We start from the raw sequence: 42,358 nt of genomic DNA, 5'->3' as shown, positions 1-42,358 counted from the left end.
AGACCTTTTTGACTTGAACGTTCATGAGAGAAAAACTCCTTCACTTTCCTTGTATGTCAAGGATTCATTCGACGATGGACATAAAAAATCCTCCCGATTTTCGTTGGGAGGGTGCGAAATGTGAGTTACACAAACGGTGATTGATGAAGGATAGCCGTTGTGCTGCATTGGCGGCAACGGCTATTTGAATCAAATGTCTCATACTTTATCCCCCATATTCAACCGTAATGGATAAATCTGCGATAGAACGTCTTCATCCCATCATGAAACTAAGAAATGGAAAAACCCCATTTACTTATGATACGGTTCCCCGCGGTTAATGCGAAATGCGCGGTAAATTTGCTCGAGCAAAATGAGGCGCATCAGCTGGTGTGGAAACGTCATTTTCGAAAACGACAGCGTCTCATCGGCGCGCGCCATCACTTGTTTGCTTAAGCCAAGCGAGCCGCCGATGACGAACACCACTTTGCTTTTGCCGTAGGTGGCGAGCTCATCGAGACGGGCGGCGAATTGCTCGGACGATTGCATCTTCCCTTCAATCGCGAGCGCGATGACGTGAGCGTCATGCGGAATTTTCGCCAGCAGCCGTCCTCCCTCGCGCTCTTTGATTTGTTCCTCCTCAAGTTCGCTCGCCCGCTCCGGCGTTTTTTCATCAGCGACTTCGATGATGTCGATTTTGGCGTATGCGGACAGACGCTTTGTATATTCATTAATTCCAGCGATTAAATATTTTTCCTTCAATTTACCCACAGCGACAATGGAAATATGCACAAACAACCCCTGCCTTATAAACAGCTTATCAACAAGATTTATCCACATATACACAACACATATCCACATGTTGTGAAAAAACTGTTATCCTCCTACGACATATACAGCTTGTTTCGAGCAAAAATAGCACTGTTTTTCGCTGTTGTCCACAGGCAGGAGATCCGGCGCCTGTTCCGTTTCATCTACATATTGATCAATGGCGATGTCGACATGTTCTTCACATGTGAATATCATCATTCTCGCCCCTCTCCTTGTGGAAAAAAGAAGGAGCGTTTTCGCTCCCTCCATTCGTTTAATACGACTCACGCGCCAGCTTCATCGTGACCGTGCGTTTTTTCCCATCACGATAAAACGTGACTTCCATCCGGTCGCCGATCGATTTTTTCGTATACAAATATTTGCGCAAATCAAGCACGTTGCGGATTTTTTCGCCGTCAAGCGCCACGATGACATCAAACTGTTTTAAGCCCGCCTGTGCGGCCGGCGACATCGGCACGACTTGAATGACCGCCGCTCCTTCCGTTACGTTCGGCGGCAAATGGAGCGTCGCCTGCAAATGGTACGATGGGATGTCGCTCAGCGAGCGAAGTTCAACGCCCATGTACGGACGGCGCACTTGTCCGTATTTTTCCAAGTCCGAAATGATCGGAATGGCCGTGTTGATCGGGATCGCGAACCCGATGCCTTCAACCGCCTCTTGGGCGATTTTCATCGAGTTGATGCCGATGACTTGCCCTTTGATATTGACAAGAGCGCCGCCGCTGTTGCCCGGGTTGATCGCCGCATCTGTCTGCAATACTTCTGCGTTCCAGTCTGGAGCGCCGTCTTGGTCCAAATCGACTTCGACCGTCCGGTTCGTTCCGGAAATAATGCCTTGTGTCACCGAGCCGGCAAACTGCAAACCGAGCGGGTTGCCGATGGCAATGACTGGCTCGCCTGGCTTCACCGTATCGGAGTTGCCGAACTGGGCGACTTTTTTCACATGCTTCGCGTCAATTTCCAAGACGGCTAAATCCATAAGCACATCACTGCCGAGCAGCTTCGCCGGCACTCTCGTCCCATCTTTGAGGCTCACTTCGAGCTGACTGGCGTTTTCAACAACATGATGGTTCGTGACGATAAACGCCCGGCCTCCCGCTTTCTTGTAAATGACGCCCGATCCGACGCCAGCCTCGCCTCCTTGCGACCAGAAGCTGGCTTCTTGAATGTTGACAACGCCGACAACCGCATCCGACACTTGGTCGATCGCCTTTGTCACCGCCGTCGTCACATCTACGGAAACACTCTGCCGAATCGGTGGAGTTCCATTTTCCTCTGTTTTTGGCTCTTCCTCTGCTCTTTGATTCGGCACAACATCATACGGGAGGATATCCCAACGGGAAAGCGCCGGAATGGACATGAGGACGAGCAGCCCTCCTAACACGGCGCCGACAAGCGCGGAAACAAACGATCCGCTGCGCCGCTTCCTCCTCGTTTGTTCGTACGGCTCATAATGGTCGTCGTAGTATCCCATGCTCACCCTCCTTTCCACATTCGTCTCCATCCCTCATTATAATCATGAACAGGAGAAAAAATCCAACAAATGTGTCTCCCTCAGTTTCGGCAAAACGGGCTTTATACATACGCTAGTGCCGTCGCCCGACGCGGATCGGTATCATACAAACGAAAGCGGGCGCCGACCGCTAAGCCTTTCTGTTCCAACACTTGCGTCACGGTCATGCGCGCCAGCTCTTTCATATTGTTATCTTGGCTCAAATGGGCCAAATAAATTTGCTTTGTCCGGTCGCCGATCACGTCAGCAAGCGCCAAACCCGCTTCCTCATTCGAAATATGGCCGACATCGCTTAAAATGCGGCGCTTGACGCTCCATGGATATCTCCCCATCCGCAGCATGCCGACGTCATGATTGCTTTCAAACACGAACACATCCGCGTTTTCAATCGTCTTTTTGATCCGCTCGCTCACATAGCCGGTATCGGTGAGCAACGCAAGCTTTTTCCCTTCATAGTGGAAAACGTAAAACATCGGCTCGGCGGCGTCGTGAGAGACGCCGAACGATTCGACGTCAACATCGCCGAACGTCCTTACCGCGCCGAGCGGAAAGACAAATTTTTGCTCGGGCGGAATGTCGCCGACCGTTTGTTCCATCGCCCGCCACGTTTTTTCATTGGCATACACCGGCAGCCGATACTTGCGGGCAAGCACCCCGAGCCCTTTAATATGGTCGCTATGTTCATGGGTGACAAGCAGCGCATCAAGCTGCTTTGGATGGCGGCCGATCTCAGCAAACAACTCCTCAAGCTGCTTGCCGCTCAAACCGGCGTCAACAAGCAGGCGCTGGCGGTCTGTCTCAATGTAAAAGGCGTTGCCGGTGCTGCCGCTGGCCAGCACACTAAATCGCATCGTCATGTTCTTTCACTCCAGCACATTTCCTTGATCATTGATCACTTGCCCTTCAAACGCATTGACGAAATAGTCTTCCTTCCGATTGACAACAATATGCCAAGTTGGAGTCAACACTTGGGATGCAGTAAATTGAACAAGCCCGTAATAGCCAAGCTCCACTTTCGTGACGCGGTCGCCCGGCTGCAAATGCCCTTTTCGGTACAACGTCTCAATGGCTTTAATCGCCGGGACGATATCTTGCTTCCGCTCGTACTTTTCCAAGTCGCTGAGCATCGTCTGTTCATACGACAGCGCTTCCCGTCTCCCGTTGACATGGATGACGAGCTTGCTGTTTTCATTGCCGTAAATCATCTTGCCGTCATACATTTGGTAGCAGGTCAAGATTCCTTGTTTTTCATCAAACGACCAAAAGGCATATTGCCCGCCGCCGATGATGTAGCGCTGCAAAAACTCACGCAGCTGGTATGGATCGTCAATCGGCAGCGCAACCGGATCGATGAACGTCCCTTTGACTTTCGTTTCTCCTTCGATTTTCACTTTTTGCCCGGGCAGCTTTTTTACATCCGCCATGGTGAATGAGCGGCTTTTGCCGCTGACATACGCCGCTTTCGTCACTTCTTTAGGCAGATCCACATACGTAATGCCGTTCGCCTCAAGCTGCTCTTCAATCGTCGTTTCCAAAATGACATCGAGCTGGCTGCTGTTTCGTTTTTCCATAAACTGATAGCCTAAAAAGCAGTCGAGGATGAGGAACACGATAATAAAAATCGTCTTCGTTTTACTCCAGTCCATTTGTTCCCCCTCCTCCCGCCTCATCGCCCATGTTTACCTTTTTCCACGTTTGTCCGTACAAGTAGAACCATGCCGGTTCAAGGCGGATGACTTTTTCCCGCTCCGGATCTTTGATGAGCTCATAGCCGATGGCGATATCTTTGATGAGCGATTTGCGAACGCCTTTCGTCTGTTCGAACCAGTTGACGACCTCATGGCCGGACGGCAGCGTTTTTGGTGTGCGGTTGCGATCCGCGATTTCAAGGCGGAAGAGCGGACGCTGGTATTTCATCAAATCGGACGCTCCCCACGTCTCCACGATTTCTGACATGCCGTATTCATTAAAGACTGGATAGCCGTTGACGACAAGCCGGAACGTGACTTTTCGATCCTCCTCGCTCCAGCGGGCGAAATGATACAGATCCGTCCAACCGCCATGCTCATTGACGAAATCAATGCTTTTTTGGATGATATGGGTTTCTTGCTCCGTTTGTCCCATATTCGAGACGCGCGCCGCTGGATTCACATACAGCAGCATCCGTTGAAGAAAATCGACGTCCATCAGCCGCGAACCGTCTGTATATTCTTCGCCAAACGGAATCAAATCTTTTTTGACAAAGCTTGGATCGCTAAAGAGCGCTTCTTTAAACTTGTCTGCGTCCAGCTCGTCGGTATAATATTGCAGACTGCTGAGCACCACTTCTTTTTCCGGCAAATACAACTGCTTCGTTTCGCTGACCGGATAAGCGAAATAACGCGGAAAATGGCTCGCTTCTTTCGCCAGCCGGCCGATCGCCGATAAGGAGGCATCGCTGGCAATCGCCTTGTAAATTTTGCGCTTGTCGGTCGCGATGAAGTAGATGGGGAACTCGTCCTTCCCGCCGAGCGGGACGAGCAGGCGGTCAAACGCCAAGCCGTCGAGCCCCCTGTCATCGATCGTGAAAATCAATCGGTATATGTCGATCGGCACCTCATCGGGGTAAATGATCTCAAGCCGCTCTTTGCCGTTTAAAAACGATAAAAACTTCCCTTGCGGAACAGAAGACGAAACATCTTCGAAATCATCAAGCGTCCATCTTCTCATTTCTTTCAGCACTTCATTTTTCTCTTCGTCTTTCGTCACAGCATAGGGGACGCCGTTTTTATGAATGAGAATCTGCTTTGGCTGCACGACCATCGCTGTATCCACTTGCGTATTGCTCACGGAGACGTGTTGAATGTATTCGTCGTTTTGCAGCACGTCGTATTTCGGATGATATGTCCATAAGGCAAACGTTAAGGTAATGCTGATGAGCACAAGCAACGTCAACACGATGGTTTTGATCGTTTCATACATCGCACCAGTCATCCTTTTGCTCGCGTTCTAGCGGCAGCGTAAAATAAATCGTCGTTCCTTTATGCTCCTTGCTTTCTGCCCAAATCGTCCCGCCATGGGCAAGAACGACTTCTTTGGCAATGGCCAGCCCAAGCCCCGTACCGCCCAATTTGCGCGACCTGGCCTTGTCGACCCGGTAAAACCGTTCGAAAATTTTTGCCAAGTCGGCTTTCGGAATGCCGACTCCTTCGTCGCTGACGCTGACAATAATTTCATCAGCAAGTTTGCGGACGCGAAATGTAATCGTCCCTCCTTGCGGAGAGTACTTCAAAGCGTTCGAAATAATGTTGTCTAACACTTGCGTAATTTTATCTTCATCAACTTCAATAAAAATCGCCTCGCGCGGAATTTTGCGAACGAACCGGATGTTGTCGCTTTTCGTCAACTCAAATCGGTCAATGACTTTATGGAAATAGGCTGAAAAATTGATCCACGTTTTCTTCAGCTTGTAGTCTTTGCTGTCGAGCTTGGACAGATGGAGCAAGTCGTTGACAAGCCGAATCATCCGTTCCGTTTCATTTTGCACGACTTGAATGAACCTCGGCGCGATGTCTTTATCTTGCCAAGCGCCGTCAGCGAGCGCTTCTAAGTAGCTTTTCATCGTGGTGAGCGGCGTGCGCAATTCATGCGACACATTGGCGACAAACTGCCGCCGCTCGCGGTCGATTTTTTCCTGTTCGGTAATGTCGTGCAAAACGACGATCAACCCGTTGACAAATCCTCCCTCTTTTTGAATCACCGACAACGACGCGCGCAAAATATACAGTTCCTCATCCGTGCTGAAATCTAAAATGAGCGAATCGCGCTCCTCAAGCAGCGTTTCAAACGTATACTGGTCGGCAATGCCAAGCACGTCGACGATCGAACTCGACAGCACTGTTTCACGTGAAACATTCAAAATGTTTAACGCTGCATCGTTAATGAGAATGACGCGCCCGCGACGGTCGGTCGCAATGACGCCATCAGTCATATGCGTCAAGACGGACTCGAGCTTGCGCCGTTCCCCTTCCGTCGTCGCCTGCGCTTCCTGCAGTTTTTTGGTCAGATTATTGAACGTCATCGCCAATTGGCCGATTTCATCATAGCCGTACACTTTGACCTTGCGGGAGAAATCTCCCCTCGTCATCGCCAGCGCTTGCCGGCGCATATCGGAAATCGGCCGGGTGATCGTGCGGGACAAAAAAATGCCGAGCACGGCGGTAATGGCGAGAGCGATCCCCGTCCCGGTCGCCAAAATCATATTGATTTGCCGCATTTGCGAAAAGACGTTTTCCATCGAGGCGATGACGTAAATGACACCTTTGATTTCGCCGCTCGTTTTGATCGGAGTCGACGAAATGTACATGCGATGACCTGTTTTCGAATCGAGCAGCATCCGGTCGACGATTTCGCCGGTGACGAGGGAACGTTTTACATAAATCTCGGTCGTCCGCTTTCCGACGATGTTTTGCATATACGGATTGGATGTCGCAAGCACTTTCCCTTTCTCATCGATGACGCGCACTTCGGAAATGTCTTGGGAAACGAAATCATGAAGAAGCGAACGGATGTCTTCTTCCAATGTCGGGCTTTTTTCATCGCGCTCCCGATTCATCGCCTGCTCGACGTTATAGGCGAGCAAGGTCACCCGTTCGTTTAATGAGTTTTTAAAGTTCTGCACAAGCTCCGTTTCCAGCTTGCGAACGAAGTACACGCCGATGATTTGCATGGCGACGAGAATCAGTAATACATAAATGATGACAAACTTAAAATGAATCGAACGGAATGGACCTACTTTTTTCATGCTGGCTCATGACTCCTGTTCCGGATTGCGCAAGTAATAGCCGACTCCCCGTCTTGTGACGATCCAATTCGGGTGGGAAGGGTTGTCCTCAATTTTTTCACGCAGACGTCTTACCGTCACGTCCACGGTGCGCACATCGCCATAGTAATCGTAGCCCCAGACGGTTTGCAGCAAATGCTCGCGCGTCATCACTTGGCCGATATGCTTCGCTAAGTAATGAAGCAGTTCAAATTCGCGGTGGGTCAGTTCAATTGTTTCCCCCCGCTTTTGCACGACATACGCGTCCGGACGGATGACGAGCGGGCCAATGACGATTTCATTTGTTTCGTTTTCTCCTTCTTCTTGGTTGGCCGTTTGCGCATGGCGGCGCAAGTTTGCCTTCACCCGCGCCAGGAGCTCGCGCGTGCTGAACGGCTTTGTCACATAATCGTCCGCACCAAGCTCCAACCCAAGCACTTTATCAATCTCGGAATCTTTCGCTGTCAGCATAATGATCGGCATATCATACTTTTTCCGCACTTCACGGCATACTTCCATGCCATCTTTTAACGGCAACATAATATCCAATAAAATCAAGTCCGGCATCGTTTCTTCAACTTTTTGCAGCGCTTCTTCGCCGTCGTAGGCGCAAATGACTTCATATCCTTCTTTTTGCAAATTAAATTGCAAAATATCGGCAATCGGTTTTTCATCATCAACGACTAAAATGCGTTTTTCCATCTCGCTCACATCCTTCCTTTTGCGATGGAATCCTATCATTACTAATTTACCATGTTATGAACATGAAATCATCCTTTGCCGATTGCCATTTTGAGGAGCCTATCAAAGAAAAAAGCATAGACGCGCGCGCATCTATGCCTGTCGTTTGCCTTGTTTATACGCTGCCTGCCACCGTCCACTGTTGCCGCTTACGCGTAGACGCTGCGGACGACGTTCGTTTGCGAACGGTCCGGTCCGACGGAGAAAATCGAAAGAGGGATGCCGGTGAGCTGGGAAATGCGCTCGACGTAATGGCGGGCGTTCGCCGGCAGCTCGTCTAGACTTTTCACCCCGGTGATATCTTCCGTCCAGCCAGGAAGTTCTTCATAAATCGGCTCGCATTCGGCCAACACTTTTAAGCTGGCTGGAAATTCTTCGAGCACTTGGCCGCGGTAGCGATAGGCGACGCAAATTTTCAACGTTTCAATGCCGGTCAACACATCGATCGAGTTAAGCGACAAGTCCGTAATGCCGCTCACCCGGCGGGCATGACGGACAACAACACTGTCAAACCAACCGACGCGGCGCGGACGGCCGGTCGTCGTCCCATACTCGCGGCCGACTTCGCGAATGCGGTCGCCGATTTCATCGTGCAGCTCTGTCGGGAACGGCCCGTCGCCGACGCGCGTCGTATAGGCTTTCGCCACCCCGACGACATGCTTGATTTTCGTCGGCCCGACACCGGCGCCGATCGTTACCCCGCCAGCGACTGGATTCGACGACGTGACAAACGGATACGTTCCTTGGTCAATGTCAAGCATGACGCCTTGCGCTCCTTCGAACAAGACGCGGCGCCCTTCATCGAGCGCATTGTTCAATACGACCGATGTGTCGCAGACGTATTTGGCGATGTGCTGGCCGTACTCGTAATACTCCTCAAAAATGTCCTCCAACCGGAAGCCTTCGACCCCGTACACTTTTTCAAGCAGCGTATTTTTCTCCCTCAAGTTGCGCTCCAGCTTTTCGGCAAACACGTCGCGGTCAAGCAAATCAACAATGCGGATGCCGATGCGCGCCGCCTTGTCCATGTACGCCGGCCCAATTCCTTTTTTTGTCGTGCCGATTTTGTTTGCCCCTTTCCGCTCTTCCTCAAGCTCGTCCAATTTCAAATGATACGGCAAAATGACATGAGCGCGGTTGCTGATGCGCAAATTATCAGTCGAAATGCCGCGCTCGTGCAAATACGAAAGCTCCGCAACGAGCGCCTTCGGATCGACGACCATCCCATTGCCGATGACGCAAATTTTATCTTTATAAAAAATGCCCGACGGGATCAAGTGCAGCTTATACTTTTCCCCGTTGAACACGATCGTGTGTCCGGCATTGTTTCCCCCTTGATACCGGGCAATCACTTCCGCATTTTCCGATAAAAAGTCCGTAATTTTCCCTTTCCCTTCATCGCCCCATTGCGTGCCGACAACAACGACTGACGACATGGCGAGCACCTCCAGTTTCCTCGGTCTAAACATTGTCAGTGTACCAGTTTTCAGCCATAAAGTCAATGAAACACGAACATTAAAAGAAAATATCGTCTTTTTTATTCGTTTATCAATGATCAGGAAGGCTCCCTCTTTAACGCCGCGGGTGTAAACGAGGAAATAGTCAAAGGCCAAAAGAACAAAAAGGCGCCCGCCGCCGGCAGCGCGGTCCGTCTTACGCCCCCGGTGGAATTTGCGCCTCATCGAAACGGCGCTCTAAGTTGACGAATTTATTGTACTCTTTAATAAAGGCGAGCTGCACCGTCCCGACCGGGCCGTTCCGCTGTTTGGCGATAATGATTTCGATGATGTTTTTGTTCTCGGAATCTTTGTTGTAGTAGTCGTCGCGATACAAAAAGGCAACGATATCAGCGTCTTGCTCAATGCTCCCCGATTCGCGAAGATCGGACATCATCGGCCGCTTGTCCTGGCGCTGCTCAACGCTGCGCGACAGCTGTGACAAAGCGATGACCGGCACTTCGAGCTCGCGGGCGAGCGCCTTTAACGAACGGGAGATTTCCGACACTTCCTGCTGGCGGTTTTCCCGGTTGCGCCCACTTCCTTGAATGAGCTGCAAATAATCGATCACCACCATGCCGAGGCCGCTTTCCTGTTTCAAGCGGCGGCATTTGGCGCGAATGTCGCTGACGCGGATGCTCGGCGTATCGTCAATATAAATGCCGGCGTTTGACAAACTGCCCATCGCCATCGTCAGCTTGCCCCAATCTTCCGGCGTCAGCTTGCCAGTGCGCAAGTTTTGGGCGTTGATGTTGCCTTCGGCGCAAAGCATCCGCATCACAAGCTGCTGGGCGCTCATTTCCAAGCTGAAAATCGCGACATTTTCGTTCGTCTTCGTCGCCACATTTTGGGCGATGTTTAATGCGAATGCCGTCTTCCCGACCGATGGCCGGGCGGCGACGATAATCAAGTCGCTGCGCTGAAATCCGGACGTCATCCGGTCGAGTTCAGTGAATCCGGTCGGGATGCCGGTGATGTCCCCGTTCCGGTTATGGAGCATTTCAATGTTGTCATACGTCTGTACGAGAACATCTTTAATATTTTTAAAGGCGCCTGAATGTTTCCGTTGGGAAACCTCCATAATTTTCCGTTCCGCTTCATCGAGCAAAACGTCAATTTCATCTTCCCTTGTATAGCCATCTTGGGCAATCGATGTCGCCGTGCGAATGAGGCGGCGAAGCAATGATTTTTCTTCAACAATGCGGGCGTAGTATTCGACGTTGGCCGCTGTCGGCACAGAATCGGCAAGCTCGCTTAAGTAGGAGACACCGCCCACTTCCTCCAGCTGCTCCAAAGCGGCCAGTTCCGCCGTCACCGTCACTAAATCGACCGGCTCGCCTTTATCAGCGACGCGAAGCATGGCGTGGAAAATTTTTTGATGGGCCGCGCGGTAGAAGTCTTCGGGAATTAATCGTTCCGAGGCGAGCGTCAGCGCAGTGGGATCCAAAAACACAGCGCCAAGCACGGCCTGCTCGGCTTCAATGCTTTGCGGAGGAATTCGTTCTGAAAAAAGTTCGCTCATCGTCTCACCGCCTTTCCCCCGTTTCATCTCCGTCGATAATGCCCCCGCCATAGCGGGCGGGGGCATCATTGCTGCCGTTATTTTTGTTCCTTGACGTGCACTTTTAAGGTCGCTGTCACTTCCGGATGGAGCTTCACCGGCACATTCGTATATCCGAGGGAGCGAATGGCATCAGCAAGCTCGATTTTCCGTTTGTCAAGCTTCAAGCCGTGCTGGGCCTGAAGCGCCTCAGCGATTTGCTTGCTCGTGATTGAACCAAACAAACGGCCTCCCTCGCCCGCTTTCGCCGGAATTTCCACCGTCAGCTTCTCGAGCTCTTCTTTCAGTTTTTTCGCATTGGCCAGTTCTTCCGCCGCTTGGCGCTGCTCTTTTTGTTTTTGCGCCTCGAGCGCTTTGATGTTCGCCGGCGTCGCTTCAATGGCGAGCCCTTGTTTGAACAAAAAGTTGTTTGCGTAACCGTCGGCGACGTCTTTGATTTCCCCTTTTTTCCCTTTTCCTTTCACATCTTTTAAAAAAATGACTTTCATGATGGCTTCCCCCCCTCGAAATAGTCATGAATGGCTTCACGCAGCTGCCGCTCCGCCTCTTCCACCGTCACTTCGGACAATTGGGCAGCGGCGTTTGTCAAATGTCCGCCTCCACCAAGCCGTTCCATAATGACTTGCACGTTGACATCGCCGAGCGAGCGGGCGCTGATGCCGACCGTCCCGTCGGACCGCTTGGAAATGACGAACGAAGCAACGACGCTGCTTAAAGTGAGAAGCGTATCGGCCGTTTGCGCAATCAACACTTGGTCGTGCACCTCGTTCTCGCCCCCTTTGGCGATGGCGATGCCATGCTCATCGATCACCGCCCGTTCGATCAATTTCGCCCGTTTGATGTAGTTGGCGATGCTTTCCCGCAGCAATTTTTGCACAAGCACCGTATCCGCTCCTTGGGCGCGCAAGTATGACGCGGCGTCGAACGTCCGCGAGCCGGTGCGGAGCGTAAAGCTTTTCGTGTCGACGACGATGCCGGCAAGCAGGGCGGTCGCTTCGAGCATCGTCAGCTTCATCCGTTTCGGTTGGTACTCTAACAGCTCGGTGACGAGTTCCGATGTCGAAGAAGCATAAGGCTCCATATAGACGAGAATCGGCGCCTCAATGAACTCTTCGCCGCGGCGATGGTGATCAATGACGACGATATGGTCGGTGCGATACAATAGCCGCTCTTCAATGACGAGCGACGGACGATGCGTATCGACGACGATCAAAAGCGTATCCTCGGTGACGAGCTCAAGCGCCTGCTCCGGCTTTAGGCATCTTGACCATAATTCAGCATGTTTTTTCATTTCCTCAAGCAACCGTTGCGCCCCGGCATCCGTTTTGGCCGGATCGACGACGATAAACCCTTCCTTTTGGTTCGATTGGACGACTTTTAAAACGCCGATCGCCGCTCCCATGGCGTCCATATCGGGATATTTATGGCCCATGATGAGCACTTTGTCGCTTCCTGCAATCAGTTCGCGAAGCGCATGGGAAATAACGCGGGCGCGGACGCGCGTCCGCTTTTCCATCGGGTTCGTTTTGCCGCCGTAAAACTTCACTTTTCCATTTCCTTGCTTAATCGCGACTTGATCGCCCCCGCGCCCCAACGCTAAGTCCAAGCTTGATTGAGCGAGCGCCCCGAGCTCCGGGAGCTGGGACACGCCGGCGCCGATGCCGATGCTCAGCGTCAGCTGGGCATGATGTTTTGCCGTCTGCTCTCGCACTTCGTCGAGAATGGAAAATTTGCTTTTCTCGAGCCGCCCAAGAATATGTTCGTTCAATACGGCAATAAATCGGTCGGATGACGTCCGCTTCAAAAAAATGCCATAGTCGTTCGCCCACCGGTTCAACACGGAAGTGACGAGGCTGTTTAGTTGGCTTTTTGCCTGATCGTCCATCCCTTGCGTAATTTCATCATAATTGTCAAGAAAAATAATGGCGAGCACCAGCCGTTCCGCTTCGTACTGCCGCTTCAATTCCAAATGCTCAGTAACATCAAAAAAGTAAAGAAGCCGTTCAGGGCGGCGAATGACCACTTTCAGCTGCTTTCCGTTCAATTCGACGATCTCTTCGTCCGTTTTTCCCCTTTTCACAAAAGCGGCCAACGATTCGGAAAGCTCGGCGAGAGAGCGGCCGACAAGCGTCTGTTCCTTAAAGCAGGCGGCCAAAAAACGGTTCGACCACTCGATTTCTCCCCCTTCATCGATGAGCATAATGCCGATCGGCATTTGCATCAACGCTTCCTCGCCTACTTTTTTCACCCGGTGCGACAAATTGGAAATATAGTGCTCCAACTCTTTATGCAAGGAGCGTTGCGCCCCAATGACATAATAAAGCACAAACCCGACGCCAAGAAGGGCGACGAGGCCAAGCAGCCATTGGAAGTAAAACAAGCCAATCGCCATAAGCACCGCCAGGGCGGCTAACGCATATAACGGATAGCGATACGCTTTCCTTTCATAAAAATGGGACATTCAAGTCAGCTCCTACACTGAAGAAATGACTCGCCTTATCCAATTATCATATGCGGCGGCGCAAATCAAATCCTAAATCAATTATACCGAATATCGCCACAAGATAAAGTAGAAAAGGCAGGAATAAGCAAACGACCGTCCCTGCCGCCACCACACCTTTGCCAACCCCTTTTTTGTAAGCGGCGTAGTAAAGAAACGAAAATCCTTGCACAATCATCGCCAGCTGCAACACATACGATAAGTTCAACACGGCGATATAGGCAAACGATCCTTCTTTGAACGGGAACAAGGAGAGAAGGAGCACAAAGACATACAACCACAATACAGTTTTCGGCCACATAAGCTCGCGAAACGGCGGCCATGAACCGACCGGCAGCTTCAGCCTCTTCATCACCGGCAGCGAGACGATGATCGTCGCGTACGCCAGCGCAAACGAAGCGATGACAAACAGCGTCGGAACCATATAGCCGATCAGCTTCAGCCCTTGTTCGAACTGCCTTTGCATCTCCAAAGGCGGCGCTTGTCCCATTCCCTTCATTAGATTCATTGCCGTGTCAAACGATTCTCGCACGAGCGCAAGCGTATCTTGGATCATATCGACGTGCAAAAATTGAATCGAGATGATGTAATCAAGCACGATATTCGCCAAAAATACAAGCGCGCCGACAAGAAGAACAAGATAACGGTTTTTCTGTTTCGAAAGCATCGCGCCGACTGCCATGCCGACGGTGCCGAACATAAGCGCCATCGGCAGCGACAAAAGCGAGCCGATCAAACCGGAGATGACAAGGGCCGCCGCCAGCAGCAACATAGCTGGAATCCACCCATGGCGCATCGTAAACACCATAAACGGAAGCGCTAAAAACAAAGCGGCGACAATCCCAATGACCGGCGCGTACAGCGCAAGCAAAAACAAAACAGCAAACAGTGCGAGCTCAATCGCCGCTTCGGTGAGGGCGTGCGTTTTTCGCAATGGACGTTCCCCTTTCTTTGTTTTTTGGTGATTTGACCTCCTTCCCCACTTTCACTCTGCTTGGGAGTGGGAGTCCGCTCAGTCAGAGGAGATAAAAAAAGCAGTAAGGATCCCCCCTTACTGCTTGCTTTCGGCTCACTCGTCCGCAACGTACGGCAGAAGCGCCATTTGGCGCGCGCGTTTGATCGCGACCGTCAATTTGCGCTGATATTTCGCGCTCGTTCCCGTTACACGGCGCGGCAAAATTTTGCCGCGTTCAGAAATGAACTTTTTCAGCAAATCGACATCTTTGTAGTCGATATGCGTAATGTTGTTCGCCGTGAAGTAACATACTTTGCGGCGTTTGCCGCGGCCGCCTTTCCGTCCTGCCATGCTATTTCCTCCTTTCCGTTGCCATCGTTTCCTCATCGGTGGAATGGCCCGCTGCCTGCGCGTTGTTTAGAGACAGGGGCTTCAAGCGACTTGTTTATTAAAACGGCAAATCATCATCAGAAATATCGATCGGCTGGCCGTCATTGGCGAAAGGATCGTCATCGATGCGGCCAAACCCTTTTTCGTTCGGATATTGGTGGTTCTGATCTTGCCCGAATGGGAATGGATCCCCATAGTAGCCGCCTGCTGTTGCCCCTCGCTGCTCGCTCGTTCCTTTCGGCTCAAGAAATTGGACGCTATCAGCCACCACTTCCGTCACGTACACGCGCCGACCTTCTTGATTTTCATAGCTGCGGGTTTGCAGTCGGCCATCGACACCAGCCAAGCTCCCCTTTTTCAAAAAGTTGGCGACGTTTTCCGCCTGGCGGCGCCAAACGACACATTGAATAAAATCCGTTTCCCGCTCGCCCTGCTGATTTGTAAACGGACGGTTGACCGCGAGCGTAAACGTGGCAACAGCCACTCCGCTTGGAGTGTAACGCAACTCCGGATCTCTCGTTAACCTGCCGACCAAAATGACGCGGTTAATCATCAGAACCACCTCTTAATCATGTCGAAAAGATTATTCTTCTTCTTTGACGACGATATGACGGATGATGTCTTCGCTGATGCGCGCTAAGCGGTCGAATTCTTGCACCGCTTTCGGCTCCGATACGACATTGACGATCATGTAATAGCCGTCGCGGTATTTTTGAATTTCATAGGCTAAGCGGCGCTTGCCCCAATCCGTCACGTTCGTAATCTCCGCGCCGTTTTCTTTCAACACGTTGTTGAACCGTTCCACGAGAGCTTGTCTCGCTTCATCGTCCATGTTCGGGCGGATGATGTACATGATTTCGTACTTTCTCACGCTCGTCACCTCCTTTTGGTCTAAGCGGCCCTTCCATTCGAAGAGCAAGGAGCAATCACCATTACTCACATTTGTTGATTATACCATGACCGACAACGATAAGCAAGGCAGTTTGCCGCATTCCGTCGGCGCAAACATCTTCCATCCGTATGACCAAGCCAAAAACGGCCCCATGCCGTGACCTGCTGCATCCGCCCTGCCCTCGAACCGATGGTTACACGTTGAACCGGAAATGCATAATGTCGCCGTCTTGCACTTCGTAGTCTTTTCCCTCCAAGCGCACTTTTCCGGCTTCGCGCGCCGCCGCCATCGATCCAGCCGCGACAAGGTCATCGTACGACACCGTTTCCGCGCGAATAAACCCTCGCTCAAAGTCGGAATGGATGATGCCGGCGCATTGCGGCGCTTTCATCCCTTTGCGGAACGTCCACGCCCGCACCTCCTGCTCGCCGGCGGTGAAAAACGTCGCCAATCCGAGCAAGCTGTAAGCGGCGCGGATAAGCTGGTCAAGGCCAGACTGCTCGATGCCGAGCTCCTGTAAAAATTGCCGTTTTTCCTCATCGCTGAACTCAGCGATTTCCTCTTCGATTTTGGCGCAGACAACAATGACTTCAGCGTTGTCGCGCTTCGCAAACTCGCGCACGTCCTTGACAAACGGATTGCCGCTAGGGTCAGCGATATCTTCCTCGCCGACATTGGCGACGTAAAGCATCGGCTTTATCGTCAACAAATGCAGCTGCTTGACGACTTTCATCTCTTCATCAGTGAACTCGAGTGTGCGCGCCGGCTTGCCGTCTTCGAGCGTCTCCTTCAACCGCCGCAAAATGTCGTATTCAAACGCCGCCTCTTTATCCTTTTGCTTGGCGATTTTGCCGACCCGCTCGATTCGTTTGTCAATCGTTTCTAAATCAGCCAACACGAGCTCCAAATTGATCGTTTCGATATCGGCGAGCGGGTCGACTTTGCCCGCCACGTGGGTGATGTTTTCATCACTGAAGCAGCGGACGACTTGGCAAATTGCATCGACTTGCCGGATGTGAGACAAAAACTTGTTGCCAAGCCCCTCTCCTTTGCTCGCCCCTTTGACGATGCCCGCGATATCGGTAAATTCAAAAACAGTCGGCACCGTCCGCTTCGGCCGAAACATTTCCGTCAATACATCGAGCCGCTCATCGGGCACTTCGACGACACCGACGTTCGGCTCAATTGTGCAAAACGGATAGTTGGCTGACTCAGCACCTGCTTTTGTAATGGCGTTAAACAGCGTCGATTTGCCGACGTTCGGCAATCCGACGATTCCTGCTGTCAATCCCATTCGTTCCACTCCTCTTTCCCGTTCACATCTTTCCTCATTATATGGGCTGGCGCAGAAAATGACAAGCGCGCCGCAAGCGGGGAATGTTTCCTCTCCCACCCGCTTCAAAAAAGGCGGAAGTTTGCGCCCTTTTCCCAACACTTGGATGACAAAATCATCTTTTCGGATCAACAGCCTCAAACCGCATTTTGTCATCGACCATATCTTTTTTCTACTGATCCGAAGCAACTGTGAACCGCTTACTTTGCTTCCGACGTGACTTTTTCAATATTGACCAAACAGTCATACAGCGTGCTGCCGCAGCCGTTATCCGACTCCAAATCGGACGTGAGGACGTTGACCGGCCCGCCGAACACTCCCCATTGTCCTTCGTCAATGTTGATCGTGCCTGGATAGGCGCCATCAAGCACCTTGACCGTTCCCACGAGCGATCCACGGTCGTTGTAAACACGCGCCCGGTCGCCATCGGCAAGACCCTTTGCCGCAGCAACATCAGCCGCTACCTCAATGCGGACTGTCTGAAGCGCTGGGATGAGCGGATAATGTTGCGAATGATTCGAACGGAGCGGATGGATCGTCAACAGCCGATACGGATATTTGGCGGCTAGTGCCGGATTGGACTCCTCCGATTCGGCCGGATACATGATTTGCAGCCGGCCATCCATCCCTTTTTTCTTGGCGATGGTTGACGTAAATTCGTATTTTCCGCTTGGCGTTTGAAACCGGCGGTCGCGCCATGGCACCGGTTCGACAGGCAAAAGGACGCGGTGTTCTGTTTTCAATCGCTTCAGCGTAATGCCGTGATGCTCCAACGGCCGGAGCGCCATCGCAAGAAACTGCTCACGCGTATAGGCAAAATCATCCCCAAACCCGAGCCTTTTTGCCAGCTCCGTCCAAATCCACAAGTCCGGCTTCGCCTCACCCGGCGGGTCGACAAGCTTCGGCCCGTAGTTCAAATACGCATGGTACATCGATGAACAATAGACGTCTTCCTCTTCAAACGAAGCCGCTACTGGCAAAACATAATCAGCCATTGCAGCCGTATCGGTCATGAACTGCTCAAACACAACCACCGTTTCAACGGAAGCGAACGCTTTTTTCATCAAGTTCGTGTTCGGCACTTGAGCGAGCGGGTTGCCGCACGTGACGATCACCATGCCGATCGGAGGATCATTCGCCCGCAATATCTCTTCTCCCTGCTTCATCATCGTCCATGTGCGCGATGCCGTTTTCCGCTCTGGGAGCGTCAATGCGGCTTTATCAAAACACTCGCCCACCTGCAAGTTGCCAAAATTCGCCCCTCCACCCGGAATGCCAACGTTGCCGCTTGCGGCGACAAGGGCATCGATCCATCGGATTGTATTGCCGCCGTTCGCATAGCGTTGCATGCCAAGGCCAAGATACGTTGCGGTCGGCCGGTCCCCGTAAAGCCGGGCCAGCTCCGTCATTTGATCGCGGCTAACACCGGTATGCCGCTCAATCTCCGCCAACGAAATTGTCTGCAATAGTTGTTTGACATCATCAAACCCAATTGTGTGTTGCTTGATAAAGGCCCGGTCCTCCAACCCGAGTCGAAGCAGCTCTTTCATAATGCCCATCGCCAAAAAAGCGTCCATTCCCGGCTTGATGCATACGTACTGATCGGCGATGCGCGCCGTCGGGCCAAACAGCGGATCGATGACCACAATTGTCGCCCCGCGTTTTTTCGCGGCAAGCAACCGCTCGAATAAATGCATGTTCGTGCGGGCGACGTTTCGCCCCCAAATGACGATGTGGCGGCTGTTGTCGATATCTTCTGGCGCATGGCTGTAGGCGTTGCCAAAATCCCATGTCTGCGCCTCAATGCCCGCGCCCCAGCAAAGGCTGCCGATAAGCTCTGTTGCCCCACCATAACAATTAAAAAAACGGCGGTCCAGGTTTTTCAGCAGCCCGTTGTTGGCGTAATCATGGCTGTGAAGCACGGCTGTCGGCCCAAATTGTTCTTTCAACTTCCGCATTTTCCCGGCGATGTCATCAAGCGCCTCTTCCCAAGAAATGCGAACGAACTGCCCGCTTACTTTTTTCAACGGATAGAGAAGGCGTTCTTTGGCGTTTACCCGCTCTTTCAACATCCGCCCGCGTCCGCAAATGTTCCCTTTCGTGATGGGATGGTGTTCGTCGCCGTCAACCCGTACGACTTTCCCCTCGTTCACCGTCACCTTCAGCCCGCATACGTCCCAGCAGTTGAGCGGACATGATGTTACATGCGTCGTTTCCGTCATTTTCTCCCTTCCCCTTCGCAACAAAAGAGCATGGCCTCGCCACCATGATTCATTTGCTTATTCTTCATGCTTGACGAGCACTTTTTTCATTTTGCGGATAAACTCTTTGCGCGGCAACAAAACGCTATGGGCGCACCCTTCGCATTTAATGCGGATGTCAGCGCCCAAGCGAATCACTTTCCAACGATTCGTTCCACATGGGTGCGGCTTTTTCATTTCGACGATATCGTATAGGCCGAACTGTTTCTCTTCCATCGATCCACCTCCCTATGACAACGATTGCTCCCGTTGCGGCTTTGCCTCGGGCTGCTCTTGTTCGTCGCGGCGATGCAGCACAAGCCGTGGGTATGGGATTTCGATTCCCCGTTCGTCCAACAGCAGCTTTACTTCCTTGCGGATCGCCCGAGCGACCGCCAGATGGCGCATCGGCTTCGTTTCGCACGTGATGCGCAATATGACTTCCGAGCTGGCTAAATTTTGCACGCCAAGCAATTCCGGCGGGGCGACCATGTCTTCATACTTCGCCGGCAGCTGCGGAAGAAGCTCGCGGATGGCTTCCTCCGCCTCTTCAATGTCTTCTTCATAGGCGATGCTGACGTCAACGACAGCGAGGCTGTTGTGCAGTGAATAGTTCGTCACTTGAGTGATGCTGCCGTTTGGCAAAATGTGCACTTCCCCGGTCCAACTTTTAATTTTCGTCACCCGAAGCCCAATCGTTTCAACATACCCTTCAAAATTGCCAATGCGCACATAATCGCCGACCGCAAACTGGTCTTCAAAAATGATGAAAAATCCAGTGATGATGTCTTTCACTAAGCTTTGTGCGCCAAAACCCACGGCCAGCCCGACGACCCCAGCCCCGGCGAGCAGCGCTTTGACGGGAACGCCAAACGTATCTAAAATCATCAAGAGCGCAATAAAATATAGTACGTACGTAATGACGTTGTCGAGCAGCCGAACGAGCGTCGCCTCCCGCCGTTCGGAAATGCGGATCGGCGCCTTCTGTCGCACTTTGAACATGTTATGAACGGCAATTTTCAACACTTTCACCGCAATGGCGCATATGAGTAGGATAAGAACAATCTTCAGCGTCCCTTTTCCGATCTGGAGCCACAATTTCTCATCTATCAAAAATGCGAACAATCGGCTCATCGTTTTTTCCATCGTGTTCAACGTTGGCGACACCTCAATCTTTTTTCTTGTTCTGCGCTTTTATTTTAACAAGACCGGCCGCTGATTTGTAGCCCGATATCCCGTTATCGCGAAGAAAAGGCAAGAAAACGAACAATGAAATGTATATCATTCTTTTATTTTCCGTATACTGTTAATACTTTTGAAACGAAAGTAGGAGTGAAGCGAATGAGCATACCATCGATATTTTACTCATCCAAGGAGGAAAGGGACCGCGTGTTTTACGATGAGCAAGGGGCGGTGTCGTCGATCGCTTGGCGGGTCGCCTCACTGCTTCCCGACCCGCTCGCTCAGCCGGTCGCTATCGTTTGCATCGGCACAGACCGCTCGACCGGCGATTCGCTTGGACCGCTCGTCGGCACGATGCTCAAAGAGAAGCCGTTGGCTCGCTTCCACGTGTACGGAACACTCGAAGAACCAATCCATGCCGTTAATTTGGAAGAAAAGGTAGAAGCCATTCGACTCATTCATAACGATCCGTTCATGATCGCGGTCGATGCCTGCCTCGGGCGGCTGAAAAGCGTCGGCGCCATCACGATTGCCAAAGGACCCGTCCGCCCTGGGGCTGGGGTCAACAAACAGCTCCTTCCCGTCGGCGACGCCCATATTACTGGGGTTGTCAATGTCAGCGGGTTTATGGAGTTTTTCGTCCTGCAAAATACGCGCCTCCATCTTGTCATGAATATGGCGAAAACGATCGCCAATGGCATTTACGAAGCGGAGCGGTTCATCCTCCGAAAAGAGCGGCTCGCTGCCCCTCCGCTCTCAACAGACCGGCATTCATTATGGTAGGCAGCAAATCCCCCTCTTGGTCAGCTGTTCAAGGAGGGGATTTCTTTTCTGTCCGGCCAAAACAACCGGTCGTTAAACGAGTGAAAGAATGAAAACGGCGGCTGCCGTAATGAGAATGCTCGGCAGCAAATTGGCCACGCGAATGTTCGTCAAACCGAGCATATTGAGTCCAATGGCCATAATTAAAATGCCTCCGGTCGCCGTTGATTCGGCGATGAACGAATCGAGCACTTCCTTCGGCACAAACCGTTCGATTTGCGTCGCCAACAGCGCGATGCTCCCCTCATAAACAACGACCGGCAAGGCGGAGAAGATGACGCCGATGCCGAGCGTCGTCGTCAAAATGACACTGGCAAAGCCGTCTAAAATCGATTTCGTATACAAGACGCTATGGTCGCCGCGCAGCCCGCTGTCAAGCGCTCCGACGATGGCCATCGCCCCGATGACAAACAACAACGTTGCGCTGACAAACCCTTTAGCGATGCTTCCTTGCCCGTTTCCGCTCACTTTCACCTCGAGCCATTGACCGAGCCGGTTCAGCTTTTCCTCCCAGTTCCACCACTCCCCGAGAATGCCGCCGAAAACAAGGCTGAAAATAACAACGAGAAACTGTTCGCTTTTCATTCCCATTTGTATGCCAAGCAGCGCCACCGCAAGCCCAATCCCCCCCATCACCGTTTCCTTCACTCGCTCGGGGATGCGATGAAGCCATTTTCCAATCAACGCCCCGGCGATAATGCTCACTCCGTTGACAATCGTTCCTAACAACACCATGATGTCCAACCCTCTCTTGCAAAAAAATAAACCGGCCTTGATCAAAGGGCCGACTTACTCGTCGAACCGCACATCGAGCAGTTCTAATATTCTCTCTAAATCTTCCGGAGAAAAAAACTCAATTTCAATTTTTCCTCTTTTCCTCGTTTGTTTAATCGTGACGTTCGTCCCGAATTTTTCGCGCAGCAACGATTCGCTTTCCCGAATAAACACGCTTTTTTCCGGCGGTTTCCGCTTCGATGTTTCACGTGAAACATTTTCGTTCGCTTGTTGGATCAGTTTTTCAAGCTGGCGGACGTTCAACCCTTCGCGAATCGTCCGTTCCACGATCGATTTCATTTTGCTTTTTTGTTTCAGCCCTAAAAGCGCGCGGCCATGTCCCATCGAAAGTGTGCCATCAATGAGCAGCTTTTGCACATCTGAAGGGAGGGACAACAAACGCAAATGATTAGCGATGTGCGGACGGCTCTTCCCAACACGGCTCGCGACTTCCTCCTGGGTTAAGTGCAGCTTGTCCATCAACATTTTGTACGCCATCGCTTCCTCGATCGGGTTCAAATCCTCGCGCTGCAAGTTTTCAAGAAGGGCGAACTCCATCATTTGCTCATCAGTCAACTCGCGCACCACGACCGGCACTGACGGCAAATTCGCCTCTTTGGCCGCCCGATAGCGCCGTTCACCAACGACGATTTCAAATCCGTTCGGTACACGGCGAACGATGAGCGGCTGCAAAATGCCGTGCTGCAAAATCGATTGCTTCAACTCCTCAATCGCCTCAGGCTGAAACGTTTTCCGCGGCTGGTACGGGTTTGGATGAAGGTCGTGAATGCTTACTTCCCGCACCGTTTCCTCTTTCCCATTAAGTTCATTGAGAGAAAGGTTGTCAAACAGCGCACTGATGCCTTTGCCGAGACCTTTAGCCACGTTCAAGCACCTCCTTCGCCAGTTCCAAATACACTTCCGCCCCCCGCGATTTCACATCGTACAAAATGATCGGCTTGCCATGGCTTGGCGCCTCACTCAGCCGCACGTTTCGCGGGATGATCGTCTGGTACACCTTTTCGCGGAAATACTTTTTGACTTCTTGAATGACCTGCAAGCCTAGATTCGTCCTTGCATCAAGCATCGTCAACAGAACGCCTTCGAGGCGCAAATCATAGTTTAAGTGCCGCTGCACAAGCCGGATCGTGTTAAGCAGCTGGCTGAGCCCTTCTAACGCATAATATTCGCATTGGACAGGGATGAGCACAGAATTGGCCGCTGTCAACGCGTTGAGCGTCAGCAAGCCGAGCGAAGGAGGACAATCGATAATAATGAAGTCGTATTTGTCTTTCAGCGGCTCGATCGCGTTTCTCAGCCGGATTTCGCGGGAAACGACCGAGACGAGCTCAATTTCTGCGCCGGCGAGCTGGATCGTCGCTGGAATGACGTATAAATTTTCGATGTCCGTCGGTCGAATGACATCTTTTGCTTTCATGTCGCCAATGATGACATTGTAAATGCATTCGTCCACATCGCCTCGCTCAATGCCGATGCCGCTCGTCGCATTTCCTTGCGGATCGGCGTCAACAAGCAGCACTTTTTTTCCAAGATGCGCCAAACATGCCGATAAATTGACCGCCGTCGTCGTTTTTCCAACTCCGCCTTTTTGGTTTGCAATAGCAATGACTTTTCCCACGATGCCACCTACCTCTATCTCTTCCTCAATCCATTTTATTTTAGCACGAAAACAGGAAAATGACTTTGTTTTCTGAAAGAAAAAACCCCATCAGCAGTGCTTGATGAGGCAAAAGGTGACTTTCGTTATTTTTTCGCGATTCGAATCGTAATTTGATAGTAGTCATCGAATTCTTCTTCTTCCGATTGAACGGACACCCCGCTGCTTTCGACCATGGAAAGCGACTGGCGGATCGTGTTGACGGCGATGCGCATATCGCGGCTGAACGCCTTTCGCTTCGGTTTTGGCTTCCGTTCCCCCGCCTCGAGCAGCTTTAACACCCGATCTTCCGTCTGCTTGACATTCAACTGTTTGTCGATGATTTCTTGCAGCAGTTTCAGCTGTTTTTCTTTATCTTTCAAGGCAATCAATGCGCGCGCATGACGTTCCGTAATCGCCCGTTGCAAGAGCGCCTCTTGCACCTCTTGCGGGAGTTTCAGCAGACGCAGCTTATTGGCGATCGTCGACTGTCCTTTGCCGAGCCGCTGAGCGAGCGCTTCTTGCGTCAAATCATGGAGCTCGATCAATTTGGCGTACGCCATCGCCTCTTCAATCGGCGTCAACTCTTCGCGCTGTAAGTTTTCAATGAGGGCGACGGAGGCGGTTTCTTTGTCATTTAAGTTTTTGATGATCGCGGGGATTTCCGTCCAGCCAAGCTTTTGCACCGCTCTCCATCTCCGCTCGCCGGCGATGATTTCAAACCGTCCGTTCCCGCATTCGCGGACGACGATCGGCTGGATGATGCCGTGCGTGCGGATCGTCAGCGCCAACTCGTCGATCTTCTCTTCATCAAACATCGTGCGCGGCTGAAAGCGGTTCGGAATAATGCTTTTGACCGGAATGTGGCGAACTTCCTCCCGCTCTTGCTTTTCCTCCATTTCTTCCTGTTCTTTTTCTCCAAAGCTGAACAAGCGCGAAAATGGATGCTTCATCCCCCTACACCACCTTTGGACATACTTGGCCAAAATGTCTCTGTCTCGCCCGGCATACGCCGCCTTACGGTCGGTTTTTTGGCGCGGGACGAAGGCGGGGAGCGAAACAGCTTGTTTCTCTCTTTCAGCCGGCAAAGCCCTCCCCCGCCCGCAAAGACGCTACTGAATCGGTTGTTTGTTCGGCGTTCCCGGTTTGCGCGGGTATTGGTTCGGCGTTTTTCTCATTTTTTGGATGAAAATGATCGTTCGTTCGCCTTCGTCAAACGGCAACGTGAACGTTTCCGTCGCCGTCACTTCTCCGCCAAGCACAGAAATCGCCTTGTTTCCCTCTTTCAGCTCCTCGAGCGCCGAAGCAGCTTTCATCGCAATGAATGTCCCGCCCATTTTCACGAGCGGAAGGCAAAGTTCGACAAGCACTGGCATGCGCGCCACCGCTCTGGCCGTGACGACGTCAAATGATTCGCGCATCCCCTTTTGACGGGCGAACGTCTCAGCGCGTTCGTGGTAAAGCGCCACGTCCGCAAGCCCGAGCTCGGTGATCAGATGCTCTAAAAAACGGATGCGTTTTTGCAGCGAATCAACGATGGAAACGCGCAAATGCGGAAAACAAATTTTGAGCGGAAGGCTCGGAAATCCCGCCCCGGATCCGACGTCGCAAAGCGCAAGCGGCGCTGAAAAGTCGTAGTAAAAAGCCGGGGACACCGAGTCGAAAAAGTGCTTCACATAGACGCCGGGCTTGTCCGTAATAGCGGTCAAATTCATTTTCTCGTTCCACTCAACGAGCAGTTCGTAATAGCGCTCAAACTGCGCAAGCGCCCGGGAAGAGAGGAGAATTCCCCTCTCTTCGAGCATGGTTTGAAATTGTGTCGCCTCCATAAGCCAATCCTTTCCCTCATTGTTTATTCATTCGACACGCGCGCGATTCTTCCTTGTTCCAAATACACTAATAATATCGAAATATCGGCCGGATTGACGCCGGAAATGCGCGACGCCTGGGCGATCGAAAGCGGGCGCACTTGTTTGAGCTTTTGCCGCGCCTCGGTTGCAAGCCCTTGGATGGCGTCGTAATCGATATCTTCCGGGATTTTTTTGTTTTCCATTTTTTTGAGCCGTTCGACTTCTTGCAACGATTTTTGGATGTAGCCCTCGTACTTGATTTGAATTTCGACTTGCTCAGCCACTTCCGGAGCGATCTCCTCGTCAGCCGGCGCCAGTTTTCGGATGTGCTCGTACGTCATCTCCGGGCGTCGGAGCAAATCGGCGGCGCGAATGCCGTCTTTCAGCTCGCTTCCACCCGCTTCACGGATGACTTCCTGCACTTTTGGCGTCGGTTTGATGATCACCGTTTGCAGCCGCTTTTTCTCTCGTTCGATCGCCTCTTTTTTCGCCAAAAATTTTTGATACCGCTCTTCGGAAATGAGACCGATCCGATAGCCGAGCTCGGTCAGGCGCAAATCGGCGTTGTCATGGCGAAGCAAAAGCCGGTACTCGGCACGCGACGTCAGCAGGCGGTACGGCTCATTCGTCCCTTTCGTCACCAAGTCGTCGATTAAAACGCCGATATAGGCATCCGAACGGCTTAAAATGATTTCTTCGCGGCCGAGCGCACGGTGGGCGGCGTTAATGCCGGCCATAATGCCTTGGCCCGCCGCTTCTTCATAGCCGGACGTGCCGTTGATTTGCCCTGCGGTATACAAGTTTTTCACAAGCTTCGTCTCGAGCGTCGGCCATAGCTGCGTCGGCACGATGGCATCATACTCGATCGCATAGCCAGCCCGCATGAGCTGCGCCTTCTCAAGTCCCGGGATCGTCTCGAGCAGCTTGCGCTGGATATGTTCCGGCAAACTTGTTGACAACCCTTGCACGTACACTTCTTCTGTTTCCCGCCCTTCCGGCTCGAGGAAAATTTGATGGCGCGGCTTATCGTGGAACCGGACGACTTTATCCTCGATCGATGGGCAATAGCGCGGCCCGGTTCCTTTGATCATGCCGGAGTACATCGGCGACAAGTGCAAGTTTTCATCGATGATGCGGTGTGTTTCCTCCGTCGTGTACGTCAGCCAGCACGGCAGCTGATCAGTGATGTATTTTGTCGTCTCGTACGAAAACGCGCGCGGCTCCTTGTCTCCCGGCTGAATTTCCGTTTTGCTGTAGTCGATCGTCCGGCTGTTGACGCGCGGCGGCGTGCCCGTTTTGAAGCGAACAAGCTCAAACCCAAGCTCTTCTAAATGCTCGGACAGCTTAATCGACGGTTGCTGGTTGTTCGGGCCGCTCGAATATTTAATGTCTCCGATGATGATTTCCCCGCGCAAAAACGTCCCGGTCGTAATGACGACCGCCTTGGCGTAATAATGCGCCCCCGTGTGAGTGATGACACCTTTGCAAACGCCGTCTTCGACGATCAGCCGCTCGACTTTTCCTTGCAGAAGCGTCAAATTTTCTTGATTTTCGAGTGTTTTTTTCATTTCCCGCTGGTACAGCACTTTATCGGCTTGCGCCCGAAGCGCGCGGACGGCTGGCCCTTTGCCGGTGTTTAGCATCCGCATTTGAATGTATGTTTTGTCAATGTTTTTTGCCATTTCCCCGCCGAGAGCGTCGATTTCGCGCACGACGATTCCTTTCGCCGGGCCGCCGATCGACGGGTTGCACGGCATGAACGCGATCATATCGAGGTTGAGCGTAATGACAAGCGTCTTCGCCCCGATGCGCGCCGAAGCTAATGCCGCTTCGCAGCCGGCATGGCCAGCGCCAACGACAATGACGTCATACGTTCCTCCATGGTAATCCATATGGCATTTCCTCCTCGCTTATTTTCCTAAACAAAACTGAGCAAACAGCTGATCAATCAAGCTTTCATGGACCGTATCACCAATGATTTCGCCAAGCAACTCCCATGCCCGGCGCAAATCGATTTGGACGAGATCAACCGGCATGCCGGCGTCAATGCCGGCCAAGGCATCCTCGATCGCTGTTTTCGCCTGCTCGAGCAAGGCGATATGGCGAGAGTTTGAAACGTACGTCAAATCGCCGGCTTCCAGCTCACCCCCAAAAAACAGGTCAGCAATCGCCTTCTCCAGTTCATCAATTCCTTGTTCATGCAACAGGGATGTCCCCACGACCGGCCGGCCGGCCGCCAGCTCCTTGACCCGCTCCATATCGATCCGCCGGGGCAAATCGGTTTTATTCACAATGACGATGGCGTCCATTCCCTCGATCATGGCAAACAGCCGCTCGTCCTCTTCCGTCAGCGGTTCATGATAATTCAAAACGAGCAAAATTAAGTCGGCCCGCTTCAACATTTGCTGCGAGCGCTCGACGCCGATCCGTTCGACGACATCTTCGGTTTCGCGGATGCCAGCCGTATCGATCAAGCGAAGCGGTACGCCCCGGACGTTGACATATTCCTCGATGACGTCGCGCGTCGTCCCCGGAATATCGGTGACGATCGCCCGATTTTCATGGGCGAGCGCATTCAAAAGCGACGATTTGCCGACGTTCGGCCGCCCGATGATGACCGTTGCCAGCCCTTCGCGCAATATTTTTCCTTGCGCGGCGGTCGACAGCAGCTTTTCAATTTGCCCGCGCACATATTCCGCCTTTTCCCGCAAAAGGCGCGGCGTCATTTCTTCGACATCATCGTATTCCGGATAATCGATATTGACTTCAACATGTGCCAGCGTCTCCAAAATCGTCTGCCGCAACTCGCGAATCAATTTTGACAGGCGCCCTTCCATTTGCTGTAGGGCGACGTTCATCGCTCGGTCGGTTTTGGCGCGGATCAGGTCGATGACTGCCTCAGCTTGAGATAAATCGATGCGCCCATTTAAAAACGCCCGCTTCGTAAACTCCCCCGGCTCGGCGAGCCGCGCCCCGTTTGCCAGCACGAGCTGCAGCACCCGATTGACGGAAACAAACCCGCCATGGCAGTTGATCTCGACCACGTCCTCGCGCGTAAACGTCTTCGGTGCGCGCATAACTGATACCATTACTTCTTCAACGACCCGTCCGCTTTTCGGATCGATGATATGCCCGTAGTGGATCGTGTGTGATGGAACGTCTTTGAGCCGCTTTCCGCTCGGGCTGCGGAAAAGCCGGTCAGCGATCTCAACCGCTTGATCTCCGCTCAACCGAACGATGGCAATCGCCCCTTCGCCCATCGGCGTCGAAATGGCGGCGATCGTATCAAATTCCGTCAAAGCTGTTCACCTCTCTTTGCTCCGCTTTCTCTATATCCACAGCCCGTTTTGGCCGCTTTTTTTCCTTGTGCATATTCACTTAGTTCAATTTTAACTTATCCACATGTGAATAACAATACAGCGCGCTCAACGCGGTTGTTGAAAAATATAAGCGGCGGCCGTCAAAAAAAAAGTTGGTGGAAACTAGTGATTGCTTCACAATCATCTGGACGGATAGGCAAAAAAGACCGTTGCTGCGCTGTTTCCCCATTTGAAGAAGCTCTTGCTGGAGCGTTCCCCCATTTCCATCGCCAATCTTCCAGGCGGCGCCAATACCGTAAAAAAAGAGGCCGCCTCTCTACAGTTTAGCGAGGCGCCTCTTTTTTCGGCGACATTTTGCCTGTTTTCGGAGCGACGACAATCGAACGGTGCGGATCAACGCCAACGGAATAGGTCAAGACGTGCTTGTTGTCAGCCAGCGCTGCATGGATGATCTTCCGTTCATGCGCCGGCAACGGCTCCAACCTTACTTCTTTTCCCGTCTTCACCGCCCGGGCGGCCAGCTTGTGCGCCAGTTCGATCAGCGCCTTTTCCCTTCGTTCGCGGTAATTTTCGACATCGACGGCAATCGACACGTATTCGTCAGCATGGCGGTTGGCGACGAGCTGCGCCAAAAACTGAAGAGCGTTTAACGTTTGCCCGTGCTTGCCGATCAATAGACCGACCGGCCCCCCGTGCACATGAAGCGTCACCTGCTTGCCGCGGCGGACGGCTTCGATGCTTGCCCCTTCCGCCCCCATTTGCGCGATGACTTGCTGCAAAAAGCGAACCGTCTCCTCAACCGGGTCGATTTTCAGCACGGCTTTCACAACCGCCGGCCGGCCGCCAAACAAGCCAAACCAACCTCTTTTCCCTTCATCGAGCACAACAATAACCGCACGCTCTCGAGGCACGCCAAGCTGCGCGAGCGCCAACTGCACCGCCTCTTCGACTGTCCGGGCAGTCGCGGTCACTTCTTTCACTTTTTCGCTCCTCCTGAATGGGCGGCAATCTCCGGCCCTTTAATGAGATACGTTTGCACAATGGAGAAAATATTTCCGACGACCCAGTAAAGCGACAAAGCAGCTGGGAAGTTGATCGCGAAAATGACGATCATAATCGGCATCATCCAAAGCATCATCGCCATTTGTGGATTTTGCTGAGCGGAGCCGGCCATCATGATTTTCTGCTGGATGAACGTCGTCACGCCGGCAATGACCGGCAAAATGTAGTACGGGTCTTTTTCGCCAAGGTCAAACCATAAAAAATTATGTTGGGCAATTTCTCTCGTCCGCATGATGGCATGGTAAAATCCAATTAAAATCGGCATCTGGATCAAAATCGGGAAGCAGCCGGCCATTGGGTTGACGCCGTGCTTTTGGAATAAGAGCATCATCTCTTGCTGGAGCTTTTGTTGAGTTTGCGCGTCTTTTGAGCTGTATTTTTTGCGGAGCGCTTCAATTTCCGGCTGAAGCGCTTGCATCGCCTTCGCGTTGCGCGTCTGTTGAATCATCAGCGGCAAAATCAATAAGCGGATCAAAATGGTGACGACAATGATGGACAACCCAAAGCTTCCGCCGAGCAGCCCGGCGACATATTTGATCAGCCAAGAAAGCGGATAAACGATATACTCGTTCCAAAACCCCTTGCTTTCCGGGGTGATCGGTTTGTGAATTTCCGTGCATCCGGCCAGCACAGCCGCTAACGCACCGAACAAAATGATGAATCTGATTCGCCTTTTCACCTTCTTTTTCCTCCCACATATACAAGTTCACGTATGTATTTTACCATTTTTTTTGCCGCGTGGAGCATTTTTTCAAGCCGAATGCGACGGTTGGCCTCCTTTTTTCAGCCCTCCGGATTTCCGGAGCACATGGATTAAACTTTTTTTTACTTCCGCATAATTCATCTCCGCCACCGGCTGCCTAGCGATAACGACATAGTCTTTGCCAGGGGCAATCTCCTCTTTCAATTCGAGGAAGCATTGGCGGATGTAGCGCTTGATTCGATTTCGGACGACAGCCTTGCCAAGTTTTTTGCTGACAGACAGCCCGATGCGAAAATAAGGCTGCTCCGGGCGGTCAAGCGTGTAGATGACAAACTGGCGGTTGGCCGTTGAAGCGCCCCTCTGAAACACTTCCTGGAACTCTTCGTTTTTCTTGATCCGATACTTTTTTTTCATTCTCCCCAAACACTCCATTTGCCTAATTTCCCGGCGGCAAAATATTGAGAAAAAAGACCACTGAAACTTCAGTGGCCTATTATGCAGACAAAACTTTTCTTCCTTTGCGGCGGCGGCGCGCCAACACTTTTCTGCCGTTTCTCGTGCTCATGCGCGCGCGGAATCCGTGCACTTTGCTTCGTTTCCGTCTATTCGGTTGATACGTCCGTTTCATCTATGACACCTCCCTAGGGAATAACAGTTACGGGCAGTCTTTCTCATTATATTGAACAATCTTAGCAAATGTCAACCGCCTCTTCGTTTTTCCAACTCTGATCAGCGCTGTGGATAAATTTTTTCTCCCTATCAACAATCCACAACATTTATCGACATTTTTTTCACATGTTCAATGGTGTGGATAATGATTTTTTCACATCCCGTCCATTTTGTGGATAATCAAAAAAATCCCGTTGCAACAAGCCGCTTTATTTGCTATTATTATTGTGTTTTCACTATGGATAATTATGTGGATAAGAGGAGTCTATCCACATTTTGTGGATAGATTGTGGATAGTTTTTTTCACAACGCGTTAATAATGTTACCCACAGATGGTGGATTTTGTCGAAAAGCTTCTTTATTTCCTTAATATGCTTTTTCCACAAACTTATTTTTTTAAACAAACGATCATCCTCTGACTTAAGGGAGGGGCAACGGGTGGAAAATATCCATGACTTATGGGATCGCGTGCTCGCGGAGATTGAACAAAAAATCAGCAAGCCGAGCTTTGAAACTTGGCTCAAGTCAACAAAAGCCCACTCTTTACGAGGTGACACGCTCGTCATCGTAGCCCCGAACGAGTTTGCTAGAGATTGGCTTGATTCTCGCTACTCTCATTTGATTGCGGAAACGATCTACACCATCACGGGCGAAGAATTGGCCGTCAAGTTTATCATTCCGCCAAATCAGGATGATGAAGAACTAGAGTTCCAGTCATCTAAGAAAAAGCAACGGAAACCGTATGAAGAGACAAACGATTTCCCACAAAGCATGTTAAATCCGAAATACACGTTCGATACGTTTGTCATCGGCTCCGGCAACCGGTTCGCCCATGCCGCTTCACTGGCGGTCGCTGAGGCTCCGGCCAAAGCATACAACCCCTTGTTTATCTATGGCGGCGTCGGACTTGGAAAAACACACTTAATGCACGCGATCGGTCATTACGTGATTGAACATAACCCATCGGCGAAAGTGGTCTATTTATCTTCAGAGAAATTTACGAATGAGTTTATTAACGCCATCCGAGACAACCGCCCTGACGACTTTCGCAACAAGTATCGGAACGTTGACGTCCTACTGATCGATGATATTCAGTTTTTGGCCGGAAAAGAACAAACGCAAGAAGAATTTTTCCATACGTTTAATACGCTGCACGAGGAGAGCAAGCAAATCGTCATCTCAAGCGATCGACCGCCGAAAGAAATCCCAACACTCGAAGACCGCTTGCGTTCGCGCTTTGAGTGGGGGCTCATCACCGACATTACGCCGCCTGATTTGGAGACGCGGATCGCTATCCTCCGCAAAAAGGCGAAGGCGGAGGGGTTTGACATTCCAAACGAGGTAATGCTTTATATCGCCAATCAAATTGACTCGAACATCCGCGAGCTTGAGGGCGCTCTCATTCGCGTCGTCGCTTATTCGTCGCTCATCAACAAAGAGATCACCGCTGACTTGGCAGCAGAGGCATTGAAAGACATCATCCCGAGCGCAAAGCCGAAGGTAATCACGATTCAAGACATTCAGCGCGTTGTTGGACAGCATTTCAACATCAAGATGGAAGATTTTAAAGCGAAAAAGCGAACAAAATCGGTCGCGTTCCCTCGGCAAATTGCCATGTATCTCTCCCGCGAACTGACCGACTGTTCGTTGCCGAAAATCGGCGATGAATTTGGGGGACGCGATCATACAACCGTCATCCACGCCCATGAAAAAATATCAAAGCTTTTGCAAACCGATACGCAGCTGCAAAGGCATATACAAGAGATTCAAGAAAAGCTGAAGCAACTGTGAACAACTGTCTCGGTTTTATGCACAGCTTATCCACATGTGGACAGGCTGTGCTTGCTTCGCTTTTTTTGTTTATCCACATACTAACAAGCCATACGACTAGTACTACGGTTTTTGTTTTTATTTTTATATTTTTATAATTTATTTCCGACGATCTAAAGAAACGGGGAGGAACAGCAACGTGAACATTTCCATTGACCGCGAAGCGTTGGCCAAGAGCGTCCAAGACGTGATGAAAGCCGTATCGACAAGAACGACGATTCCGATTTTGACCGGAATCAAACTAACAGCAACCGCCTCGGGAGTAACGCTGACCGGAAGCGATTCCGACATTTCAATTGAATCGTTTATTCCGCTTGAAAAAGAAGGCAAGTTGCTCGTTGACGTGAAAAGACCGGGGAGCATCGTACTGCAGGCGCGCTTTTTCTCTGAAATCGTGAAAAAACTGCCGCAACAAACGGTGGAAATCGAAACGGAAGACAACTTTTTGACGATCATCCGCTCGGGGCACTCAGAATTCCGCCTCAATGGGCTAAACGCCGACGAATATCCGCGCCTGCCGCAAATTGAAGAAGAAAACGTGTTTCAAATCCCGGCTGATTTATTGAAAACCGTGATTCGGCAAACGGTGTTCGCCGTTTCTACATCGGAAACGCGCCCAATCTTGACAGGTGTCAACTGGAAAGTTGAACATGGCGAGCTTGTCTGCACAGCGACCGACAGTCATCGCTTAGCCATGCGCAAAGTGAAAATTGAGTCGGAAAATGAAGTATCATACAACGTCGTCATCCCTGGAAAAAGTCTTAATGAGCTCAGCAAAATTTTGGATGACGGCAACCACCCGGTGGACATCGTCATGACAGCCAATCAAGTGCTATTTAAGGCCGAGCACCTTCTCTTCTTTTCCCGGCTGCTTGACGGCAACTATCCGGAGACGGCCCGCTTGATTCCAACAGAAAGCAAAACGACCATGATCGTCAATACAAAAGAGTTTTTGCAGGCAATCGACCGAGCGTCCTTGCTTGCTCGAGAAGGAAGGAACAACGTTGTGAAACTAACGACGCTTCCTGGAGGAATGCTCGAAATTTCTTCGATTTCTCCGGAGATCGGGAAAGTGACGGAGCAGCTGCAAACGGAGTCTCTTGAAGGGGAAGAGTTGAACATTTCGTTCAGCGCGAAATATATGATGGACGCGTTGCGGGCGCTTGATGGAACAGACATTCAAATCAGCTTCACTGGGGCCATGCGGCCGTTCCTGTTGCGCCCGCTTCATACCGATTCGATGCTTCAGCTCATTTTGCCGGTGAGAACATATTGACCCACCGCCCTCCTATTGGCGAAAACCATTCAGCTTCAAGGGCAAAAGCCGCCCGACAACGCTGCTTTTTCTCAAGTCCGATGAGAAGGCGGGCAACATCTATGCCCATCCTTCCCATCGGCTTTCTTTGCGAGTGGGCGGATTTTTCGGTAAAATAAAAGAATAGGCAGTTTGAAGGAAAGCGAGCGATGACACGGATGGAACAACGGGTGACGATTACAACGGAAACGATTACGCTGGGGCAGCTTTTGAAACTTGTGCGATTGATCGATACTGGCGGTGCGGCCAAATGGTTTTTGCAGGAACATCACGTGCTTGTCAATGGAGAACGGGAAAACCGGCGCGGGCGAAAGCTGAGAGACGGCGACCGGATCGACATTGAACCGTTTGGCACGTTCGTCGTCGTAAAAGCGGAGTAGGTGAAGGTTCGGTGTTTTTGACCAACTTAACGTTGACGAATTACCGGAATTATGAGTATGAAACGCTGAATTTTGGTGAGGGCGTGAACGTCATCTTAGGAGAAAATGCCCAAGGAAAGACGAACATGATGGAGGCCATTTATGTTTTGGCTATGGCGAAGTCGCACCGCACGTCCAACGATAAAGACCTTATCCGTTGGAATGAAGAGTATGCTAAAATAGAAGGAAGAGCGGAAAAACGAAGCGGGTCGTTAACGCTTGAGTTGCTTATTTCAAAAAAAGGAAAAAAAGCAAGATGCAACCATATTGAACAGCAGCGGCTCAGCCAATACGTCGGCCATTTGAATGTCGTCATGTTTGCTCCCGAAGACTTGAATTTAGTCAAGGGAAGTCCGCAAGTGCGGCGCCGATTTGTCGATATGGAAATCGGGCAAGTGTCGCCTGTGTATATACATGATTTGAGCCAATACCAAAAGCTGCTGCAACAACGCAATCATTACTTAAAAATGATGCAGGCGCGCGAGCGGAGCGATGAGGCGGTTCTTGATGTGTTAACTGAGCAGCTTGTATTGCTGGCGGCCAAAATTACGCTGCGGCGCCGCCAGTTTTTGTCGCTGCTTGAGCAATGGGCGATGCCAATCCACTATGAAATCAGCCGCGGCGCCGAACAGCTTTGCATCCGATACGAACCGTCGGTCGACGTATCAGAAAAGGCGGAATTGTCGAGAATAGTAGAAGCATACAGTGAAACGTTCGCCGCCATGAGGGAACGGGAAGTTCAGCGGGGAACAACGCTGGTCGGCCCGCATCGTGATGACATCGCGTTTTTCGTGAATGGAAAAAACGTGCAAACTTTCGGTTCCCAGGGGCAACAACGTACAACCGCGCTAGCGGTCAAGCTGGCAGAACTTGAGCTCATCTTTTCCGAGTTAGGCGATTACCCCATTTTATTGCTGGATGATGTGTTGTCAGAACTTGATGACTTTCGGCAAACCCACCTCCTTGATGCCATCCGGAAAAAAGTGCAAACTTTTGTCACAACAACAAGCATTGACGGCATTAAGCACGATATCATTCAAGAAGCGGCTATTTATCGAGTCCATTCTGGTTCGGTAACCGCTCCTTCTTGACCGCGAGACCGTTGAACGTTTGCAAAGAAAGCGTAGGTGATCAGGCATGACAATGGAACAACGGGTTGAGCAGACGTACGATGCAAGCCAAATCCAAGTGCTTGAAGGCCTTGAAGCGGTCCGCAAGCGCCCGGGGATGTACATCGGCTCGACGGGGCCGAAAGGACTGCACCATCTCGTTTGGGAAATCGTCGACAACAGCATCGACGAGGCGTTGGCGGGCTATTGCACAAACATCGATGTGACGATCGGCAAAGACAACAGCATCACCGTCGCCGACAACGGGCGTGGCATTCCGGTTGACATTCACGAGGCGACCGGGCGTCCCGCCGTCGAAGTCATTATGACCGTCCTTCATGCCGGTGGGAAATTTGGCGGAGGGGGCTATAAAGTGTCCGGCGGCTTGCACGGCGTTGGCGCTTCGGTCGTCAACGCCTTATCGGAATGGCTCGAAGTTTACGTCTATCGGGATGGAAAAATCCATTACCAGCGGTACGAGCGCGGAGAACCGTGCACCGACTTGCAAGTCATCGGCGAGACAGACCGGACCGGAACGACGACCCGTTTTAAGCCGGACCCGGAAATTTTCACTGAGACGACCGAATTTGACTATGAAACGCTGGCCACTCGGTTGCGTGAGCTCGCCTTTCTAAATCGCGGCTTAAAAATCACGCTGACGGACGAACGGGTTGACAGCCGAAAAAACGAATATGTTTACGAAGGCGGCATTCGTTCATACGTCCGTCATTTGAACCGAACACGAGAAGTGCTGCACGAAGAGCCAATTTATATCGCTGGCGAGCGTGACGGCATTGCCGTAGAAATCGCCTTGCAGTACAACGACGGCTATACGAGCAATATTTATTCGTTTGTCAACAACATTCATACGCATGAAGGCGGCACACATGAATCTGGCTTTAAAATGGCGCTGACGCGCATTATCAATGATTACGCTCGCAAGCAGCAAATTTTTAAAGAAAACGACACGAATTTGACTGGCGAAGATGTGCGCGAAGGGCTGACGGCCATCGTGTCGATCAAGCATCCATCGCCGCAGTTTGAAGGGCAAACGAAAACGAAGCTCGGCAACAGCGATGCGCGCACGGTGACCGACGCTGTCTTTTCCGAACAATTTGAAACGTTTTTGCTTGAAAATCCGACGATTGCCCGAAAAATCGTCGAAAAAGGCATGATGGCGGCGCGGGCGCGGCTGGCGGCGAAAAAAGCGCGCGAACTGACGCGGCGCAAAAGTGCGCTTGAAATTTCCAATTTGCCGGGCAAACTGGCTGACTGTTCGTCAAGAGACCCGTCGATCAGCGAGCTGTATGTCGTCGAGGGCGATTCGGCCGGCGGCTCCGCGAAACAAGGGCGCGACCGCCATTTCCAAGCGATTTTGCCGCTGCGCGGGAAAATCCTTAACGTGGAAAAAGCGCGCTTGGACAAAATTTTGTCGAACAATGAGGTGCGGGCGATTATTACCGCCCTTGGCACGGGCATTGGCGAAGAGTTTGACATCTCAAAGGCGCGTTACCATAAGGTCATCATTATGACCGACGCCGATGTTGACGGGGCCCATATTCGCACGCTTCTTTTAACATTTTTTTACCGTTATATGCGGGAATTGATTGAACACGGCTACATTTATATCGCTCAGCCGCCGCTGTATAAAATCGAGCAGGGAAAACAGGTGCGTTATGCTTACAACGACCGCCAGCTTGAGAAAATCCTTGCTGAGCTGCCGGACCAGCCAAAACCGACGATTCAACGCTATAAAGGACTGGGCGAAATGAATCCGGAGCAACTTTGGGAAACGACGATGAATCCGGAAACGAGAACGTTGCTGCAAGTGAGCTTGCAAGACGCCATTGACGCAGATGAAACGTTTGAAATTTTAATGGGCGATAAAGTTGAGCCGCGCCGCCAGTTCATCGAAGAAAATGCCCGTTATGTGAAAAACTTGGACATTTAGGATAAAAAAAGAGGGAATCAGCCGCCCTCCTCGCTTCACCTTGCCGACGGGGACACCCGGCGCGCGAGCGAAGCGGCGCCCGCCGTCCGTCCGCGTCCGCCTGGCCGGGCGGTCCGGACTGGAGGAGGTTTCAAAGGGAGGTTTGAACGAATGGCAGAACACGAACAACCGCGCATCCGCGAAGTGAACATCAGCCAGGAAATGCGTTCTTCGTTTCTTGACTATGCGATGAGCGTCATCGTTTCGCGCGCCCTGCCGGACGTGCGCGACGGGCTGAAGCCGGTGCATCGCCGCATTTTATATGCCATGCACGACCTCGGCATGACTGCCGATAAACCGTATAAAAAGTCGGCTCGCATCGTCGGCGAAGTGATCGGGAAATATCATCCGCACGGGGATGCCGCCGTGTATGACACGATGGTGCGCATGGCGCAAGATTTCAACTACCGCTACATGCTTGTCGACGGACATGGCAACTTCGGATCGATTGACGGCGACGCGGCAGCAGCGATGCGCTACACGGAAGCGCGCATGTCGAAAATCGCCATGGAGCTTTTGCGCGATATCAACAAAGACACGATTGACTATCAAGACAACTATGACGGTTCGGAAAAAGAACCGGTCGTGCTGCCGTCCCGGTTTCCTAATTTGCTTGTCAACGGTTCATCCGGCATCGCTGTCGGAATGGCGACGAACATTCCGCCGCACCAGCTTGGCGAAGTGATTGATGCCTTGTTGGCATTAAGCCAAAATCCGGAGATGACGGTTGCCGATTTGATGGAATACATCCCAGGACCTGACTTTCCAACCGCTGGACAAATTATCGGCCGCAGCGGCATCCGCAAGGCGTACGAAACGGGTCGCGGCTCCATTACATTGCGCGCCAAGGCCGAAATCGAGCAGCAGCCAAACGGCAAGGAAACGATCATTGTGACCGAGCTACCTTACCAAGTAAACAAGGCGAAACTGATCGAGCGGATCGCCGAACTTGTGCGCGACAAAAAAATTGACGGCATCACCGACTTGCGCGACGAGTCGGATCGGAGCGGCATGCGCATCGTTATCGAAGTGCGGCGCGATGCCAACGCGAAGGTTGTGTTGAACAATTTGTACAAACATACGGCATTGCAAACGAGTTTTGGCATCAACATGCTTGCTTTGGTAAACGGCGAGCCGAAAGTGCTGAACTTAAAAGAGTGTTTGGAGCATTATTTAAACCATCAAAAAACCGTCATCCGCCGGCGGACGGCGTTTGAGCTGAAAAAAGCCGAGGCGCGTGCTCACATTCTGGAAGGGTTGCGCATCGCCCTTGACCATTTGGATGAAGTGATCGACCTCATCCGCCGCTCACAGACAACGGAGGCGGCGCGCGAAGGGCTGATGGCGCGGTTCTCACTCAGTGAACGGCAAGCGCAGGCGATTTTGGATATGCGCCTGCAACGGTTAACCGGCCTTGAGCGGGAAAAAATCGAACAAGAATACCAAGACCTTGTCCGTCTGATCGCAGAACTGAGAGGCGTATTGGCCGACGAAGAGAAAGTATTGCAAATCATTCGCGATGAACTGAGCGAAATTAAGGAGCGGTTCAACGATGAGCGGCGCACGGAAATCGTTTCAGGAGCCGTTGAGCAGTTCGATGACGAGGATTTAATTCCGCAAGAGCATGTCGTCATCACGCTTACTCATAAAGGCTACATCAAGCGCTTGCCTTTATCGACGTACCGGAGCCAAAAACGCGGCGGACGGGGCGTGCAAGGCATGCATACGGCGGAAGACGATTTTGTCGAACATTTGCTCATTACGTCGACTCATGACACCGTGCTGTTTTTCACGAATAAAGGGAAAGTATATCAGGCAAAAGGCTACGAGATTCCGGAATTCGGCCGCACAGCCAAAGGGCTGCCGATCATCAACTTGCTTGAGCTCGATAAAGATGAGTGGATCAACGCCATGATTCCGATTGAAAGCGAGTTTAGCGATGAACGCTACCTCGTGTTTGCGACAAAGCAAGGAATTGCCAAACGTTCCCCGCTTTCAGCGTTCGCCCATATTCGCAACAACGGGCTTATCGCCATCCATTTGCGCGAAGGGGATGAACTGATTTCTGTCCGGCTGACGGATGGCAAAAAGCATTTGATCATCGGTACGAAAAACGGCATGCTCATCCGTTTTCCGGAAACCGACGTGCGGGCGATGGGCCGCAGCGCGACTGGAGTCAAAGCGATCACGCTTGATGACGGGGATGAAGTAGTTGGCATGGAAATTTTAGAAGACCATCATGATGTGCTTGTCGTCACGAAAAAAGGGTTCGGCAAGCGCACTCCGGCCTCGGAATACCGCGTGCAAAGCCGCGGGGGCAAAGGATTGAAAACGTGCAACGTCACGGATAAAAACGGTCCTGTCGTTGCGGTGACAACCGTCGTCGGCAATGAAGACGTCATGGTGATCACGACCGGCGGCGTGCTCATTCGCATTGCCGTCAGCGATATTTCTCGGACGGGAAGAATCGCCCAAGGCGTTAAGCTCATTCGCCTCTCTGGCGAAGATGGGCATGAGTGCGTCGCTACGGTGGCGAAAGTGCCTGAGGAAGAAAGGGACGAGGAATAAAGAAGAAGATCATTCAGCCTAACGGAAACGGCGCTTCGCCTATAGGCGCGGGGCGTCGTTTTTCTGTTTCAAAAGCCTGCCATCGCGGCCAAAATCATGTTACGATAGAAATACAGAGAAAAAAAGACAAAGGGGGCACTAATCGATGGTCCGTGTGAAACGCTCCCAGCTTCGCGAAGGATGCGTGCTCGCTGAAGATGTGCTCGGCAAGACGAAACGTCCAATTATACCGAAAAACACCGTGATCACGAAACCGTTGCTACTCGTACTTGAAAAATTCCTCGTTGAGGAAGTGGACGTTGAACCATTGCTTGCTAACGGTGAACCATTTCCCAACGTCGATTCCGCATCAACGGCGGTTGCCAAACAGCCGATGGCCTTCTACTTAGAGGCGGTCCAACGATACAAAACATGGTTTCAATCGTGGCAAGCCGGTTTGCCGGTTGATATCGGCGAAATCAGAGGGGTCATCATTTCGCTTTTTGAACGAATGGCGGGCCAAAAACGGGAGTTGCTTATGTTGCATCATTACGCAACAAAGGACGAATATTTGCACCATCATGCCGTCAGCGTCGGGCTGCTCGCGGGCTTTTTGGCCATGCAGCTTGGATACAGCGAAGGGGAATGCCACCAAATCGCCCTTGCCGGTGTGCTAGCAGACTGTGGCATGGCGAAAGTAAGTAAGAGAATTTTGACAAATCCGTCAGCGCTCACTGAAGCCGAGTTCAATGAAGTAAAGCAGCACCCTGTCTTCAGCTACCGCATGGTGCAAAAAATCCCTGCGCTAAACCATGGGGCAAAACTTGCTGTGTTGCAACATCATGAACGAAATGACGGCAGCGGCTACCCGCTCGGAGTAAAAGCAGAAAGAATTCACCCTTACAGCCAGATCGTTGCCGTCGCTGATGTCTACCATGCCATGACTTCAGAACGGTTATACCGTCGCAAACAGTCGCCGTTTCGGGCCATTGAAACGATGCAAAGGGAGCAGTTCGGCAAACTGAGTACAGAAGCTGTCGCCGCGCTGGTGAACAATCTCATCGGCCTACAAACAGGAGCCGTCGTCAAACTCTCCAACGGCGAAATGGCTGAAGTTATGTTTATTCCTTCGGACGAGCCAGCCCGGCCGATCGTCAAGATCATCGAAACCGGACAGTTGCTGTCACTAAGCGTTCAGCGGGACATATATATCGAGGAAATGGTGCAAGGTTGATCAGTGTCAGTTCCAAAAAATACTATTGCCTAAACAACATCCACATGATACAATCAACATTGCTTGTGACGGTAAAGAAATAAAAAAGTTGTTGACTTTTCGTTGTCCATGGGTTATTATTTAATAGCTGTCATCATTAAGGGACAGCGAAAAAGCTCCTTGAAAACTAAACAAAACGCAAGCGTCATAAGAAAAGCTGAGGCTCGCGGGTCGCCGCGATGGGCAAATGTTCTTCGCCTGCAGGGATTTACAATCCCGAAGGCGAAGGTTATTTGACCCCGAGAGGCGGCGGGCCGAAGCTGGACAATGCGAAAAGCTGAGGCCGCTTGCCTATCGGCGAAACGCGCTGAGAGGCCCGCGAGCGGGCTTAGCCCGCCGCAGCGGGACACGAAGCGTCGCGAGCCGATAGCGGCCGAAGCTGGACAATCCGAAAAGCCAATCAACTTTCTTTGGAGAGTTTGATCCTGGCTCAGGACGAACGCTGGCGGCGTGCCTAATACATGCAAGTCGAGCGGGCCAAATCGGAGCTTGCTCTGGTTTGGTCAGCGGCGGACGGGTGAGTAACACGTGGGCAACCTGCCCGCAAGACCGGGATAACTCCGGGAAACCGGAGCTAATACCGGATAACACCGAAGACCGCATG

At 51.7% G+C, this 42,358-nt stretch carries 39 protein-coding genes and 1 rRNA gene; 9 read left to right on the top strand and 31 right to left on the bottom strand.

The features are described from left to right. Positions 1-291: 291 nt before the first annotated feature. The 20 genes from rlmH to ACVBDQ_RS13400 all read right to left on the bottom strand — a co-directional run bounded on the left by rlmH (position 292) and on the right by ACVBDQ_RS13400 (position 20,387). Entirely contained in the window at positions 292-771 is a 480-nt protein-coding gene (rlmH, locus tag ACVBDQ_RS13495) for a 23S rRNA (pseudouridine(1915)-N(3))-methyltransferase RlmH (protein ID WP_011232931.1), read from the bottom strand. A gap of 84 nt (positions 772-855) precedes the next feature. Beyond that, complete coding sequence (locus tag ACVBDQ_RS13490; RefSeq protein ID WP_011232932.1) at positions 856-1,008, bottom strand: CxxH/CxxC protein; 153 nt, start codon at positions 1,006-1,008, stop codon at positions 856-858. Between the two features lie 55 nt (positions 1,009-1,063). Further along, positions 1,064-2,284 (bottom strand): S1C family serine protease, encoded by a 1,221-nt coding sequence (locus ACVBDQ_RS13485; RefSeq protein ID WP_011232933.1) that lies wholly within the window; start codon positions 2,282-2,284, stop codon positions 1,064-1,066. 101 nt (positions 2,285-2,385) lie between these two features. Next, the gene (locus ACVBDQ_RS13480) at positions 2,386-3,180 is read right to left on the bottom strand and encodes an MBL fold metallo-hydrolase (RefSeq protein WP_011232934.1); all 795 of its coding nucleotides are present in this window, start codon (positions 3,178-3,180) and stop codon (positions 2,386-2,388) included. 6 nt (positions 3,181-3,186) lie between these two features. Further along, positions 3,187-3,969 (bottom strand): two-component system regulatory protein YycI, encoded by a 783-nt coding sequence (locus ACVBDQ_RS13475; protein WP_011232935.1) that lies wholly within the window; start codon positions 3,967-3,969, stop codon positions 3,187-3,189. Next, positions 3,956-5,284: a YycH family regulatory protein gene (locus ACVBDQ_RS13470; RefSeq protein ID WP_011232936.1), complete on the bottom strand. Its 1,329-nt coding sequence runs from the start codon at positions 5,282-5,284 to the stop codon at positions 3,956-3,958. The genes ACVBDQ_RS13475 and ACVBDQ_RS13470 overlap by 14 nt, the downstream gene beginning before the upstream one ends. After that, positions 5,277-7,106, bottom strand: a complete 1,830-nt coding sequence (gene walK, locus ACVBDQ_RS13465; RefSeq protein ID WP_011232937.1) for a cell wall metabolism sensor histidine kinase WalK — start codon at positions 7,104-7,106, stop codon at positions 5,277-5,279. Before walK ends, ACVBDQ_RS13470 begins: the two co-directional genes overlap by 8 nt. 6 nt (positions 7,107-7,112) lie before the next feature. Further along, the gene (gene yycF / locus ACVBDQ_RS13460; protein ID WP_011232938.1) at positions 7,113-7,826 is read right to left on the bottom strand and encodes a response regulator YycF; all 714 of its coding nucleotides are present in this window, start codon (positions 7,824-7,826) and stop codon (positions 7,113-7,115) included. A gap of 188 nt (positions 7,827-8,014) precedes the next feature. Further along, on the bottom strand, positions 8,015-9,301 hold the full coding sequence (locus ACVBDQ_RS13455; protein WP_011232939.1) for an adenylosuccinate synthase: 1,287 nt from the start codon (positions 9,299-9,301) through the stop codon (positions 8,015-8,017). A 217-nt stretch (positions 9,302-9,518) separates the two neighbouring features. After that, positions 9,519-10,883 carry a replicative DNA helicase gene (dnaB, locus tag ACVBDQ_RS13450; protein WP_011232940.1) on the bottom strand — a complete coding sequence of 455 codons (1,365 nt, stop codon included), beginning with the start codon at positions 10,881-10,883 and terminating at the stop codon, positions 9,519-9,521. Positions 10,884-10,960: 77 nt separating this feature from the next. Then, positions 10,961-11,410 (bottom strand): 50S ribosomal protein L9, encoded by a 450-nt coding sequence (rplI, locus tag ACVBDQ_RS13445; RefSeq protein WP_011232941.1) that lies wholly within the window; start codon positions 11,408-11,410, stop codon positions 10,961-10,963. Then, entirely contained in the window at positions 11,407-13,383 is a 1,977-nt protein-coding gene (locus ACVBDQ_RS13440; RefSeq protein WP_011232942.1) for a DHH family phosphoesterase, read from the bottom strand. Before ACVBDQ_RS13440 ends, rplI begins: the two co-directional genes overlap by 4 nt. Before the next feature lie 46 nt (positions 13,384-13,429). Continuing rightward, positions 13,430-14,356: a YybS family protein gene (locus ACVBDQ_RS13435; RefSeq protein WP_011232943.1), complete on the bottom strand. Its 927-nt coding sequence runs from the start codon at positions 14,354-14,356 to the stop codon at positions 13,430-13,432. A 135-nt stretch (positions 14,357-14,491) separates the two neighbouring features. Further along, on the bottom strand, positions 14,492-14,728 hold the full coding sequence (rpsR, locus tag ACVBDQ_RS13430; RefSeq protein WP_008880812.1) for a 30S ribosomal protein S18: 237 nt from the start codon (positions 14,726-14,728) through the stop codon (positions 14,492-14,494). 97 nt (positions 14,729-14,825) lie between these two features. Continuing rightward, the gene (gene ssb / locus ACVBDQ_RS13425) at positions 14,826-15,320 is read right to left on the bottom strand and encodes a single-stranded DNA-binding protein (RefSeq protein WP_011232944.1); all 495 of its coding nucleotides are present in this window, start codon (positions 15,318-15,320) and stop codon (positions 14,826-14,828) included. A 30-nt stretch (positions 15,321-15,350) separates the two neighbouring features. Beyond that, the gene (gene rpsF / locus ACVBDQ_RS13420) at positions 15,351-15,638 is read right to left on the bottom strand and encodes a 30S ribosomal protein S6 (RefSeq protein WP_011232945.1); all 288 of its coding nucleotides are present in this window, start codon (positions 15,636-15,638) and stop codon (positions 15,351-15,353) included. Positions 15,639-15,852: 214 nt separating this feature from the next. After that, the gene (ychF, locus tag ACVBDQ_RS13415) at positions 15,853-16,953 is read right to left on the bottom strand and encodes a redox-regulated ATPase YchF (RefSeq protein ID WP_011232946.1); all 1,101 of its coding nucleotides are present in this window, start codon (positions 16,951-16,953) and stop codon (positions 15,853-15,855) included. A 239-nt stretch (positions 16,954-17,192) separates the two neighbouring features. Continuing rightward, entirely contained in the window at positions 17,193-19,214 is a 2,022-nt protein-coding gene (locus tag ACVBDQ_RS13410; protein ID WP_033024482.1) for a molybdopterin-dependent oxidoreductase, read from the bottom strand. A gap of 57 nt (positions 19,215-19,271) precedes the next feature. Next, positions 19,272-19,469 (bottom strand): DUF951 domain-containing protein, encoded by a 198-nt coding sequence (locus ACVBDQ_RS13405; protein ID WP_011232948.1) that lies wholly within the window; start codon positions 19,467-19,469, stop codon positions 19,272-19,274. A 12-nt stretch (positions 19,470-19,481) separates the two neighbouring features. Continuing rightward, the gene (locus ACVBDQ_RS13400) at positions 19,482-20,387 is read right to left on the bottom strand and encodes a mechanosensitive ion channel family protein (RefSeq protein WP_011232949.1); all 906 of its coding nucleotides are present in this window, start codon (positions 20,385-20,387) and stop codon (positions 19,482-19,484) included. 186 nt (positions 20,388-20,573) lie between these two features. Between ACVBDQ_RS13400 and yyaC the strand changes: the two genes are divergently transcribed. Next, positions 20,574-21,197, top strand: coding sequence for a spore protease YyaC (gene yyaC, locus ACVBDQ_RS13395; RefSeq protein ID WP_011232950.1), 624 nt, complete (start codon positions 20,574-20,576; stop codon positions 21,195-21,197). 72 nt (positions 21,198-21,269) lie between these two features. On the opposite strand, the gene ACVBDQ_RS13390 is transcribed toward yyaC, so the two are convergent. From ACVBDQ_RS13390 to rpmH, 11 genes are all read right to left on the bottom strand, one after another. After that, the gene (locus tag ACVBDQ_RS13390) at positions 21,270-21,971 is read right to left on the bottom strand and encodes a DUF554 domain-containing protein (protein WP_011232951.1); all 702 of its coding nucleotides are present in this window, start codon (positions 21,969-21,971) and stop codon (positions 21,270-21,272) included. Positions 21,972-22,025: 54 nt separating this feature from the next. Continuing rightward, positions 22,026-22,895, bottom strand: a complete 870-nt coding sequence (locus ACVBDQ_RS13385) for a ParB/RepB/Spo0J family partition protein (protein WP_011232952.1) — start codon at positions 22,893-22,895, stop codon at positions 22,026-22,028. Continuing rightward, positions 22,888-23,649, bottom strand: coding sequence for a ParA family protein (locus ACVBDQ_RS13380; protein WP_014197033.1), 762 nt, complete (start codon positions 23,647-23,649; stop codon positions 22,888-22,890). Before ACVBDQ_RS13380 ends, ACVBDQ_RS13385 begins: the two co-directional genes overlap by 8 nt. Positions 23,650-23,774: 125 nt before the next feature. Next, positions 23,775-24,620: a nucleoid occlusion protein gene (gene noc / locus ACVBDQ_RS13375; protein ID WP_011232954.1), complete on the bottom strand. Its 846-nt coding sequence runs from the start codon at positions 24,618-24,620 to the stop codon at positions 23,775-23,777. 159 nt (positions 24,621-24,779) lie between these two features. Then, a complete protein-coding gene (gene rsmG / locus ACVBDQ_RS13370) occupies positions 24,780-25,496 on the bottom strand; it encodes a 16S rRNA (guanine(527)-N(7))-methyltransferase RsmG (protein ID WP_011232955.1) in 717 nt (238 codons plus the stop codon). A 23-nt stretch (positions 25,497-25,519) separates the two neighbouring features. Further along, on the bottom strand, positions 25,520-27,409 hold the full coding sequence (gene mnmG / locus ACVBDQ_RS13365; protein WP_011232956.1) for a tRNA uridine-5-carboxymethylaminomethyl(34) synthesis enzyme MnmG: 1,890 nt from the start codon (positions 27,407-27,409) through the stop codon (positions 25,520-25,522). Between the two features lie 18 nt (positions 27,410-27,427). Further along, on the bottom strand, positions 27,428-28,816 hold the full coding sequence (gene mnmE, locus ACVBDQ_RS13360; protein ID WP_011232957.1) for a tRNA uridine-5-carboxymethylaminomethyl(34) synthesis GTPase MnmE: 1,389 nt from the start codon (positions 28,814-28,816) through the stop codon (positions 27,428-27,430). 344 nt (positions 28,817-29,160) lie between these two features. Continuing rightward, entirely contained in the window at positions 29,161-29,817 is a 657-nt protein-coding gene (jag, locus tag ACVBDQ_RS13355) for an RNA-binding cell elongation regulator Jag/EloR (protein ID WP_011232958.1), read from the bottom strand. Next, a complete protein-coding gene (spoIIIJ, locus tag ACVBDQ_RS13350) occupies positions 29,814-30,578 on the bottom strand; it encodes a YidC family membrane integrase SpoIIIJ (protein WP_011232959.1) in 765 nt (254 codons plus the stop codon). Before spoIIIJ ends, jag begins: the two co-directional genes overlap by 4 nt. Positions 30,579-30,650: 72 nt before the next feature. Then, a complete protein-coding gene (gene rnpA, locus ACVBDQ_RS13345) occupies positions 30,651-31,016 on the bottom strand; it encodes a ribonuclease P protein component (RefSeq protein WP_011232960.1) in 366 nt (121 codons plus the stop codon). A gap of 79 nt (positions 31,017-31,095) precedes the next feature. Beyond that, a complete protein-coding gene (rpmH, locus tag ACVBDQ_RS13340) occupies positions 31,096-31,230 on the bottom strand; it encodes a 50S ribosomal protein L34 (protein WP_003253900.1) in 135 nt (44 codons plus the stop codon). A 479-nt stretch (positions 31,231-31,709) separates the two neighbouring features. Here rpmH and dnaA point away from each other — a divergent pair, with 479 nt between their 5' ends. The 8 genes from dnaA to ACVBDQ_RS13300 form a co-directional block, all read left to right on the top strand. After that, on the top strand, positions 31,710-33,062 hold the full coding sequence (dnaA, locus tag ACVBDQ_RS13335; protein WP_011229517.1) for a chromosomal replication initiator protein DnaA: 1,353 nt from the start codon (positions 31,710-31,712) through the stop codon (positions 33,060-33,062). Positions 33,063-33,240: 178 nt separating this feature from the next. Then, positions 33,241-34,377, top strand: a complete 1,137-nt coding sequence (gene dnaN, locus ACVBDQ_RS13330; RefSeq protein WP_011229518.1) for a DNA polymerase III subunit beta — start codon at positions 33,241-33,243, stop codon at positions 34,375-34,377. 188 nt (positions 34,378-34,565) lie between these two features. After that, positions 34,566-34,796 carry a S4 domain-containing protein YaaA gene (gene yaaA / locus ACVBDQ_RS13325; protein WP_012820418.1) on the top strand — a complete coding sequence of 77 codons (231 nt, stop codon included), beginning with the start codon at positions 34,566-34,568 and terminating at the stop codon, positions 34,794-34,796. Between the two features lie 11 nt (positions 34,797-34,807). Next, complete coding sequence (gene recF, locus ACVBDQ_RS13320; protein ID WP_011229520.1) at positions 34,808-35,926, top strand: DNA replication/repair protein RecF; 1,119 nt, start codon at positions 34,808-34,810, stop codon at positions 35,924-35,926. A gap of 46 nt (positions 35,927-35,972) precedes the next feature. Next, the gene (gene gyrB, locus ACVBDQ_RS13315; RefSeq protein WP_014194553.1) at positions 35,973-37,895 is read left to right on the top strand and encodes a DNA topoisomerase (ATP-hydrolyzing) subunit B; all 1,923 of its coding nucleotides are present in this window, start codon (positions 35,973-35,975) and stop codon (positions 37,893-37,895) included. A gap of 150 nt (positions 37,896-38,045) precedes the next feature. Further along, a complete protein-coding gene (gene gyrA / locus ACVBDQ_RS13310) occupies positions 38,046-40,502 on the top strand; it encodes a DNA gyrase subunit A (protein WP_011229522.1) in 2,457 nt (818 codons plus the stop codon). A 145-nt stretch (positions 40,503-40,647) separates the two neighbouring features. After that, positions 40,648-41,715 (top strand): HD-GYP domain-containing protein, encoded by a 1,068-nt coding sequence (locus ACVBDQ_RS13305; RefSeq protein WP_014194554.1) that lies wholly within the window; start codon positions 40,648-40,650, stop codon positions 41,713-41,715. Between the two features lie 446 nt (positions 41,716-42,161). Beyond that, positions 42,162-42,358 (top strand): 16S ribosomal RNA (locus ACVBDQ_RS13300); the annotation flags it as partial.

The sequence above is a fragment of the Geobacillus sp. CCR genome (assembly GCF_052906625.1).
This window is presented reverse-complemented; position numbering and strand designations above follow the sequence as displayed.

What these genes read in the sequence shown, in the direction of transcription:
- ACVBDQ_RS13490 (WP_011232932.1), bottom strand. Translation starts at nt 1,008, where the DNA reads ATGATGATATTCACATGTGAAGAACATGTCGACATCGCCATTGATCAA.
- ACVBDQ_RS13485 (WP_011232933.1), bottom strand. Translation starts at nt 2,284, where the DNA reads ATGGGATACTACGACGACCATTATGAGCCGTACGAACAAACGAGGAGG.
- ACVBDQ_RS13480 (WP_011232934.1), bottom strand. Translation starts at nt 3,180, where the DNA reads ATGACGATGCGATTTAGTGTGCTGGCCAGCGGCAGCACCGGCAACGCC.
- ACVBDQ_RS13475 (WP_011232935.1), bottom strand. Translation starts at nt 3,969, where the DNA reads ATGGACTGGAGTAAAACGAAGACGATTTTTATTATCGTGTTCCTCATC.
- ACVBDQ_RS13470 (WP_011232936.1), bottom strand. Translation starts at nt 5,284, where the DNA reads ATGTATGAAACGATCAAAACCATCGTGTTGACGTTGCTTGTGCTCATC.
- walK (WP_011232937.1), bottom strand. Translation starts at nt 7,106, where the DNA reads ATGAAAAAAGTAGGTCCATTCCGTTCGATTCATTTTAAGTTTGTCATC.
- yycF (WP_011232938.1), bottom strand. Translation starts at nt 7,826, where the DNA reads ATGGAAAAACGCATTTTAGTCGTTGATGATGAAAAACCGATTGCCGAT.
- ACVBDQ_RS13455 (WP_011232939.1), bottom strand. Translation starts at nt 9,301, where the DNA reads ATGTCGTCAGTCGTTGTTGTCGGCACGCAATGGGGCGATGAAGGGAAA.
- dnaB (WP_011232940.1), bottom strand. Translation starts at nt 10,883, where the DNA reads ATGAGCGAACTTTTTTCAGAACGAATTCCTCCGCAAAGCATTGAAGCC.
- rplI (WP_011232941.1), bottom strand. Translation starts at nt 11,410, where the DNA reads ATGAAAGTCATTTTTTTAAAAGATGTGAAAGGAAAAGGGAAAAAAGGG.
- ACVBDQ_RS13440 (WP_011232942.1), bottom strand. Translation starts at nt 13,383, where the DNA reads ATGTCCCATTTTTATGAAAGGAAAGCGTATCGCTATCCGTTATATGCG.
- rpsR (WP_008880812.1), bottom strand. Translation starts at nt 14,728, where the DNA reads ATGGCAGGACGGAAAGGCGGCCGCGGCAAACGCCGCAAAGTATGTTAC.
- ssb (WP_011232944.1), bottom strand. Translation starts at nt 15,320, where the DNA reads ATGATTAACCGCGTCATTTTGGTCGGCAGGTTAACGAGAGATCCGGAG.
- ychF (WP_011232946.1), bottom strand. Translation starts at nt 16,953, where the DNA reads ATGGGATTGACAGCAGGAATCGTCGGATTGCCGAACGTCGGCAAATCG.
- ACVBDQ_RS13410 (WP_033024482.1), bottom strand. Translation starts at nt 19,214, where the DNA reads ATGACGGAAACGACGCATGTAACATCATGTCCGCTCAACTGCTGGGAC.
- ACVBDQ_RS13405 (WP_011232948.1), bottom strand. Translation starts at nt 19,469, where the DNA reads ATGGAAGAGAAACAGTTCGGCCTATACGATATCGTCGAAATGAAAAAG.
- yyaC (WP_011232950.1), top strand. Translation starts at nt 20,574, where the DNA reads ATGAGCATACCATCGATATTTTACTCATCCAAGGAGGAAAGGGACCGC.
- ACVBDQ_RS13390 (WP_011232951.1), bottom strand. Translation starts at nt 21,971, where the DNA reads ATGGTGTTGTTAGGAACGATTGTCAACGGAGTGAGCATTATCGCCGGG.
- noc (WP_011232954.1), bottom strand. Translation starts at nt 24,620, where the DNA reads ATGAAGCATCCATTTTCGCGCTTGTTCAGCTTTGGAGAAAAAGAACAG.
- rsmG (WP_011232955.1), bottom strand. Translation starts at nt 25,496, where the DNA reads ATGGAGGCGACACAATTTCAAACCATGCTCGAAGAGAGGGGAATTCTC.
- mnmG (WP_011232956.1), bottom strand. Translation starts at nt 27,409, where the DNA reads ATGGATTACCATGGAGGAACGTATGACGTCATTGTCGTTGGCGCTGGC.
- rnpA (WP_011232960.1), bottom strand. Translation starts at nt 31,016, where the DNA reads ATGAAAAAAAAGTATCGGATCAAGAAAAACGAAGAGTTCCAGGAAGTG.
- rpmH (WP_003253900.1), bottom strand. Translation starts at nt 31,230, where the DNA reads ATGAAACGGACGTATCAACCGAATAGACGGAAACGAAGCAAAGTGCAC.
- yaaA (WP_012820418.1), top strand. Translation starts at nt 34,566, where the DNA reads ATGACACGGATGGAACAACGGGTGACGATTACAACGGAAACGATTACG.
- gyrB (WP_014194553.1), top strand. Translation starts at nt 35,973, where the DNA reads ATGACAATGGAACAACGGGTTGAGCAGACGTACGATGCAAGCCAAATC.
- gyrA (WP_011229522.1), top strand. Translation starts at nt 38,046, where the DNA reads ATGGCAGAACACGAACAACCGCGCATCCGCGAAGTGAACATCAGCCAG.
- ACVBDQ_RS13305 (WP_014194554.1), top strand. Translation starts at nt 40,648, where the DNA reads ATGGTCCGTGTGAAACGCTCCCAGCTTCGCGAAGGATGCGTGCTCGCT.